At 71.5% G+C, this 57,255-nt stretch carries 51 protein-coding genes and 3 tRNA genes (2 of these 54 cut by a window edge); 35 read left to right on the forward strand and 19 right to left on the reverse strand.

The window, feature by feature from the left end:
- The 3 genes from OG393_RS22375 to OG393_RS22385 all read right to left on the reverse strand — a co-directional run.
- On the reverse strand, positions 1-278 hold the 5' end (the start) of the coding sequence (locus OG393_RS22375) for an MFS transporter (protein WP_327376462.1). The gene continues 964 nt to the left of window position 1, outside the view; only the first 278 of its 1,242 coding nucleotides appear in the window; the start codon lies at positions 276-278; its stop codon lies beyond the left edge, outside the window.
- Positions 279-358: 80 nt separating this feature from the next.
- Positions 359-943, reverse strand: a complete 585-nt coding sequence (locus OG393_RS22380; RefSeq protein ID WP_327376463.1) for a TetR family transcriptional regulator — start codon at positions 941-943, stop codon at positions 359-361.
- A gap of 32 nt (positions 944-975) precedes the next feature.
- On the reverse strand, positions 976-1,989 hold the full coding sequence (locus tag OG393_RS22385; RefSeq protein WP_327376464.1) for an aldo/keto reductase: 1,014 nt from the start codon (positions 1,987-1,989) through the stop codon (positions 976-978).
- Between the two features lie 337 nt (positions 1,990-2,326).
- Between OG393_RS22385 and OG393_RS22390 the strand changes: the two genes are divergently transcribed.
- Positions 2,327-2,563, forward strand: a complete 237-nt coding sequence (locus OG393_RS22390) for a DUF6243 family protein (RefSeq protein WP_327376465.1) — start codon at positions 2,327-2,329, stop codon at positions 2,561-2,563.
- Between the two features lie 142 nt (positions 2,564-2,705).
- Here the strand turns inward: OG393_RS22390 and OG393_RS22395 are convergent, their stop codons facing one another.
- Positions 2,706-4,154, reverse strand: coding sequence for an MFS transporter (locus OG393_RS22395; RefSeq protein WP_327378511.1), 1,449 nt, complete (start codon positions 4,152-4,154; stop codon positions 2,706-2,708).
- Between the two features lie 131 nt (positions 4,155-4,285).
- Here OG393_RS22395 and OG393_RS22400 point away from each other — a divergent pair, with 131 nt between their 5' ends.
- The 5 genes from OG393_RS22400 to OG393_RS22420 all read left to right on the forward strand — a co-directional run bounded on the left by OG393_RS22400 (position 4,286) and on the right by OG393_RS22420 (position 11,991).
- Entirely contained in the window at positions 4,286-5,293 is a 1,008-nt protein-coding gene (locus OG393_RS22400) for an MmyB family transcriptional regulator (RefSeq protein ID WP_327376466.1), read from the forward strand.
- A 190-nt stretch (positions 5,294-5,483) separates the two neighbouring features.
- On the forward strand, positions 5,484-6,620 hold the full coding sequence (gene dusB / locus OG393_RS22405; protein WP_327376467.1) for a tRNA dihydrouridine synthase DusB: 1,137 nt from the start codon (positions 5,484-5,486) through the stop codon (positions 6,618-6,620).
- A 392-nt stretch (positions 6,621-7,012) separates the two neighbouring features.
- Positions 7,013-9,724: a pyruvate, phosphate dikinase gene (ppdK, locus tag OG393_RS22410; RefSeq protein WP_327376468.1), complete on the forward strand. Its 2,712-nt coding sequence runs from the start codon at positions 7,013-7,015 to the stop codon at positions 9,722-9,724.
- A gap of 541 nt (positions 9,725-10,265) precedes the next feature.
- Positions 10,266-11,291, forward strand: a complete 1,026-nt coding sequence (locus OG393_RS22415) for an ArsR/SmtB family transcription factor (protein ID WP_327376469.1) — start codon at positions 10,266-10,268, stop codon at positions 11,289-11,291.
- 289 nt (positions 11,292-11,580) lie between these two features.
- The gene (locus tag OG393_RS22420) at positions 11,581-11,991 is read left to right on the forward strand and encodes a VOC family protein (RefSeq protein WP_327376470.1); all 411 of its coding nucleotides are present in this window, start codon (positions 11,581-11,583) and stop codon (positions 11,989-11,991) included.
- Positions 11,992-12,156: 165 nt separating this feature from the next.
- Here the strand turns inward: OG393_RS22420 and nirD are convergent, their stop codons facing one another.
- Genes nirD through OG393_RS22435 form a run of 3 tightly spaced genes read right to left on the reverse strand, consistent with a single transcriptional unit; the run spans position 12,157 to position 16,260 of the window.
- Entirely contained in the window at positions 12,157-12,489 is a 333-nt protein-coding gene (gene nirD / locus OG393_RS22425; protein ID WP_327376471.1) for a nitrite reductase small subunit NirD, read from the reverse strand.
- Positions 12,486-15,020, reverse strand: coding sequence for a nitrite reductase large subunit NirB (gene nirB / locus OG393_RS22430; protein ID WP_327376472.1), 2,535 nt, complete (start codon positions 15,018-15,020; stop codon positions 12,486-12,488). Before nirB ends, nirD begins: the two co-directional genes overlap by 4 nt.
- Before the next feature lies 1 nt (position 15,021).
- The gene (locus tag OG393_RS22435; RefSeq protein WP_327376473.1) at positions 15,022-16,260 is read right to left on the reverse strand and encodes an NAD(P)/FAD-dependent oxidoreductase; all 1,239 of its coding nucleotides are present in this window, start codon (positions 16,258-16,260) and stop codon (positions 15,022-15,024) included.
- Positions 16,261-16,599: 339 nt separating this feature from the next.
- Here OG393_RS22435 and OG393_RS22440 point away from each other — a divergent pair, with 339 nt between their 5' ends.
- The gene (locus OG393_RS22440; protein WP_327376474.1) at positions 16,600-17,379 is read left to right on the forward strand and encodes a sulfite exporter TauE/SafE family protein; all 780 of its coding nucleotides are present in this window, start codon (positions 16,600-16,602) and stop codon (positions 17,377-17,379) included.
- A 125-nt stretch (positions 17,380-17,504) separates the two neighbouring features.
- Here the strand turns inward: OG393_RS22440 and OG393_RS22445 are convergent, their stop codons facing one another.
- The 3 genes from OG393_RS22445 to OG393_RS22455 all read right to left on the reverse strand — a co-directional run bounded on the left by OG393_RS22445 (position 17,505) and on the right by OG393_RS22455 (position 19,786).
- Entirely contained in the window at positions 17,505-18,122 is a 618-nt protein-coding gene (locus OG393_RS22445) for a class F sortase (RefSeq protein ID WP_327376475.1), read from the reverse strand.
- 87 nt (positions 18,123-18,209) lie between these two features.
- Positions 18,210-18,716, reverse strand: a complete 507-nt coding sequence (locus OG393_RS22450; protein WP_327376476.1) for a hypothetical protein — start codon at positions 18,714-18,716, stop codon at positions 18,210-18,212.
- Between the two features lie 284 nt (positions 18,717-19,000).
- On the reverse strand, positions 19,001-19,786 hold the full coding sequence (locus OG393_RS22455) for an aminotransferase class IV (protein ID WP_327376477.1): 786 nt from the start codon (positions 19,784-19,786) through the stop codon (positions 19,001-19,003).
- Between the two features lie 65 nt (positions 19,787-19,851).
- On the opposite strand from OG393_RS22455, the gene OG393_RS22460 reads away from it, so the two are divergent.
- The 3 genes from OG393_RS22460 (at position 19,852) to OG393_RS22470 (ending at position 21,334) form a co-directional block, all read left to right on the forward strand.
- Entirely contained in the window at positions 19,852-20,445 is a 594-nt protein-coding gene (locus OG393_RS22460; protein WP_327376478.1) for an NADPH-dependent FMN reductase, read from the forward strand.
- Positions 20,446-20,573: 128 nt separating this feature from the next.
- Positions 20,574-20,906, forward strand: coding sequence for a divalent-cation tolerance protein CutA (cutA, locus tag OG393_RS22465; protein ID WP_327376479.1), 333 nt, complete (start codon positions 20,574-20,576; stop codon positions 20,904-20,906).
- The gene (locus OG393_RS22470; protein WP_327376480.1) at positions 20,903-21,334 is read left to right on the forward strand and encodes a gamma-glutamylcyclotransferase family protein; all 432 of its coding nucleotides are present in this window, start codon (positions 20,903-20,905) and stop codon (positions 21,332-21,334) included. Before cutA ends, OG393_RS22470 begins: the two co-directional genes overlap by 4 nt.
- Here OG393_RS22470 and OG393_RS22475 read toward each other — a convergent pair.
- From OG393_RS22475 to OG393_RS22485, 3 genes are all read right to left on the reverse strand, one after another.
- The gene (locus OG393_RS22475; protein ID WP_327376481.1) at positions 21,300-23,438 is read right to left on the reverse strand and encodes a molybdopterin oxidoreductase family protein; all 2,139 of its coding nucleotides are present in this window, start codon (positions 23,436-23,438) and stop codon (positions 21,300-21,302) included. The two genes, OG393_RS22470 and OG393_RS22475, sit on opposite strands and share 35 nt — an antisense overlap.
- A gap of 155 nt (positions 23,439-23,593) precedes the next feature.
- On the reverse strand, positions 23,594-24,295 hold the full coding sequence (locus OG393_RS22480; protein WP_327376482.1) for a SanA/YdcF family protein: 702 nt from the start codon (positions 24,293-24,295) through the stop codon (positions 23,594-23,596).
- Positions 24,296-24,360: 65 nt separating this feature from the next.
- Positions 24,361-25,143, reverse strand: coding sequence for an aquaporin (locus tag OG393_RS22485; protein ID WP_327376483.1), 783 nt, complete (start codon positions 25,141-25,143; stop codon positions 24,361-24,363).
- Between the two features lie 79 nt (positions 25,144-25,222).
- On the opposite strand from OG393_RS22485, the gene OG393_RS22490 reads away from it, so the two are divergent.
- The 6 genes from OG393_RS22490 to OG393_RS22515 all read left to right on the forward strand — a co-directional run bounded on the left by OG393_RS22490 (position 25,223) and on the right by OG393_RS22515 (position 33,568).
- Positions 25,223-25,918 (forward strand): hypothetical protein, encoded by a 696-nt coding sequence (locus OG393_RS22490; protein ID WP_327376484.1) that lies wholly within the window; start codon positions 25,223-25,225, stop codon positions 25,916-25,918.
- Positions 25,919-26,082: 164 nt separating this feature from the next.
- Complete coding sequence (locus tag OG393_RS22495; protein ID WP_327376485.1) at positions 26,083-26,991, forward strand: sirohydrochlorin chelatase; 909 nt, start codon at positions 26,083-26,085, stop codon at positions 26,989-26,991.
- 112 nt (positions 26,992-27,103) lie between these two features.
- The gene (locus OG393_RS22500) at positions 27,104-28,390 is read left to right on the forward strand and encodes a deoxyguanosinetriphosphate triphosphohydrolase (RefSeq protein WP_327376486.1); all 1,287 of its coding nucleotides are present in this window, start codon (positions 27,104-27,106) and stop codon (positions 28,388-28,390) included.
- 471 nt (positions 28,391-28,861) lie between these two features.
- Positions 28,862-30,121, forward strand: a complete 1,260-nt coding sequence (locus OG393_RS22505; RefSeq protein ID WP_327376487.1) for an NAD(P)/FAD-dependent oxidoreductase — start codon at positions 28,862-28,864, stop codon at positions 30,119-30,121.
- Between the two features lie 29 nt (positions 30,122-30,150).
- Positions 30,151-32,040, forward strand: coding sequence for a DNA primase (gene dnaG / locus OG393_RS22510; protein WP_327376488.1), 1,890 nt, complete (start codon positions 30,151-30,153; stop codon positions 32,038-32,040).
- 208 nt (positions 32,041-32,248) lie between these two features.
- Positions 32,249-33,568, forward strand: coding sequence for an RNA polymerase sigma factor (locus tag OG393_RS22515; protein ID WP_442817346.1), 1,320 nt, complete (start codon positions 32,249-32,251; stop codon positions 33,566-33,568).
- A gap of 227 nt (positions 33,569-33,795) precedes the next feature.
- On the opposite strand, the gene OG393_RS22520 is transcribed toward OG393_RS22515, so the two are convergent.
- From OG393_RS22520 to OG393_RS22535, 4 genes are all read right to left on the reverse strand, one after another.
- Positions 33,796-35,730, reverse strand: coding sequence for an ABC transporter ATP-binding protein (locus tag OG393_RS22520; protein ID WP_327376490.1), 1,935 nt, complete (start codon positions 35,728-35,730; stop codon positions 33,796-33,798).
- Positions 35,730-37,463, reverse strand: coding sequence for an ABC transporter ATP-binding protein (locus OG393_RS22525; RefSeq protein WP_327376491.1), 1,734 nt, complete (start codon positions 37,461-37,463; stop codon positions 35,730-35,732). Before OG393_RS22525 ends, OG393_RS22520 begins: the two co-directional genes overlap by 1 nt.
- A 149-nt stretch (positions 37,464-37,612) precedes the next feature.
- Positions 37,613-39,052, reverse strand: a complete 1,440-nt coding sequence (locus OG393_RS22530) for an FGGY family carbohydrate kinase (RefSeq protein ID WP_327376492.1) — start codon at positions 39,050-39,052, stop codon at positions 37,613-37,615.
- A 179-nt stretch (positions 39,053-39,231) separates the two neighbouring features.
- Positions 39,232-39,534, reverse strand: a complete 303-nt coding sequence (locus tag OG393_RS22535; protein WP_327376493.1) for a YtxH domain-containing protein — start codon at positions 39,532-39,534, stop codon at positions 39,232-39,234.
- A 168-nt stretch (positions 39,535-39,702) separates the two neighbouring features.
- Between OG393_RS22535 and OG393_RS22540 the strand changes: the two genes are divergently transcribed.
- From OG393_RS22540 to OG393_RS22555, 4 genes are all read left to right on the forward strand, one after another.
- Positions 39,703-39,775, forward strand: a tRNA-Asn gene (locus OG393_RS22540).
- Between the two features lie 5 nt (positions 39,776-39,780).
- A tRNA-Asn gene (locus OG393_RS22545) sits at positions 39,781-39,853 on the forward strand.
- Positions 39,854-40,018: 165 nt separating this feature from the next.
- Positions 40,019-40,092 (forward strand) — tRNA-Ile (locus OG393_RS22550).
- Positions 40,093-40,196: 104 nt separating this feature from the next.
- Positions 40,197-41,432 (forward strand): tyrosine-type recombinase/integrase, encoded by a 1,236-nt coding sequence (locus OG393_RS22555; protein WP_327376494.1) that lies wholly within the window; start codon positions 40,197-40,199, stop codon positions 41,430-41,432.
- Between the two features lie 11 nt (positions 41,433-41,443).
- On the opposite strand, the gene OG393_RS22560 is transcribed toward OG393_RS22555, so the two are convergent.
- Together OG393_RS22560 and OG393_RS22565 are read right to left on the reverse strand one after the other, a co-directional pair.
- The gene (locus OG393_RS22560) at positions 41,444-42,406 is read right to left on the reverse strand and encodes a hypothetical protein (RefSeq protein WP_327376495.1); all 963 of its coding nucleotides are present in this window, start codon (positions 42,404-42,406) and stop codon (positions 41,444-41,446) included.
- 961 nt (positions 42,407-43,367) lie between these two features.
- Positions 43,368-43,793 carry a hypothetical protein gene (locus OG393_RS22565; RefSeq protein ID WP_327376496.1) on the reverse strand — a complete coding sequence of 142 codons (426 nt, stop codon included), beginning with the start codon at positions 43,791-43,793 and terminating at the stop codon, positions 43,368-43,370.
- A 561-nt stretch (positions 43,794-44,354) separates the two neighbouring features.
- On the opposite strand from OG393_RS22565, the gene OG393_RS22570 reads away from it, so the two are divergent.
- The 15 genes from OG393_RS22570 to OG393_RS22640 form a co-directional block, all read left to right on the forward strand.
- Positions 44,355-45,095 carry a DUF2786 domain-containing protein gene (locus tag OG393_RS22570; RefSeq protein WP_327376497.1) on the forward strand — a complete coding sequence of 247 codons (741 nt, stop codon included), beginning with the start codon at positions 44,355-44,357 and terminating at the stop codon, positions 45,093-45,095.
- 70 nt (positions 45,096-45,165) lie between these two features.
- Positions 45,166-45,636, forward strand: a complete 471-nt coding sequence (locus tag OG393_RS22575) for a DUF6197 family protein (protein WP_327376498.1) — start codon at positions 45,166-45,168, stop codon at positions 45,634-45,636.
- Positions 45,637-45,729: 93 nt separating this feature from the next.
- Positions 45,730-47,502 (forward strand): ParB/RepB/Spo0J family partition protein, encoded by a 1,773-nt coding sequence (locus OG393_RS22580; protein WP_327376499.1) that lies wholly within the window; start codon positions 45,730-45,732, stop codon positions 47,500-47,502.
- Positions 47,503-47,569: 67 nt separating this feature from the next.
- Positions 47,570-47,992: a hypothetical protein gene (locus OG393_RS22585; RefSeq protein ID WP_327376500.1), complete on the forward strand. Its 423-nt coding sequence runs from the start codon at positions 47,570-47,572 to the stop codon at positions 47,990-47,992.
- 135 nt (positions 47,993-48,127) lie between these two features.
- Positions 48,128-49,345 carry a hypothetical protein gene (locus OG393_RS22590; protein ID WP_327376501.1) on the forward strand — a complete coding sequence of 406 codons (1,218 nt, stop codon included), beginning with the start codon at positions 48,128-48,130 and terminating at the stop codon, positions 49,343-49,345.
- 379 nt (positions 49,346-49,724) lie between these two features.
- The gene (locus OG393_RS22595) at positions 49,725-50,021 is read left to right on the forward strand and encodes a hypothetical protein (RefSeq protein ID WP_327376502.1); all 297 of its coding nucleotides are present in this window, start codon (positions 49,725-49,727) and stop codon (positions 50,019-50,021) included.
- A gap of 859 nt (positions 50,022-50,880) precedes the next feature.
- Positions 50,881-51,513 carry a hypothetical protein gene (locus tag OG393_RS22600; RefSeq protein ID WP_327376503.1) on the forward strand — a complete coding sequence of 211 codons (633 nt, stop codon included), beginning with the start codon at positions 50,881-50,883 and terminating at the stop codon, positions 51,511-51,513.
- Between the two features lie 63 nt (positions 51,514-51,576).
- A complete protein-coding gene (locus OG393_RS22605; RefSeq protein ID WP_327376504.1) occupies positions 51,577-51,936 on the forward strand; it encodes a hypothetical protein in 360 nt (119 codons plus the stop codon).
- 124 nt (positions 51,937-52,060) lie between these two features.
- The gene (locus tag OG393_RS22610) at positions 52,061-52,948 is read left to right on the forward strand and encodes a hypothetical protein (RefSeq protein ID WP_327376505.1); all 888 of its coding nucleotides are present in this window, start codon (positions 52,061-52,063) and stop codon (positions 52,946-52,948) included.
- A gap of 120 nt (positions 52,949-53,068) precedes the next feature.
- Positions 53,069-53,491, forward strand: coding sequence for a DUF6409 family protein (locus tag OG393_RS22615; RefSeq protein ID WP_327376506.1), 423 nt, complete (start codon positions 53,069-53,071; stop codon positions 53,489-53,491).
- 331 nt (positions 53,492-53,822) lie between these two features.
- On the forward strand, positions 53,823-55,220 hold the full coding sequence (locus tag OG393_RS22620; RefSeq protein ID WP_327376507.1) for a DUF3560 domain-containing protein: 1,398 nt from the start codon (positions 53,823-53,825) through the stop codon (positions 55,218-55,220).
- Positions 55,221-55,292: 72 nt separating this feature from the next.
- On the forward strand, positions 55,293-55,943 hold the full coding sequence (locus OG393_RS22625) for a hypothetical protein (RefSeq protein ID WP_327376508.1): 651 nt from the start codon (positions 55,293-55,295) through the stop codon (positions 55,941-55,943).
- A gap of 61 nt (positions 55,944-56,004) precedes the next feature.
- Positions 56,005-56,433 carry a DUF6197 family protein gene (locus OG393_RS22630; protein ID WP_327376509.1) on the forward strand — a complete coding sequence of 143 codons (429 nt, stop codon included), beginning with the start codon at positions 56,005-56,007 and terminating at the stop codon, positions 56,431-56,433.
- A 43-nt stretch (positions 56,434-56,476) separates the two neighbouring features.
- Positions 56,477-56,875 carry a DUF6181 family protein gene (locus tag OG393_RS22635; RefSeq protein ID WP_327376510.1) on the forward strand — a complete coding sequence of 133 codons (399 nt, stop codon included), beginning with the start codon at positions 56,477-56,479 and terminating at the stop codon, positions 56,873-56,875.
- Positions 56,872-57,255: the 5' portion of a DUF6349 family protein gene (locus OG393_RS22640; RefSeq protein ID WP_327376511.1), read on the forward strand. The gene runs 225 nt beyond the window's last position; the window shows 384 of its 609 coding nt (coding positions 1-384); the start codon lies at positions 56,872-56,874; its stop codon lies off the right edge, out of view. Before OG393_RS22635 ends, OG393_RS22640 begins: the two co-directional genes overlap by 4 nt.

The raw sequence follows: 57,255 nt of genomic DNA on the forward strand, positions 1-57,255 counted from the left end.
GGCACGCTCAGCAGCGCAGCACAGCGCACCAGGTCGGCCACGATCATCACCGGGCGCTTGCGGCGGAACTCCACCCAGGGACCGAGCGGCACCGCGACCACGGCCCCGACCGCGACGCCCGCCGCGGCCAGTACCGACACCTCTGTCGTCCCCGCGTCCAGCACGAGGACCGCGATCAGGGCGAAGGCGTCGAACGCGAGCCAGGTCCCGAAGGCGCTGACCGCGTACGCCGCCCAGAGCCACCCGAACCCTCCGTCCGGGGACCGCCGGTCAGTCATGGTCCTCCTCCCGGCCCCATGGGTCTCCCGGGCCGGCGGCGTCGGCCCGGGCCCCTCCGCGCCGCACCTCGCCGGACGACTCAGGTGCTCAGGCCGCGCAGCACCAGGTTTACCACGGCGTCGAACTCGCCTTCGATCGAAGGGTTTTGCCAGGCGGGGGCGTAGGCCGGATCGTGGAAACGGGCGGTCGCGTCGAAGACGGCGCGGGCCGTGGCGTCGGGGTCGGCCGCGGTGAACTCCGCTTCCCGGGCACCCTCCTCGACGATCGTCCGTACCTGGCCGATCAGCGTGGCGATGTGTTCCTCCACGACGCCGCTGTTCTCGTCGATCAGCACGTTGTAGGTGGCGAAGAGCTCGGGGTCCTCCCCTGCCTTGCGGCGCTTGGCCGCGAACAGGGTGGCGAGCCAGTCCCGGAGCTTCTCGGACGCCTGACGGTCCGTGGCCGCGGTCACCTCGGCGAGCGCGCCCTCCGCACGGGAGAGCCAGCGTTCGGTGACCGCCTCGCGCAGGGCCGCCTTCGTGCGGAAGTGGCGGTACACGCTGCCGTGGCTGACGCCGAGCACTCGGGCTACGTCGACGACCGTCGCCTTGGCCGGTCCGTAGCGCCGAAGCACCTCCTCGGTGGCTTCGAGGATGCGCTCTGCGGTCAGGGTCTCGGTCGACATGGCAAGGACAGTACCCGTCGGACGGAGAGGGGTCAGCGCTCGCTGTCCAGGTGCGCCATCTGGGCCGCCGGGTAGCGGTCGCCCGCCGCCGCGCCCATGGGAACGGCCTCCTCCACCGCGGCCAGGTCGGACTCGTCCAGGACGATGTCGAGCGCCGCGAGGGCCTCCGTGAGTCGGTCCCTTCGACGGGCGCCGATCAGGGGAACGAGGTCCACGCCGTGCCGCGGGCCCTGGGCGAGCACCCAGGCGATCGCCGTCTGCGCGACCGACACTCCCTTGGCCTCTGCGACCGCGCGCAGCCGGTCCACGAGTTCCAGGTTCCGGTCGAGATTGGTGCCCTGGAAGCGCGGACTCATGCCCCGGAAGTCGCCTGGCGTGAGCTCCCGGTCCCTGCCGAAGTGGCCGCTGATCAGTCCGCGCGAGAGCACGCCGTAGGCCGTGACCCCGATGCCCAGCTCGCGGGCGGTGGGCAGGATCTTCTCCTCGATGCCCCGGGATATCAGCGAGTACTCGATCTGCAGGTCCGCGATCGGGGCCACCGCCGCCGCCCGGCGCAGCGTGTCCGCGCCGACCTCGGAGAGACCGATGTGGCGGACGTGTCCGGCCTCGACCAGACCGGCGATCGCGCCGACGGTCTCCTCGATCGGCACGTCGGGGTCGACCCGGGCGATCCGGTAGATGTCGATGTGGTCGAGGCCGAGGCGCTGGAGCGAGTACGCGGCGAAGTTCCGCACCGCGGCGGGTCGGCCGTCGTACCCGGTGAACCCGCCCTCGACGGTGCGCAGGGCTCCGAACTTCACGCTGGTCAGGGCCTTCTCGCGGGCCGGCGCCGGCGCGGTCCGCAGGGCTTCGTTGATCAGCAGTTCGTTGTGTCCCATGCCGTAGAAGTCGCCGGTGTCGAGCAGGGTGACCCCGGCGTCGAGCGCGGCGTGGATGGTCGCGACCGACTCGGTGCGGTCGCTCTCGCCGTACAGCGCGGACATACCCATGCAGCCGAGACCGAGCGGGAAGACGCGGGGGCCGGTGGTGCCGAGGGTGCGGTTCATGACGGTCTCCTCTGAGGGATGCGGACGGGCTGGCACGAGACGACTATGGCACGACGGATGACAGATTTCAATCTTTGTCATTCGGTCGGGTGATCCCGATGCGAGCCACGGTGGGCACCCCGCCGCGACGGGTCCACGGGGGCGCGCCGTGGAGCGGGTACGGCGCGACCGGCGGGCGACCGAAAGCGGATGACCGGACCGGCCCCGCGCGATAGCGTCACCGCCATGTCCTCGATGCCCGCGTTCCTCCAGATCTACGAGTAAGGGCGCCGCGGGTCCCCGACCCGTGTCACGCCGGATCACCGACCACCGCAACGCTCACTGATCGGAGAACACCATGGCCAAGGGCCGCAACAACCTTCTCGGCGTCGGGGGACAGCGAAGGAAGCCGTCCCGCGGCGACGCACAAGGAGGCGTGGAGAGCCGCGACGCCGACCGCAAAGCCGCCGTCGACCAGAAGCGCGAGCTGCTGAGGAAGATGCGCGAGCGCGCCCAGGACTCCGCCGGCGCGGTGCCCGCCGGGGACACCGGCGCCGTCGACGGCACTCCGGCCGACGCGCGTGAGACCGCGTAGGCCGTCGCGACGGGGCGGCCGTCGCCTGCTGCGGCATTCGCCGTACCGCCCGTGAGCTCGGCGACGGGGGCCCGTGTCATGTCCGTGACCCGGGCCCCCGTCGCGTGCTCCGCCGGGCGCCCCGGCCATCCGCCCGTGGGGATCAGCCCACCAGGCGCGGCAGCCGCAGGCTCAGCCCGACCGTCAGGACCACCGCCCCCAGCTGCACCAGGAGCGTGGCCACCAGGGCGTCCCGCAGTCCCGCAGTCCCGGCCAGGGACAGGAACAGCGACCCCAGTGTGGCCACCCCGAGCGAGAGCGCCGACTGCTGGGCGGTCACCATCACCCCGCTGCCCACACCCGCGCTCTCCGCCGGGACCTCGGACAGGACGACCCGGAAGAGCACCGGGAGCTGGAGTCCCTGGCCGAGGCCCGCGACCGCCATACCAGGCAACAGGCTCCAGGCCGACAGCTCCGGCCAGGAGCGCCAGGCCGTCAGGGCGAGCAGTGCGATCCCCAACGCCTGGAACAGCCCTCCCGCCGTCACGGTCCGGGTGCCCCAGCGACGCACCAGCCGCGGGCCCGCCAGCGAGGCGCCGAAGAAGGCCACGGCCATCGGGACCAGCGCCAGCCCCGAGACCACCGCGCCCATGCCCAGACCCTGCTGGAGCGCCACCGCGACCACGAACATGAATCCGCCGAAGCCGACGGAGAAGGGCAGCACCAGGGCCAGGCCGCGGCGCAACGAGACGAGGGCGAGCAGGCTCGGCGGGATCAGCGGCGTGCGGCCGAGACGGTCGGCCCGCAGCTCCACCCGCCAGAATGCCGTGGCGGCGAAGGGGGACACCGCCAGGGAGACCCAGGTCCACCAGGGCCAGCCCGCCGCCCTGCCCTCCGTCAGCGGCACGAGCAGGCTGGTGAGAGTGAGAGCCAGCAGCAGCGTGCCCGGGATGTCCACCGGCGCCGGCCGGTCCGCACGCGTCTCCGGTACGGTGCGGACCGCCAGGAGCAGCCCGGCCGCCGCCACCGGCACGTTGACCAGGAAGATCGCCCGCCAGCCAGTGCCCCCGAGGTCGGCGGCGACGAGTACCCCGCCCAGGATCTGGCCGGCCACCATCGCCAGACCGGCGGTCGCCCCGTACAGGCTGAGCGCCCTGGCGCGCCGCGCTCCCGCCGTGGAGGAGTGAATGGTCGCCAGCACCTGCGGCAGCATCGACGCCGCAGCGGCACCCTGTGCCACCCTCGCTCCGACCAGCGCCCAGGCGTCCGGTGCCAGTCCGCAGGCCAGCGAGGTCAGGCCGAAGGCGGCCATGCCGGCGAGGAAGAGACGCCGACGGCCGAAGAGGTCACCGAGCCGTCCGCCGAGGACGAGCAGCACGGCGTACGCGAGGCCGTACCCCGCGACGACCAGTTCGAGCAGGGCCGGACCCGCCGCCAGGTCGTGGTCGATGGTGGGCAGGGCGACGTTGACGATGAAGAAGTCGATCAACGGCAGCGCGGCGCCGAGAAGCACGGTGAACAGGCCGAGGGCTCCGAGTCCTGACGGTGAGCGGCCGAGGGCGGAACCGACGGAGGAAGGGGCGGCGGAGGCACCCGCGAAAGGGGTGTCCATGGCGGATCGAGAGAAGGTCGTGGAAGGCACGTCCTTGACGATCCGCTCCTTTCGAGCCTGGTACCAGAGTCTTCTTATCCTGGTATCAGTGCTACCTGGTACCGGGCTGAGCAACCCGGCATCCTGGAGACATGAGCATCCTGGCGGCCCCCGGCACCCCCGGCACCCCCGGCACCCCGCGCGCCCACGGCTCCCGCGGCGACTCCGGCACCGAGACCGACGTCCGGCGGCACGAACTGGCCGGCTTCCTGCGCAGTCGCCGGGAGCGGATCACCCCCGAGCAGGTCGGCCTGCCGCGAGGCCGCCGGCGCCGTACCCCCGGGCTGCGCCGCGAGGAGGTCGCGCAGCTCTCGGCCGTCGGCGTCACCTGGTACACCTGGCTGGAGCAGGCGCGGCACATCCAGGTGTCCCCGCAGGTGCTGGACGCCCTCGCCCGTGCCCTGTTGCTCGACGCGACCGAACGGACCCATCTCTTCGCCCTCGCGGGCACCGCCGACCCCGCTCCGGGAGGGTTCTGTCCCACGGTGACCCCGGCGCTGCGACGGATGCTGGACCAGCTGGAGCCCCTGCCCGCCTGCATCCAGAACAGCCGCTACGACATCCTGGCCTACAACCGCACCTACGGGCGGCTGCTGTGCGACCTGGACGCGATGCCCCGTGAGGACCGCAACTGCATCTGGCTCTGCTTCACGGACGAGGACTGGGCGCGGGCCCTGTCCGCGCTCCCGGACGTCAAGCAGACGATGGCCGCGAAGTTCCGCGCCTCGATGGCCGAGCACCTGGCCGAACCCGCCTGGAAGGCGCTGCTCCAGCGCCTCCGGGCGGCCTCGCCGGAGTTCCGGGAGATCTGGGAGCGGCACGAGGTGGCGGGGCAGGCGGGCCGGGTCAAGCACATCCTCAACTCCCGGGTCGGCATGCTCCGGCTGGAGCACGCCGACCTGTGGCTGGGCCCGGCCACAGGCCCCCGTCTGGTGACCTACGTCCCGGTGGACGAGATGTCCCGGGCCGGCCTCGAACGACTCCACGAGTCCGCCGTCCGTGAGGAGGCGTTCGGGGCGGCGGCGCTCCGGTCGGAGCGTGCGCCGACGGAGTGGGTGGCGGAGCAGAGCCCGGTGGCGGCGGCGCTCACGGTGCCGTGAGGCAGTGGCCCCCGTTCCGCCGCCCTCTTTCCGGCCCGTCGTCGGCCCGACCGGCGGGGTACGGCCGGTCGTCGGCCGCATGGCGCACGGCGGGAGGAGCGTGCGTGCGCCGCCGGGTCCGCGTGTGAGCTCGGGCATACCGGGACGGCGCGGCCGGTCGAGGACTTCCGGCGTGCGGGACAATGGGCGGATGACCGCGTTCTCCCCCCTCGCCATCGGGCCGCACATCGTCCAGCCCCCCGTGGTCCTCGCGCCGATGGCCGGCATCACCAACGCCCCCTTCCGCACCCTCTGCCGCGCGTACAGCGGCGGCAAGGGCCTCTTCGTGAGCGAGATGATCACGACGCGGGCGCTGGTCGAGCGCAACGAGAAGACGATGCAGCTCATCCGCTTCGACGACAGCGAGAAACCGCGCTCGATCCAGCTGTACGGTGTCGATCCCGTGACCGTCGGCAAGGCGGTGCGGATGATCGTGGACGAGGACCTGGCCGACCACATCGACCTCAACTTCGGCTGTCCGGTGCCCAAGGTGACGCGCAAGGGCGGCGGTTCCGCCCTGCCGTACAAGCGGCCCCTGCTGCGGGCGATCCTGCACGAGGCGGTGACGAACGCCGGGGACCTGCCGGTCACGATGAAGATGCGCAAGGGCATCGACGACGACCACATCACCTATCTCGACGCGGGCCGGATCGCGGTCGAGGAGGGCGTCACGGCGATCGCCCTGCACGGGCGGACGGCGGCGCAGCACTACGGCGGAACTGCCGACTGGGACGCCATCGCGCGCCTGAGGGAGCACGTCCCGGAGATCCCGGTGCTCGGCAACGGGGACATCTGGTCGGCGGACGACGCGCTGCGGATGATGCGCGAGACCGGCTGTGACGGCGTCGTCGTGGGGCGGGGCTGCCTGGGGCGGCCGTGGCTCTTCGGCGACCTGGTGGCGGGCTTCGAGGGGACGGGCGAGTACGCCCGGCCGGGGCTGCGCGAGGTCGCTGACGCTATGGTGCGGCACGCGCGACTGCTGGGGGAGTGGCTCGGCGACGAGGCGCGTGGTGTCATCGACTTCCGCAAGCACGTGGCCTGGTACCTCAAGGGGTTCTCGATCGGCTCGGAGATGCGCAAGAAGCTGGCCGTCACCTCGTCTCTGGACGAACTGAGCGCTCAGTTGAGCGAGCTCGACCTGGATCAGCCGTGGCCGGTGGGCGCGGACGGCCCACGGGGCCGTACGTCGGGCAACAACCGGGTGGTGCTGCCGGACGGATGGCTCAAGGACCCTTACGACTGCGCGGGTGTGAGCGAGGAAGCCGAACTGGACACGTCCGGCGGGTGAGCGGTTCCCGAGGGGACCGATCCCGTCCGGATCGTGGGAATCGAGCCGGTTCCATGGCGTGATCCTCGCCACCCCTGATCGCGGTGGCGCTCAGATGAGCGGATTGCGAGATGTTGCACTTCTGGAGGGGTGGCACTGGGTGCCACCCCTCCAGGGTTCAAGAGTTGAACACAGATGCCACCTTGTGCGCTCATGTGAGCGCACAAGCCCTGGTTTGGGTCAAGCGGGCTTCGAAGCCTGAAAGCGGGAGCTACTCGTCGGTTACTTTCGATCTGCTGGCGGACGGGTGGTTAAGTCCGGGTGACCGGTAGGCGTACCTCCCCAGAAGCCTTCGATCTGGGTATGTTCCTCGCCGTCAGGGCAGCCACCGAGTGCTCGAGGAGTCGAGACCCGTGTCGGAAAACAAAGATCAGAAGTTCGTGTACGACTTCACCGAGGGCAACAGGGACCTGAAGGACCTGCTCGGTGGCAAGGGCGCGAACCTGGCCGAGATGACCAACCTCGGTCTGCCGGTTCCCCCCGGCTTCACGATCACCACCGAGGCGTGCAAGGTCTACCTCGAGAGCGGTTCCGAGCCGGTCGAGCTCCGCGACGAGGTCTCCGCGCACCTCGACGCCCTCCAGGGGCAGATGGGCAAGCGGCTGGGGCAGGCCGACGACCCGCTGCTCGTCTCGGTCCGCTCGGGCGCCAAGTTCTCCATGCCGGGCATGATGGACACGGTCCTCAACATCGGCCTCTCCGACGAGTCCGTGGCCGGTCTCGCCACCCAGGCGGGCGACGAGCGCTTCGCGTGGGACTCGTACCGCCGCCTGATCCAGATGTTCGGCAAGACCGTCCTCGGCGTCGAGGGTGAGCTGTTCGAGGAGGCGCTCGAGGAGGCCAAGGCCGCCAAGAAGGTCACGGTCGACACCGATCTCGACGCCGCCGACCTGAAGAAGCTGGTCAAGCACTTCAAGAAGATCGTCAAGGTCGAGGCGGGCCGGGACTTCCCCCAGGACCCGCGCGAGCAGATGGACCTCGCCATCGAGGCGGTCTTCAACTCCTGGAACACCGACCGAGCGAAGCTGTACCGCCGCCAGGAGCGCATCCCGCACGACCTCGGCACGGCCGTCAACGTCTGCTCGATGGTCTTCGGCAACCTCGGCCCGGACTCCGGCACCGGAGTCGCCTTCACCCGCGACCCCGCCTCCGGTCACCAGGGCGTCTACGGCGACTACCTCCAGAACGCGCAGGGCGAGGACGTCGTCGCCGGCATCCGGAACACCGTGCCGCTCGCCGAGCTGGAGTCGATCGACAAGAAGTCGTACGACCAGCTGATGCAGATCATGGAGACGCTGGAGACCCACTACAAGGACCTCTGCGACATCGAGTTCACGATCGAGCGCGGTCAGCTGTGGATGCTGCAGACCCGGGTCGGCAAGCGCACCGCCGGTGCCGCCTTCCGGATCGCCACCCAGCTCGTGGACCAGGGTCTGATCGACGAGGCCGAGGCGCTCCAGCGCGTCAACGGCGCCCAGCTCGCCCAGCTGATGTTCCCGCGCTTCGACGACGCCGCCAGGACCGAGCTGCTGGGGCGCGGCATCGCCGCCTCGCCGGGCGCGGCCGTCGGCAAGGCCGTCTTCGACTCCTACACGGCCGTCAAGTGGTCGCGTTCCGGCGAGAAGGTCATCCTGATCCGCCGGGAGACCAACCCGGACGACCTGGACGGCATGATCGCCGCCGAGGGCATCCTGACCTCCCGTGGAGGCAAGACCTCGCACGCCGCCGTCGTCGCCCGCGGCATGGGCAAGACCTGTGTCTGCGGTGCCGAGGAGCTGGAGGTCGACACCAAGCGACGCCGGATGACCACCGCCTCGGGCGCGGTCATCGAGGAGGGTGACGTCGTCTCCATCGACGGCTCCACCGGCAAGGTCTACCTCGGCGAGGTCCCGGTCGTGCCCTCCCCGGTCGTCGAGTACTTCGAGGGCCGGATGCACGCCGGCGCCGACGACGCCGACGAGCTGGTCGCCGCCGTGCACCGCATCATGGCCTACGCCGACCGCGTACGCCGCCTGCGAGTACGGGCCAACGCCGACAACGCCGAGGACGCGCTGCGGGCCCGTCGCTTCGGCGCCCAGGGCATCGGGCTGTGCCGCACCGAGCACATGTTCCTCGGTGAGCGCCGCGAGATGGTCGAGAAGCTCATCCTCGCCGACACCGACGAGGAGCGCGCGGAGGCCCTGGAGGCCCTTCTGCCGCGTCAGAAGCAGGACTTCGTCGAACTCTTCGAGGCGATGGACGGCCTGCCCGTCACGGTCCGCCTGCTCGACCCGCCGCTGCACGAGTTCCTGCCCGACATCACCGAGCTGTCGGTGCGCGTCGCCCTCGCCGAGGCCCGCAAGGACCCGAACGAGAACGACCTGCGCCTGCTCCAGGCCGTCCACCGTCTGCACGAGCAGAACCCCATGCTGGGTCTGCGCGGCGTCCGCCTCGGCCTGGTCATCCCGGGCCTGTTCACCATGCAGGTCCGTGCGATCGCCGAGGCCGCCGCGCAGCGGATCGACGCCAAGGGCGACCCGCGTGCGGAGATCATGATCCCGCTGGTCGGCACCGTCCAGGAGCTGGAGATCGTCCGCGAGGAGGCCGAGCAGGTCATCGCCGAGGTGCAGGCGCAGACCGGAGTGGAGCTGAAGCTCGCGCTCGGCACCATGATCGAGCTGCCGCGCGCCGCCGTGACCGCCGGTCAGATCGCCGAGGCCGCCGAGTTCTTCTCCTTCGGTACCAACGACCTCACGCAGACGGTCTGGGGCTTCTCCCGCGACGACGTGGAGGCATCGTTCTTCACGGCGTACCTGGAGAAGGGCATCTTCGGGGTCTCCCCGTTCGAGACCATCGACAAGGACGGCGTCGGGGCGCTGGTGCGCAGCGCCGTCGAGGCCGGCCGGGCCACCCGTCCCGACATCAAGCTCGGTGTCTGCGGCGAGCACGGCGGTGACCCGGAGTCGGTGCACTTCTTCCACGAGGTCGGTCTCGACTACGTCTCCTGCTCGCCGTTCCGGATCCCGGTGGCGCGCCTGGAGGCGGGCCGGGCCGCGGCCGAGTCGAGCGGCAGCGACAGCCGCTGACCGAACGTTCAGTAGCGAAAAGGCCACCGGAGCCGCCGTTCGTCCCCGACCCTCACCGATGGGCGGCGGCTCCGGGTCGCGAGAGAGACGGGGCGGACACCTTGTGCGGAGGTGTCCGCCCCGTCGTCCGTGGGTCCCCGATGCGGTGCGAGACGGGTGATCACCCAGGCTTCGGCCGGAAGTAAGTTCGTGTTCAATATCGAGCGGATCAATTATTCGCTGTTGAACATTTTCGCGATTCGACCCGCAAAGAACGAGGCGGGCGCGGCCACCGGATCCCCACCCGGTGGCCGCGCCCATTACCCTTGCCGGGCAAGTGAGCCGCAACCCTCGCCGACCGCCGCCGGACGCCCGAAGCCCCCCACGGTCTTCGTCGCGTCACCTCGGTCCTGAAGGTTTCCTGCCCGACACGCACAGCCTTTCGGTTTGCCCCCGGTCTCCGCGATGCTTTTCAAGTGTGGCTGAAACACCCTGGTAACGTCCTGTGATGGTGTGCATACTCCTTGCAGGGGGTGGTTGCGAGTGCACAGGTGGGGGTTTCATGCTGCGGATTCATTTCACAGGAAACGACTTGGCCGGCGTCCGGATGGCCGCCCGACCGGACGTTCTGTGGGAAACGATTCTCAGTTTTCACCGTTTAAGGGACCGGCGCGGCAACGTCGTCTACGGAGAATGGCGGTCGGAAACCCGTACCCGGCTGAACGGTGAGACGCGGCTGCTTGCCGCCTTGGTTCCCAGCCGTGGATATTTTCCCGACTTCCTGACGCCCGCCGAGGGCCTCGGTGGGCTCGACGAGGGGCTTGCGGCGGTCCGTGCCACCTCTCCCGAACGGCTCCGTGCCGAGCTGGCGCTGCTGGGCGCCGCACGGCCCGGCGGCCGGACCGTGCCCCATTCCCTGAGGCTGTTGGCCGAGGGGGGCGCAGAATCGTTCAGCCGCCTCATCGGGGCGCTGCGCAGCTACCACCGGGCCGCCGTCGAGCCGTACCTGCCCCACATCAGGGCGCGAGTGGAGGCGGACCGGGCCATGCGCGGCCGGGCGCTGCTCGACGGCGGGACCGAGGAACTCCTCGCCTCCCTGCCGCGGATGCTCCGCTGGCGCGCCCCGGTCCTGGAGTCCGACTATCCCGTCGACCGTGACCTGTACCTGGACGGCCGCGGGCTGCTGCTCCAGCCGTCGTACTTCTGCCGCGGCACGCCCGTCGTCCTGCGCGATCCGGCACTGCCGCCGGTGCTCGTCTACCCGATCACCCACTGCGAGGCGCCGACCGTCCGCGAACCGGGCGGGTCCTCGCTGGCGAAGCTGGTCGGCACCACGCGGTCCGCGGTGCTGCACGCCATCGGTGACGGCGGCACCACCAGTGAACTGGCCCGCAGGGCCGGGGTGTCGCTCGCCTCGGCCAGCCAGCACGCCGGTGTCCTGCGTGAGGCCGGCCTCGTCGCGACACTGCGGCACGGCAACGCGGTGCTGCACACGCTGACGCCCCTCGGCGCCGCCCTGCTGGGCGGCGCTCGGGGGGCGCCACGAGGGGAGCCGTGCTACGCCCGGAACGGGCCCGTCACCTCGTAGCGAGGCGAAGGCGCCGGAGCCGGCCGTGGGGACCCGGGGCCTGGAGCACACATTGACTGTGCAGCAACAAACAGTGAAGGCGAGGCGTCGGCTCGCGGTCCGGGCCCGGCGCCCCGGCCCGGCGGCCGGAAACAGGTCCGCGGCGCGCCGACGGGAGCGACCGGGCCGTGATCGGGTGCCGGGTCCGGAAAGATTCTCCGCGGACAGCGATGAGTTTCGACCGGGCCCGCCGTCCTACCTCTCGTAGGCGCCGAACGTGGAGCCCGGACCGGAGAGAAGAGAGACCGCCATGCCCCAGATGATCTTCGTCAACCTGCCCGTGAAGGACCTCGAAGCCTCGAAGAGCTTCTGGAGCAAGCTCGGTTACTCCTTCAACCCGCAGTTCAGCGATGACACCACCGCGTGCCTCGTCATCAGCGACACGATCTTCGCGATGCTGCTGACGGAGCCCCGCTTCAAGGAGTTCACCGCACCGGGCAAGGAGATCGCCGACGCGGCCAGGACCACCGAGGTGCTGATCGCGCTGAGCGCCGAGAGCCGGGAGAAGGTCGACGAACTCGCCGACGCCGCCCTCTCCGCAGGTGGCTCACCGGCCAAGGAGCCCGTCGACTACGGCACGATGTACGGCCGCTCCTTCGCGGACGTGGACGGCCACCACTGGGAGGTCATGTGGATGGACCCGTCCGCGGTCCAGGGCTGACCGGAGCGGGCCGCCCCGAGCGGCCCCGAGGCGCGGGCGAGCGGCCCCGGAGTGATCCGGAGCCGCTCGCCCGCGCCCGCCGGTCCCGTCACCCGGGCGCCACCGGCCCGGAGCCCCCTCTCTCCGTCCCCTCTGTTCCCGGCAGCCGGCGGACGGGCCCGCCGCTCAGACCGCGCGGACCGGGTACACCGCCACCGTCACCTCGTCGTCGTCCAGGCAGCGGCCCGTCTCCAGATCGAAGCGCTGCTTCAGCAGCGGCGAGGCCACGAACACCCGCCCGTCCGCCGAGCCGAGCAGCCCCCGGGACAGGACCTGCGCCCCGGTGAACGGATCACGGTTGTCGATCGCGTAGGCGCGCCCCGACCGGTCCCTGAACAGCGCCGCCTGCCGGCCGTCGGGCAGCAGCGCCGCCACACCCCGGCCCGGCGTCAGCCGGGACTCCTCGCAGACGGCCGTCCACGCGTCGGCCTCGGTGTCGTGGGAGAGTTCGAGCTTCATCGGGCGGAGGCTCCTTCCAGGCGGGTTCCGATGGTCAGAACGGTCAGGTCCGGCTTGATCTGCTCACGCTCCGGGACGAATCGCACCGACGGGTCCGGCGCGTCCGGAGCGTTCACGAAGGACACGAAGCGACGCAGTCGGTCCGGGTCGTCCAGGGTCTGCGCCCACTCGTCCTGGTAGTCCGCGACGTGCGCGGCCATCAGCGACTCCAGTTCGTCGCAGAGCCCCAGCGAGTCGTGCACGACCACGTCCCTGAGGTGGTCGAGCCCGCCCTCCAGCCTCTCCAGCCAGGTCGAGGTGCGCTCCAGCCGGTCGGCGGTGCGGATGTAGAACATCAGGAAGCGGTCGATCAGGCGGACCAGCTCGGCGTCCGAGAGGTCCTGCGCCAGCAGGTCCGCGTGCCGCGGGGTCGCGCCGCCGTTGCCGCCGACGTAGAGGTTCCAGCCGCTCGCAGTCGCGATGACGCCGAAGTCCTTCGACCGGGCCTCCGCGCACTCCCGGGCACAGCCGGAGACGGCCGACTTGAGCTTGTGCGGCGAGCGCAGGCCCCGGTAGCGCAGCTCCAGTCCGATCGCCATCCGCACCGAATCCTGGACGCCGTAGCGGCACCAGGTCTGCCCCACGCAGGACTTCACCGTGCGCAGCGACTTGCCGTACGCGTGGCCCGACTCGAAGCCGGCGTCGACCAGCCGGGTCCAGATCGCCGGCAGCTGGTCCACCCGGGCGCCGAACATGTCGATCCGCTGCCCGCCGGTGATCTTCGTGTAGAGCCCGAAGTCCCGCGCCACCTCCCCGATCACGATCAGCTTGTCCGGGGTGATCTCGCCGCCGGGGATGCGCGGCACCACCGAGTACGAGCCGTTGCGCTGGAGGTTCGCCAGGAAGTGGTCGTTGGTGTCCTGGAGCGCGGCCTGCTCGCCGTCGAGGATGTAACCGTTGTTGAGGGAGGCCAAAATGGAGCCCACGGTGGGCTTGCACACCTCGCAGCCGTCGCCCCCGCGCGCCTCCGGCCTGCCGTGCCCGTCCAACAGCGCCGCGAAGGACGTCAGCCGCAGGGCCCGGGTGATCTCGTACAGCTCGCTGCGGGTGTACGAGAAGCAGCCGCACAGGCCCTTGTCGGTGGCCGCGGGCAGCAGTTGCTGGATGACCTTCACACAGCTCCCGCACCCGGTACCGGCCTTGGTACAACGCTTGACCTCGGGCAACGTCGTGCACTGCCCGATGGCGTGCTTGGTGACGTTGTGACAGGAGCAGACGACCGCGTCGTCCGGCAGGGCGGACGGCCCGAGCGCGACCGGTGCGCCGGCGCCCGCCGGCAGCACCAGCTGCTCCGGGGCGACCGGTGGCACCGTGCCCGTGAGCGGGCGGAGCATGCCGTACGAGTCCGCGTCGCCGACCAGCACACCGCCGAGCAGGACCCCGTCGCCGTCGACCACCAGCTTTCGGTACACGCCGGAGCGGGAGTCCGCGTAGACGACGTCCAGACAGCCCTCGGCGGCGCCGTGCGCGTCACCGAAGGAGGCCACGTCCACCCCGAGCAGCTTCAGCTTGGTCGACATGTCCGCACCGGTGAAGGAGTGCTCCTCCGCCGAGGCGATCGTCGCCGCCGCCGTCCGCGCCATCTCGTAGCCGGGCGCCACCAGGCCGTACACCCGGCCGTCCGCGGCCAGCGCGCACTCACCGATCGCGAAGACGGCCGGGTCGGAAGTGCGGCACTGCTCGTCGACCCGGATGCCGCCCCGCTCGCCGACGTCGAGGCCGCAGTCGCGGGCCAGCTGGTCCCGCGGCCGTACGCCCGCCGAGAACACCACCATGTCCGTGGCGAGTTCGGAGCCGTCCGACAGGCGCATCCCGGTGACCGCGCCGTCCTGCGTCACGACCTCCTGCGTACCGGTCCCGGTGTGGACGCTCAGCCCCATCCGCTCGATCGTACGCAGCAGCGCCGCACCACCGCCTTCGTCCACCTGCACCGGCATCAGCCTCGGGGCGAACTCCACGACGTGGGTGTCCAGCCCGAGGCCCTTGAGCGCGCCCGCCGCCTCCAGACCGAGCAGGCCGCCGCCGACCACGGCGCCGGTGGCCGCGGTCTTCGCGTACTCCTCGATCGCGAGCAGGTCCTCGATGGTCCGGTAGACGAAGCAGCCGCGGGCGTCCTTGCCGGGGACCGGCGGGACGAAGGGGAACGAGCCGGTGGCCAGGACGAGGGTGTCGTACGCGAACACCCGCCCCGAACGCGCGGTGACCGTGCGGGTGCCGCGGTCGACCGACTCGGCCGGGTCGCCGACGTACAGCTCGATGCCGTGCTTCTCCAGGAAGCCGTCCTCGACCATCGACAGATCGTCGGGCGTACGTCCGCTGAAGTAGGAGGTCAGCTGGACCCGGTCGTAGGCGGGGCGCGGTTCTTCGCAGAGGACCACGATCCGGGCGCGCTCGGTGACGCCCCGGTCGGCCAGTGCCTCCAGGAACCGCTGGCCGACCATTCCGTGGCCGACCAGGACGACGGTGGGGGTGTGCGCGGGCGTGGTCGACATCTCAGGAGCCTCCGTCATGGGTGAGCAGGTGGAGCAGGGGAGCGTGCGGAAGGGCCTCGTCGCCCTCCCACGCTCGGGCGAGCGCTCCGATCGCGGCGAGATCGCCCAGCAGGACGCCGCCGACCAGGCGGTCCCCGCGGACGACGACCTTGCGGTACGCCCGGCGGGTGCCGTCGGTCAGCTGCACGACGTCGTCGCCGGGCTGGGCCTCGGCCTCGCCGAAGGCGGCGAGATCGAGCGGCACCGGACCGCCGAGGGTCAGCCGGGTCAGCGCCCGGGTACCGGTGTAGGCGGGCACGGGCACCCGGGGCCCGTCCGGGACCCGGGTGCCCGGCGGCGCGTAGGCCGAGCCCGCGCCCGCCAGCACGGACGCCAGCGCGTCCGCCTGTTCGAGGGCCGGGCCGGCGAGTCCGTAGACGCGGCCGTCGTGTTCGGCGCAGTCGCCGATCGCGTGGATGTACGGGTCGGAGGTGCGCAGCTCGTCGTCGACGACGACTCCGGTGCGCACGTCCAGACCGGCGTCCCGGGCGAGCCCGACGCGCGGCCGGACCCCGCAGGTGAGGACCACGACCTGTGCGTCGAGGACGAAGCCGTCGGCGAGTTCGACGGCCGTGACCGCGCCGTCCCCGCCGTGCAGTCCGCTGACCCGGCACTCGGTGTGCACCTCCACGCCGAGGGACTCCACGTGGTCGCGCAGTAGCGCCGAGGCCCGCTCGTCGAGCTGGCGTTCCATCAGCCGCTCGCCCTGCTGGGCCAGGACGACCTCGGCGCCCAGCGCGGCCAGCGCGCGGGCAGCGGAGACCCCGAGGAGTCCGCCGCCGATGACGACGGCGCGGACCCCCGGGCGGACGACCGTCCGCAGGGCCAGGCAGTCCTCGAGGGTACGGAACGGATGGACGCCCGAGGGCAGCCTGGCGTCGCGCAGTCCGCGCAGCGGCGGCAGCACCGGATTGGAGCCGGTCGCCAGGACCAGGTGGTCGTAGCCGACCGTCGTCCCGTCCGCGCACTCCACGACCCGGGCGGCACGGTCGATCCGCACCGCCCGGACGCCGCGCCGCACCGGTTCCCGGGTGTCGGGCAGCGTGATGACCTCGGGCTCGTACCGCCCGGCGAGGACATCCGCGAGCAGCACCCTGTTGTACGGTGCGTGCGTCTCCTCGCCGAGGAGGGTGACCGGCAGGCGCTGGGCGAGCCGGGCACCTGCCGTTCCGCCCCCGACCACCACGATCCGTGTACTCATGACACGAAGCGTGCGGGCTGGGTGTTACCCGTCGACATCCCGCCTGTTTCCCGTACGGAACGCTGATCTCAGCCCCCGGGAGAGCGCGCTGTGAGGACGCGCCCCTCACGCACGCCGGGGGAGCCGGCGTGAGGTCCGGCCCCCGGTCGGAGCCTCCTCGCGGGCGCCCCGAGGAGCGTGGGGGACCGGCCGGCGAAGGCGTTCTCGTATACCGGCGGCCCGGTGCGCGGAAGGCGACGACCTCGGCCGTTCCTCCTCCTCGACGGCCCGGACCGGGGCCACCCGCACCGGGCCGTCCCGGCACCGACCTCCGCGGACAGAACGCCTAGGCTCACCACCATGCCCGAGATATCCCTGACCACGCTCGCCCTGCTCTGCGTCGCCGCCCTCGTGGCGGGCTGGATCGACGCTGTGGTCGGCGGCGGAGGACTCCTGCTGCTGCCCGCCCTGCTGCTCGGCCTGCCACAGGTGCCGGCCGCCCAGATCCTCGGCACCAACAAGGCCGTCGCGATCGTCGGCACGAGCGGCGCCGCCGTCACCTACGTGCGCAAGGCTCCGGTGCGTGTGAGGACGGCGGTACGGATCGGCCTGGCCGCCCTCGCCGGATCGATGGGCGGTGCCTTCTTCGCCGCGGGCATCAGCAGCGAGGTACTGCGGCCGGTGATCATGGTCGTGCTGCTCGCCGTGGCCGCGTTCGTGCTGCTCCGCCCGTCCTTCGGCTCCGGGAGCCGGGGCACGGCGCCGGTGGGCCGGGCCCGTGTCGTGACCGCGATCGTCCTGGTCGGCGGGGGGATCGGCTTCTACGACGGACTGTTCGGGCCGGGTACCGGCACGTTCCTGGTGCTCGCGCTGACCGCCGTGCTCCAGCTGGACCTGGTGACCGCCTCCGCCACCGCCAAGATCGTCAATGTCTGCACCAACGGCGGCGCGCTCGCGATGTTCGCCTACCAGGGCAACGTGCTGTGGCAGCTCGCTGCCGTCATGGCGCTCTTCAACCTGGTGGGCGGGATGCTCGGCGCGCGCATGGCGCTGCGCAAGGGGGCCGAGTTCGTGCGTGGGGTGTTGCTCGTCGTGGTCTTCTCGCTCGTCGCGAAGCTCGCCTTCGACCAGTGGGCCTGAGAGCCTGTCGGGTGGCCTTCGGCCGACGGGCTCTGACGTACGGTCGGCCCCTCGCCGCGGTCCTGCGGTCCGGCCCCGCCACCGTACCGCCGGCGGCACGGCACGGGAGGGCGGCGCGTCCCGGTTCAGCGCACTCCGATGAGGTGCCCGAACGCCACCACGTTCCCCTGGTAGCCGGACTTCCGGGTGAAGCCGCCGCCGCAGGTGATCACCCGTAGTTCGGCCCGCTCCGACTCGCCGTAGACCTTGGTGTCCGGGAAGTCCTCGTTCTCGTAGACCTCGACGGCGTCGATGGTGAAGACGGCGGTCCGGCCGTCCTGACGGTCCACCTCGACCCGGTTCCCCTTCTTCAGCGCGCCGAGCGCGTAGAAGACGGCCGGTCCCCGCGCGTTGTCGACATGACCGGCGACGATCGCGGTTCCCCGGGCGCCGGGCGTGGTGCCCTCGCGGTACCAGCCCGCCAGGTTGCGGTCCTCGGCGGGCGGCACGTCGAGCGCGCCCCGGGCGTCGAGCCCGAGCGGCGTCATCGGCGTGTCCACGTCGATCTCGGGGATGCGCAGCCGGACCGGCGTCGACGGCGGCAGCGGTTCGGCGGCGGCGTCGGTGTGCTCGTTCGGTCCCGCGGCGAACGCCTGCGCCGCGGACGGCATGGGCGGGGTGACCTCCTCCGCGCCGTTCTGGACGAGCCAGACGCCGACGCACGCGGCGATCGCGACTCCCCAGCCCTTGGTCCTGCTGCTCACGGTCCTCCCTCTCGGGTGAGGAGAAGTGGCCCTGCCCCCGCCGCGCCTCGAAGGGGCGTGCGACGGGGGCAGGGCGTGCGGTACGACTCAGCCGCCCTGCGTGCCGCTCGCCCGGCGACGCAGGAGCCAGGTACCGCCGACGGCAGCCGCGGCCAGCACCGCCGCGCCCGCCGTGATCCGGGCGGTGTCGGGGCCGACGCTGCCCCCGACACCGGTCTGCACGTGCCCGCTCGGGGTCTTGTGCTTGACGACGAGTTCGCCGTGTGCCGTCTTGCCGTTGTCGCAGGCGACGCTGATGCCGTACGTCCCGGCCCTGGCGTGCTCCGGGACCGTGAACTGGCCGACCACGACCTCCTTGTGCGTGCTCGGGTTCAGCGGGAACTCACCCGCGCCGAGCGACTGGGCGTCCCCGACGCCGTGCCCGTGCTTCCCGCAGGCGAGGGTGTTCACGGTGACGATGGTGCCGGGCGAGGCCGAGGAGGGGGTGACCTCCAGGCTCTCGGAGTTCCCGGCGTACGCCGACGGTGCGGCGAACACGCCGATCGCGGCGACCGTCAACGCGGTACCGGTGAGCAGGCGGGCAGTGGTGCGCATGGGGTCCTCCGGGGCGCGCTGTCGGTCGTTCCTGAGACCGAGACAAGTGCCGCGGCGCGCCCGCCGCCTGCTGATGGAGAATCAGAAGGGGCCGTCCGGTGCGGCGTGTCGCCTTGCTTTCCCGCGTTTGCGCAGGTCGGAGCGGCCGGCGCGACCTTCCGCCGCGGTACCTGCCGAACGAGTGACGGGTGGGTGGCACTGGCCGGGCGCGGGTCTGCGAAGGCCCTCGGCGCTCACTCCGGGCTGCCGGGGCGGTGCTTCTCCGGCCCGCGCCGGGCGGCCGGTCACCCGCCGGGGCCCGCGCGCAGCGCCTCCCGGGGGACCGACTCGTACGCCGCGCGCACCCGCCGCATCAGGCCCTCGTCCACCTCGAACGCCAGGTCGTCGATCCGGCGCACCGGGGTGACGCTCCGGGCGCTGGTCAGGAACGCCGCCCGGAAGCCCGGCAGGTCCGCCCGAGTCACCCGGCGCTGTACCGACCCCAGCGCGGGCTCCAGCAGGGCCATCGTGATGCCGGGCAGGCAGGGTGCCGACGGCCGGATCACCGAAGTGCCGTCCCAGAAAGCGATGTTGGCGTACGCCGCTTCGGCGATCTCGCCGTCCGGGGCGGTCAGCAGGGCGTCGTCGAACCCCGCCCGTCGGGCCGCGTCGCCGTGGAGGCGCTGACCGAAGCCGCCGAGGTGCTTGATGTGGGCGGCCGGCCGCTGGTAGCCGACGGACATCAGGCTCTGTGGGGTCGGATCGGGTGTGAACGGCTCGCGGACGGTCACCGTGGTCCGGATCCCTTCGTGGACGTACACCCGCACCGCCGCGTCCCGCCGACCGGCGCGCTCCAGGGCCCCGGTCACCAGGGTCCGGACGTAGTCCGCGTCGAGGCCCGGTCCGAAGAGCTCGCGGGTCGAGCGGTCGAGGCGCGCCAGGTGCAGCCCGAGGCCGCGGGCCCGGCCGTCGCGCACCTGCAGCGCCGTGAAGTGGCCGTAGCCGCTCATCAGCGCGGCCAGGGTCTCAGGATCGGACGACGGGGTGCCGTCGGTCTCGATGCGCAGGGAGCCGGGGGAGGTGTGGGTCATACGACACCGTAGCCCACGGACACGCCCTTGACCTCGACCATGGTTGAGGTTGAAGGATCGTCCGCATGGACCTCACGCGTTCCGCGCCCCTCAGACTCGCCGTCGTCGTCGCCAGCAACCGCGAAGGACGCTTCGGCCCCGTCGTCGCCGAGTGGTTCCTCTCCCGGACCGCCCTGCGGGAGGACTTCGCCGTTGATGTCGTGGACCTCGCCCTGACGCCGCTGCCGACCGCCCTCTCCCACCGGCCCGGTCCGGAGGCCCGCGCCGCACTCGACGCGGTCTCTCCGGTGCTGGCCGCCGCCGACGCCTTCGTCGTCCTCACCCCCGAGTACAACCACTCCTTCCCCGCCTCCCTGAAGGCCCTCGTCGACTGGCACTTCACCGAGTGGCAGGCCAAGCCCGTCGGGTTCGTCTCCTACGGAGGCATGGCCGGCGGCCTGCGGGCCGTCGAGCAACTGCGCCAGGTCTTCGCCGAGATGCACGCGGTCACCGTCCGCGACACGGTCTCCTTCCACCGGGCCGGGGAGCTGTTCGCGGAGGGCGGCGCCCTCAGGGACCCGGCCGGGCCGGACGGCGCCGCCAAGACGATGCTCGACCAGATCGCCTGGTGGGCACGTGCCCTGCGGGAGGCCAAGACCGTCCTCCCGTACGCGGGTTGAGCGGACCGCCCACCCCGCTTCCTCCGCTTCTCCGCACCGCCCCGGCCGCCGTCTCCCCCGAACGGACCGGGTACGCGGGAGCGGTCCGGTGCGTGCCGCGGGCCGGCCGATGTGAGTACGGTGACGCGGTGACCCACGCTCCCACCGCCCTGACCGTCCAGACCACCGTCGACTCAGCGTCCCAGGCACGGGACCTCGCCCGCGGGGCGGTCGAGGCCCGCGTCGCCGCCTGCGCGCAGATCTCCGGACCCGTCACCTCCGTCTACCACTGGCAGGGGGCGATCGAGACCACGGAGGAGTGGCAGGTGTTCCTCAAGACCACCGAGGCCCGCTACCCGGCGCTGGAGGCCCACCTCCTCGCCGCGCACGCCTACACGACTCCCGAGATCCTCGCCACCCCCGTCGTCCGGGCGTCCGCCGCCTACCTGGAGTGGATCGCGGCCGAGACGGCCGCCCCGTGACGACCGGGCCGGAGCTGCCCTTCTTCGCGTACGGGACGCTCCGCCCCGGCCGGCGCAACCACGACCGGTTCCTCCTCGGTCGCACCGCCGCCGAGGAGCCCGGCCGGCTGGCGGGCGCGGTGCTGCACGACGGTCCCGGCTACCCCTACGCCGTCCCGGGCGACGGACGGGTCACCGGCGAACTGGTGACCGCCGCGCCCGGCGCCTACGCCGGACTGCTGGCCGTACTCGACCGCCTGGAGGAGTACCGGGGTCCGGGCCACCCGCTCAACCTGTACGAACGGGCCGAGCGGGAGGTGGTCCGGCTCCGTGACGGGGCGGCGGTCCGGGCATGGGTGTACTTCGCGGCCCCGGGCGTCCCGCTGGGGCCGCGAGTCGTCGGCGGCGACTGGATCAGGCGGGTTCCAGACGGACCGCGCAGGTCTTGAACTCCGGCATCCGCGAGACCGGGTCGAGCGCGGGGTTGGTGAGGGTGTTGGCCCGTCCTTCGCCCGGCCAGTGGAACGGCATGAAGACGGTGTCCGGTCGGATGGCCGTGGTGATCCGCGCCGGAGCCACCGCCCGTCCGCGTCGGGAGACGACCGCGACGCGCTCGCCCTCGGCCACCCCGATCCGCTCCGCGAGCCGTGGATGCAGTTCCACGAAGGGACCGGGAGCGGCGGCGTTCAGCTCCGGGACGCGCCGGGTCTGCGCGCCGGACTGGTACTGCGCGACGACCCGGCCGGTCGTCAGGACCACGGGGTACTCGTCGTCGGTCTCCTCGCCCGCCGCGCGATGGACCACGGAGACGAACCGGGCGCGTCCGTCGGGGGTCGCGAACCGGTCGAGGAAGAGGCGGGGCGTGCCCGGGTGCGGGTGGTCCTCCCGCGCCGCCACCCCCGTCGGCGGGGACTGGGGCGGTGCCGGCCGGGCCGGCCGCGGGCAGGGCCAGAAGACGCCGTTCTCCTCCCGGATGCGGCGGTAGCTGATGCCCGAGTAGTCCGCGGGACCCCCCGCCGAGGCGCGGCGCAGTTCGTCGAAGACCTCCTCCGGGTCGGTGGGGAAGCCTTTCTCCCAGCCGAGCAGCGCGGCCAGGGCGTGCAGCACCTCCAGATCGCTGCGGACGCCGGCCGGCGGGGTGAGCGCCTGCCGCCGGAGCAGGACCCTGCCCTCCAGGTTGGTCGTGGTGCCGGTCTCCTCCGCCCACTGGGTGACGGGCAACACGACGTCGGCCAGCTCCGCCGTCTCCGAGAGGACCACGTCCGCGACGGCGAGGAAGTCCAAGGAGCGCAGCCGCTGCTCGACGTGGGCGGCACGCGGCGCGGAGACGACCGGATTGGAACCCATCAGGAGCAGCGCGCGCACGTCGCCGCCCAGCGCGTCGAGGAGCTCGTACGCGCTGCGGCCCGGACCCGGAAGCGACTCCGGCGCCACCCCCCACACCTCCGCGACGTGCGCGCGGGCGGCCGGGTCGTCGAGCTTGCGGTAGCCGGGCAGCTGGTCGGCCTTCTGGCCGTGCTCGCGTCCGCCCTGGCCGTTGCCCTGGCCGGTGAGACAGCCGTAGCCGGACAGCGGACGTCCGGCCCGCCCGGTCGCCAGGCAGAGGTTGATCCAGGCGCCGACCGTGTCGGTGCCCTTGGACTGCTGCTCCGGGCCGCGTGCCGTGAGCACCATCGCGTTCTCCGCGTCGCAGAACATCCGCGCGGCGTCCCGCAGCAGGGGTACCGGCACCCCGGTGATCCGCTCGACCAGCTCCGGCCAGTGGGCCATCACACCCGCCCGCGCGGCCTCCCAGTCCGTGGTGCGTTCCCGGATGAACTCCTCGTCCGTGCGGCCCTCGGCGACCACGAGGTGGAGCAGGCCCAGGGCGAGCGCGAGGTCGGTGCCCGGCCGCGGGGCGAGATGCAGGTCGGCCTGCTCGGCGGTCCGGGTGCGGCGGGGATCGACGACGATCAGCCGGCCGCCGTTCTCCTTCAGCTCGGTGAGATAGCGCAGTGCGGGCGGCATGGTCTCGGCGAGGTTCGACCCGACGAGGATCACGCAGCCGGTGCGCGGGATGTCCTCCAGCGGGAAGGGGAGCCCTCGGTCGAGCCCGAAGGCCCTGCCGTGCGCGGCGGCCGCCGACGACATGCAGAAGCGGCCGTTGTAGTCGATCTGCGAGGTGGCGAGGACGAGCCTGGCGAACTTGCCCAGCGCGTATGCCTTCTCGTTGGTGAGACCGCCGCCGCCGAAGACACCCACGGCATCGGGTCCGTGGTCGGCGCGGGTCCGGCGCAGCCCGTCGGCGACGGCGGCGAGTGCCTCCTCCCAGGTGGCCGGCCGCAGTGCACCTGTGTCAGGGCAGCGGACCAGGGGCTCGGTCAGCCTGACCCGGGAGGAGAGTACGGCCGGAGCGGTGCGGCCCTTGCCGCACAGTGCGCCCCGGTTGACCGGGAAGTCGGTGCGGTCGACCACCTCCACGGAGCCCGGCCGCTCCGGCGGGCGGCGCAACGACATGCCGCACTGCAGGGCGCAGTAGGGGCAGTGGGTGGGGGTGGTGACGGCCTCGGACATGTAACAGAGCGTGCGACGCGCGTGTTACGGGAGGCGGCGCGTCCGATTACGGGGCCGGTACGTCGCGCTCCGCCGGCCGCTCCGGGGCCGGTGAGGGCCGGGCGGGTCCGCCGAGGTCCGCCGAGGGGCGCCGCCGGATCCCCGGCCGACGCGGCTCAGTGTGCCGAGGCCAGTGCCTCCGTCACCCCCTTCTCGTGCGTGCCGAGGAAGCGCGGGTCGGGGCGCAGGGCCGCGTCCAGGGCGGCCTTCCCGGCGGCGAGGAGCTCCCGGGCGCCGCCGTAGTAGAAGGTCGTGTCGTGCGGCTCGACGACCTTGACGCCGTAGGACTCGACGCCCGCCGCCGTGCACAGGGCCACCGCCCGCCGGATGTGGAAGTCCTGGGTGACGAGGACGGCCCGGTCGACGCCGAAGATCCTTTTCGCGCGCACGCAGGAGTCCCAGGTGTCGAAGCCCGCGTAGTCGCTGACGATCCGGTCGTCCGGCACCCCGTGCGCGGTCAGGTAGGTGCGCATGGCGTCGGGCTCGTCGTACGAGGTCCGGCTGTTGTCGCCGGTCACGAGGAGGACCTTGACCTTGCCCGTGCGGTAGAGCGCGGCCGCGGTGTCGAGCCGGTGCGCGAGGTACGGGGTCGGGCGGCCCTTCCACAGCCCGGCGCCGAACACGAGGGCGACGTCCTGGGCGGGCACCTCCGCGGCGGTGCGGAGCCGGCTCTCGGCGACGGCGTGCGTCCAGGTGGCCGGGGCGAGGGCGAGGACGGCGCCGAGCGCCAGGGTCCGGACGGTCCGGCGCCGGGCCCGGCGGGTGCGCGGCAGCCGCGCGGTCTCCCGCAGCCGGGTGGGTAGGCCTGAGCCTCGCATGAACGGACCTCCGTGGATCGTGCCTGAGCTGTCACCACCCTCGACGCCGGAACGCGCCGCCCGGTTCATCCGGGGGAGAGGTCGGCGGCGTCGAGGGCGGCCGGATCGGCCGGATCGGCCGGGGAGGCACGGCGTGGGCCCGTCGGCCGGGCGGTGCCGGAGCGCCCAGGGCCGTAGAGGACGGCGGCGAGGGCGGTGCCGAGCAGGGCGCCGAGCAGCTGCGCGCCGATGAAGCCGGGCAGCGAGCCGGGCGCGATTCCCGTGAAGGAGTCGGAGAGGGAGCGACCGACCGTGGCCGCCGGGTTGGCGAACGAGCCCGAGGACGTGAACCAGATGGCCGCGGCGACGTACGCGGACACCGCGACCGGGGCGAGCGAGGAGCGTCCGGTGTGTCGCAGCCCTTGGACGACCAGGACGAGCCCTGCCGTGGCCACCGTCTCGCCGAGCAGAAGGGAGGTGTGCGTATGCGCCCGGGTGGACCAGGTGCCGGGAGCCCGCCCGAACATGGCCTCGGCGAGGAAGGCGCCCGCGATGGCCCCGGCGAGCTGGGCGGCGATGTAGACGGCGGCCTCGCCACCGCCCGGCGCACCCGCCTCGCGGCGCCGGGACCACCACTCGGAGAGCGTGACGACGGGGTTGAGATGGGCGCCGGAGAGCGGGCCGAGGAGGGCGATGAGGAGGCCGATCCCGAGGGCCGAGGCCAGGGAGTTCGCCAGTAGGCGGACCCCGCTGTCCTGGCTGAGCGCGTCGGCCCGGATGCCGGATCCGACGATGACGGCGACCAGGCCGCCGGTGCCGACGAGTTCGGCGGCGGCGCGCCGTCGCAGCGCCGGAAGAGTCATTCTCATATCGGAAAATATATTCCGCAGTGCGAAAGTCGGAGAAGGGGAGGGTGAGAAGCGTGCGGAGGGCTCGTAAGATCAGCAGATGATCATGCAGGCAGTGCGCAACAACGCCGAGTGGTGCCAGGCGATGTGCCGCGCCCACGGACACCCCGGCGTGTTCGGCCCCCGGGCCTGGACCAACGGCCGCCGCACGCCGCTCTACTACCCGGACGCGGTGACGCTGACCGCCGAAGCGAACGAACGCGACGTCCTGGACGGCATCGACCGGGACACCCCGGGTGCCTCGGTCAAGGACGGCTTCGCCCGCCTGGACCTCACGGCCGAGGGCTTCCGGCCGCTGTTCGAGGCGGAGTGGATCCACCGACCGGCGGGCCCGGCGGGCCCGGCCGCCCCCGGTGCGCGGTGGCGCCCGGTACGCGCTCCCCAGGACCTCGCCGACTGGGCGTCGTCCTGGAGTGGCGGTTCTCCGGAGGAAGCCTCCCTGTTCCGTCCGGACCTGCTCACCGACCCGGCCACCACGGTCGTCGCGGGATACGGACCCGACGGGCGGATCCTCGGGGGCGCCGTGCTCAGCGACAGCGGCCCGGTCACCGGCGTGTCCAACCTCTTCGCCGCCGACGGCACCGACCCGTCCGAGGTCTGGGTCGGCTGCCTGGGCCTGGCCGATCCCCGCCGACCGGTCGTCGGTTACGAGTCCGGCGACGATCTCGCGCCCGCCCTCGCCGCCGGGTTCGTCCCGCTCGCACCCCTGCGGGTCTGGCTGGACACGGGGGCCTGAGAGCCCGGCGGCTTCCCTCCGGCCGGGGCGGGCACGGCCCGCCCCGGCCGGAGGGGGGCGTCCACCACGCTCTGACAGCCCCGCGGGGCGTCCGGTGAGCACGCGGAAAACAGCCGTGACCCCGGCGCAACCGGCAGGCAACGTGCCAGGAGCAGGATCGGTCCATGACGGAGCCGGACAGCACGTTCGACAGCACCGCCCAACTGCTCGGGCGGATCACCGCACAGCTCGGGACCCAACTGGGCCGGGTGCATCTGAACGGGCGCGGCGGCCGAATCACTCACGTCACCCCCGCCCCCGACGAAACGCGCAGGCCCATGAGCAGCACCGCCCCCACCCTCGTCGCCGTCGGCCACGGCAGCCGCGACCCGCGGGCGTGCGCCACCCTTGGCCGGCTGCTGGAGCGGGTCCGCGAACTGCGGCCCGGACTCGACGTCCGTCTCGCCCACATCGAGCTGAACACTCCGCTCCTCGGCGACACCCTCGCCGGGCTCGCCGGGGCGGGCCGGGGCGCCGTCCTCGTCCCGCTCCTGTTCGGCCGGGGCCACCACGTCAAGCGGGACCTGCCCGACGCTGCCGCCGCCGTACCCGGCCTGCGGACCCGGATCGCCCTCCCGCTCGGCCCGCACCCGCTGCTCGTCGAGGCGCTGGCGGACCGGCTCGACGAAGCGGGCTGGACCGCCGGGGACAGCGCCTCGCGCTCCGCCGGCGTCGTCCTGGCCGCGGCCGGCTCCCGCGACCCGGAGTCCCTCGCGGACATCCGCCGCACCGCGGCGCTCCTCGGCGAACGCCTCGGCACGGTGCCCGTCGTGCCCGCGTACGCCTCCGCCGCCGCGCCCACCGTGCCCGAGGCGGTGCGCGTGCTGGCCACTCGCGGCCGGCACCGGGTCGCCGTCGCCTCCTGCTTCGCCGCGCCCGGTCTGTTCGCGACCCGCAGCGCCGCCCAGGCGCCCTGGATCGCCGCGGACCCGCTCGGCGCGCACCCCGCACTGGCCCGCCTCGTCCTGCACCGCTACGACGAGGCACTGCGGAACCCCGCCGCCGCGCCCGGACGCGCGCTCGCCCCCGCCTGAGCTGAGAGCCTGTCGGTCGAAGGCCACCCGACGGGCTCTGAGGACCGCCCCGGCCGGTCCGAAAAGTACGCGTCGACCACCAGGTGTCCGTCCCTCCGGTTACCTTCGGTGCATGGAAGGCATCACGGACACCCCGGGCTACGACGACACCGCCACCGAACGCTGGGCCGCCGAGCCCGACAAGCGCCCCGGCCGCACCGCCTTCCAGCGCGACCGCGCGCGTGTCCTGCACTCCAGCGCGCTGCGGCGGCTGGCCGGCAAGACCCAGGTCGTCACCCCGGGCTCGCGCAGTCACGCCTGGGACGCCAGCCCCCGTACCCGGCTCACCCACTCCCTGGAGTGCGCACAGGTCGGCCGTGAGCTCGGCGCCGCTCTCGGCTGCGACCCCGACCTCGTCGAAGCCGCCTGCCTCTCCCACGACATGGGCCACCCGCCCTTCGGCCACAACGGCGAACAGGCCCTCAACGACTTCGCCAAGGACTGCGGCGGCTTCGAGGGCAACGCCCAGTCGCTGCGGCTGCTCACCCGGATCGAGCCGAAACGATTCATGGCCTCCCCGCTCACCGGTGCTCCGGTCAGCGTCGGCCTCAACCTCACCCGCGCCGCGCTCGACGCCGCCACCAAGTACCCCTGGCCGCGCGGCGGCCACCCCGAGGACCCCGACTCCGCCAAGTTCGGCGTCTACGAGGACGACCTGCCCGTCTTCGACTGGGTCCGCCAGGGCGCACCGGCTCACCGCAAGTGCTTCGAGGCCCAGGTCATGGACTGGGCCGACGACGTGGCCTACTCGGTGCACGACTTCGAGGACGGCCTGCACGCCGGCCACATCGACCCCGACATGTTCTTCGCCGAGCCGGAGCGTGCCGGCATCTGGACCGTCGCCCGCGGCCGCTACGTCCCGGCGGACACCGACCCGCACGAACTCTCCGACGCCCTCGACCGGCTCACCGCACAGGACTGGTGGCCGCACGGCTACGACGGCTCCGCCGTCGCCCAGGCCCGTCTCAAGGACGCCACCAGCCAGCTGATCGGCCGCTTCTGCCTCGCCGCCGAGGGCGCCACCCGGCAGCGCCACGGAGCGGGCCGCCTCACCCGCTACGGAGCCGAGCTCGTCGTTCCGCGCGAGACCCGCAACGAATGCGCCGTCCTGAAGGCCGTCGCCGACCGGTACGTCATGCAGCGTGCCGAACAGGAGGCGCTCCGCGCCGACCAGCGCATCGTCCTCGCCGAACTCGCCGAGGCGCTCACCGCCCGCGCGCCCGAGGGGCTCGACCCCCAGTTCCGCGCCCTCTTCGACGCGGCCCCCGACGACCGCGCGCGCAAGCGGGTGATCATCGACCAGATCTCCTCGCTGACCGACGCCTCCGCCCGCAGCCTCCACGCCCGATACCGGGGCTGATCGCGGTGCGCCGGTTTTCAGTCCGGTGGTGAGGCGATGGTGAGTCGAGCCGACCAGCCGACCTCTCAGGTCTCCTGTGCGCGGTGTCGAGGACGGCCCCAAGCCCCTCCATGTCCCCGTGCGGGGAGTGCGGGGCCGCCCTCGACCGGAACGTCGACGCTGCGGTCACCGTCGCCAAGGCCGTCGGACCGGCGGCGTCAGCCTGTCGAGCGCGGGTAGGACCGGTACCCGTCCCGGCACGCCGCCCCGAAACGGGAACCCACCGAGACGGTCAGACGACCGTGGCGGGAATCCCCGGGCTCCGGCGGGGAGCGGAAACCGACGTCCCCGCCACGGCTGACCGGCGACCGCCCCCGCCCCCTTCCGCCCTCACGCTCCGTGCGGGACGCTCACGGGCAGGGCCCGAGGCGGTACCGTCCGCCGGAGGGCCGGAGGCGTAGCGTGGAAGCGGTCGCAACGAGGAGGCAGCAAGTGGTCGACGCAGATCAGACCTTCGTCATCGTCGGCGGGGGCCTCGCCGGCGCCAAAGCGGCGGAGACCCTCCGTGCCGAGGGCTTCAAGGGCCGTGTGATCCTCATCGGTGACGAGCGCGACCACCCCTACGAACGTCCGCCGCTGTCCAAGGGCTACCTCATGGCCAAGGAGGAGCGCGACGCCGTCTTCGTCCACGAGGCCGCCTGGTACGCCCGGAACGACATCGAGCTGCACCTCGGGCAGCCCGTCACCGCCGTCGACCGCGCGGCCCGGACCGTCCGCCTCGGCGACGGCACCACCATCCGCTACGACCGGCTGCTCCTCGCCACCGGCTCCGAGCCCCGCCGCCTCGACATCCCCGGCACCGCCCTCGCCGGAGTCCACCACCTGCGCCGGCTGGCGCACGCCGACCGGCTGCGCCACGTCCTGGCCGCTCTCGGCCGCGACAACGGCCACCTGGTGATCGCGGGCGGCGGCTGGATCGGGCTGGAGGTGGCCGCCGCGGCGCGCGGGTACGGCGCCGAGGTCACCGTCGTCGAGTCCGAGCCCACCCCGCTGCACCAGGTCCTCGGCCCCGAACTCGGTCAGATCTTCGCCGATCTGCACACCGAACACGGCGTCCGCTTCCAGTTCGGCGTCCGGCTCACCGAGATCGTCGGCCAGGACGGCATGGTCCTCGCCGTCCGCACCGACGACGGCGAGGAACACCCGGCCCACGCCGTCCTCGCCGCGATCGGAGCCGCCCCGCGCACCGCCCTCGCCGAATCCGCCGGTCTGGCCCTGGTCGACCGCGCCCACGGCGGCGGCATCGCCGTCGACGAGTCCCTGCGCACCTCCGACCCGGAGATCTTCGCGGCCGGCGACGTCGCCGCCGCCCACCACCCGCTGCTGCACACCCGCCTGCGCGTCGAGCACTGGGCCAACGCCCTCAACGGCGGCTCGGCCGCCGCCCGCGCCATGCTGGGCCGGCACGTCAGCTACGACCGGGTGCCCTACTTCTTCTCCGACCAGTACGACCTCGGCATGGAGTACTCGGGCTGGGCCCCGCCCGGCACGTACGACCAGGTCGTCCTGCGCGGCGACGTCGGCAAGCGCCAGTTCGTCGCCTTCTGGCTGAAGGACCGGCGGGTGCTGGCCGGGATGAACGTGAATGTGTGGGACGTCACAGAGCCGATCCAGCAGCTCGTCCGATCCCGGGCCCAGGTGGACCCGGACGCGCTCGCGGACCCCTCGACCCCCCTCGACGGCCTGCTCTGAGAACCCGCCCGGCACCGTAGGATTCACGCGTGGCAGGCAGGATCAACGATGACGACGTGAAGGCGGTACGGGACGCGGTCCCGATCGACGCCGTCGTGTCCGAGTACCTCCAGCTCCGCAACGCCGGCGGCGGAAACCTCAAGGGCCTGTGCCCCTTCCACGACGAGAAGTCGCCCTCCTTCCAGGTCAGCCCGAGCAAGGGCCTGTTCCACTGCTTCGGCTGCCAGGAGGGCGGCGACACCATCGCCTTCGTGATGAAGATCGACCACCTCTCCTTCTCGGAGACCGTCGAGCGTCTCGCCGCCAAGGCGGGCATCACCCTGCGCTACGAGGAAGGCGGCTACAACCCCGGCCACCAGCGCGGCGAACGCATCCGCCTGGTCGAGGCCCACAAGGCCGCCGCCCAGTTCTACGTCGACCAACTGGGCAGTGCCGAGGCAGAGATCGGCCGGAAGTTCCTCGCCGAGCGCGGCTTCGACCAGGCCGCGGCCGAGCACTTCGGCGTGGGCTACTCCCCGGCCGGCTGGGACCACCTCACCCGCTTCCTGCGCGGCAAGGGATTCTCCGACAAGGAGCTGACCCTCTCCGGGCTCTCCCAGGACGGCCGCCGCGGCCCCATCGACCGTTTCCGCGGACGCCTGATGTGGCCGATCAAGGACGTCGGCGGCGAGGTAGTCGGCTTCGGAGCGCGCCGGCTCCGCGACGACGACAACGGACCCAAGTACCTCAACACCCCCGAGACGCCGATCTACAAGAAGTCCCAGGTGCTCTACGGCATCGACCTGGCCAAGAAGGACATCGCCAAGGTCAGCCGCGCCGTCGTCGTCGAGGGCTACACCGACGTCATGGCCTGCCACCTGGCCGGCGTCACCACCGCCATCGCCACCTGCGGCACCGCCTTCGGCGGCGACCACATCAAGATCCTCCGCCGCCTCCTGATGGACAACGGCTCGGCCCGGGTGATCTTCACCTTCGACGGCGACGCGGCCGGTCAGAAGGCCGCCCTGCGCGCCTTCGAGGACGACCAGAAGTTCGCCGCGGAAACCTACATCGCCATCGCCCCGGACGGCATGGACCCCTGTGACCTGCGCCTGGCCAAGGGCGACCAGGCCGTCGCCGACCTGGTCGAGCCCCGCACCCCGCTGTTCGAGTTCGCGCTGCGCCAGATCGTGCGCCGCTACGACCTGGAGACCCCCGCGGGCCGGGCCGCCGCGCTCGACGAGGCGGCCCCGATCGTCGCCAGGATCAAGAACGTCGCCTCTCAGCACGAGGTCGCCGTCCAGCTCGCCGGCATGCTCGGCATCCTCGACACCCCCTTCGTCGTCCGGCGGGTCGCCCAGATCGCCCGCTGGGCGCGCGACCGCGGCGGCCGGGGCCCGGCGCCCACGCAGACGCGCCCCGCGCCCCCACCGCTCCAGGCACCCCCGTCGCCGACCGGCCCCGCACTCAACCTGCGCAGCCCCGCCCACCGCACCGAGCGTGAACTCCTCAAGCTCGCCCTCCAGCGCCCCGAGCTGGTCTCGCCCGCCTTCGACGCCTACGGCGCCGACGAGTTCACCGCCCCGCCCTACACCACCGTGCGCCAGTGCATCCAGGACGCGGGCGGCGCGACCGACGCCCCCGCGGACTACCTGACCGCCGTCCGTGAGGCCGCGCCCGACGACACGGTGCGCGCGCTCGTCACGGAACTCGCCGTCGAGACGATCTTCGCCAAGACCGTCGACGAGGCGTACGCGGGCGACCAGCTCGTCACGGTCCGCCTGCGCGCGGTGGACCGCCGCATCCGCGAGGTCCAGGGCAGCCTGGCGCGCCTCGGCGCCCACGGCGACCCCGAGCGGCTCGCGGCCGTACAGAACGAGCTGTGGGTCCTGACCCAGTACGGACAGTCCCTGCGTACCAACGGCGCCGCGGCACTCTGACCGGGCGCCGGCGCGCCCTCGCGGTCGGGCCGCGTGCGCGCACCGTGCCGGGCGGGCCGGTCGCCCGGCCCCGGCGCCGCGACCCCCCGTGAGACACCCGCCGTCGGGCCCGCCGACACCGGCCGTCCCCCTTCGTAGTCGCCCGCATCCAAAAAGTCACCGCACGCCCCTCGTGGCGGCGATGTGTCGTCCCCCACACTGGTGGGCGGTGCCTGAGCCCTCGGAGCGCGCCCCCGCGATTCCGCCCCTCGTGTACGGGACGGACCACCGCGGCCCGGCCGCCCCCGTCCCGCTGCCGTACGCCCCCGAACCGGCAGCGAACACCCTGGAGGTCGCCCCCGTGCAGACCCGGACCCTGCCCCCGACCCACGCCGTACCCGGACAGCGTCCGGCCGCCCACCACCCGGAGGCGCCGGAGCCCGCCCCGTCGGCCAGGCCCCTCCCCGGGCCCGCGGAGGGGCCGCACCCCACCGCCGCCGATCCGGCCGGCACACCCGCCGGGACCGAGGCGGCCGACGGACCCGAAGCACCGGAGGCGGCCGACCCGGCCGCTCCGGTGGAGACGACCGCGGCGCCGGAGAGCCCCGCCCCCCGCCGCGCCGAGCTCGCCGGCAACGGCCCCTCCTCCGACCTCTTCCGGCAGTACCTGCGCGAGATCGGCCGCATTCCCCTGCTCAGCGCCGAAGAGGAGGTCGAACTCGCCCGCCGGGTCGAAGCGGGCCTCTTCGCCGAGGAGCGGCTCGCCACCGCACCCGACCTCGACTCCCTGCTCGCCGTCGACCTCGACCGGCTGGTCGTCATGGGCCGGATGGCCAAGCGCCGTCTCATCGAGGCGAACCTGCGCCTGGTCGTCTCCGTCGCCAAGCGGTACATCGGACGTGGCCTCACCATGCTCGATCTGGTCCAGGAGGGAAACCTGGGTCTGATCCGCGCGGTCGAGAAGTTCGACTACGCCCGCGGCTACAAGTTCTCGACCTACGCGACCTGGTGGATCCGCCAGGCGATGTCCCGCGCCCTGGCCGACCAGGCCCGGACCATTCGCGTCCCCGTTCACGTCGTCGAGCTGATCAACCGGGTCGTCCGGGTCCAGCGCCGGATGCTCCAGGAACGCGGCTACGAACCCACGCCCGAAGAGGTGGCCGTCCAGCTCGATCTGACGCCCGAGCGGGTCGGCGAGGTCCTGCGCCTCGCCCAGGAACCCGTCTCACTGCACGCTCCCGTGGGCGAGGAGGACGATGTCGCGCTCGGCGACCTGATCGAGGACGGCGACGCCGCGTCCCCGGTGGAGTCCGCCGCCTTCCTGCTGCTGCGCGAACACCTGGAGGCCGTGCTCTCCACGCTCGGCGAGCGTGAGCGCAAGGTGGTCCAGCTCCGCTACGGCCTCGACGACGGCCGGCCCCGCACCCTGGAGGAGATCGGCCGGATCTTCGGTGTGACGCGCGAACGCATCCGCCAGATCGAGTCCAAGACCCTCGGCAAACTCAGGGACCACGCCTTCGCCGACCAACTCCGCGGCTACCTCGACTGAACACTCCCGCAACCGTGCGCGGTGACCCGTGAACCGGGGGAGGACCCGTGTCCCGGTACGAGACGCGGTCGTTCCGCCTCAGGACCGGGCGGCCCTCCCGCGGCCGAGGGCCGCGCCGGACGCCGCCACCTCCCCGCCGGCCCCGTCGTGACACGGCCCGCCGAGACGGTGCGCGGCTTCCGTCACCGCCGGGCGGCCCGAGCGCGTCCGGCGGTGACGGCGGACCCTCAGTCGACCTCGGCGACCGCCTGGGCGAACTGGGCCGCGTACAGCCGCGCGTACGCGCCGCCCGCCACCAGCAGCTCCTCGTGGGTGCCCTGCTCGACGATCGAGCCGTTCTCCATCACCAGGATCACGTCCGCGTCCCGGATCGTGGAGAGCCGGTGGGCGATCACGAAGCTGGTCCGCCCGTCGGCGAGCCGTGCCATCGCCTTCTGGATGAGCACCTCGGTCCGGGTGTCGACGGAGCTGGTCGCCTCGTCGAGCACCAGGATCACCGGGTCGGACAGGAACGCCCGCGCGATGGTGATCAACTGCTTCTCGCCGGCGCTGACCCCCGCCCCGTCGTCGTCGATGACGGTGTCGTACCCGTCCGGCAGGGTCCGGACGAACCGGTCGACGTGCGCGGCCCGCGCGGCCTCCTCGACCAGCTCCCGGGAGACCTTCCCGCTCGCCCCGTACGCGATGTTCTCCGCGATCGTCCCGCCGAACAGCCAGGTGTCCTGCAGCACCATGCCGATCCCGGCCCGCAGGTCCTCGCGGGACATCCGCGACACGTCGACGCCGTCGAGGGTGATCCGGCCGCCGGTCACCTCGTAGAACCGCATGAGCAGGTTGACCAGAGTCGTCTTGCCGGCGCCCGTCGGGCCCACGATCGCGACCGTCTGCCCCGGTTCCACCGCGAGCGACAGATCCTCGATGAGGGGCGTGTCGGCCTCGTAGCGGAAGGACACCTGCTCCAGCGCGACCCGGCCCTTCTCCGCCGCCTCGGACGGCCGCTCGCCCACCGGGACGTCCGGTGCCTGCTCCTCGGCGTCGAGGAGTTCGAAGATCCGCTCGGCCGACGCGACGCCGGACTGGACCAGGTTCGCCATCGACGCGACCTGCGTCAGCGGCATCGAGAACTGCCGGGAGTACTGGATGAACGCCTGCACGTCACCGATCGACAGCGTGCCCGAGGCGACCCGCAGACCGCCGACCACGGCCACCAGCACGTAGTTGATGTTCGAGATGAAGAACATCACCGGCTGCATGACGCCGCTGTTGAACTGGGCCTTGAACCCGGCCTCGTACAGGGCGTCGTTCTGCTCGCGGAAGTCGGCCGCCGACTCGTCCTGCCGCCCGAAGACCTTCACCAGCGCGTGACCGGTGTACATCTCCTCCACATGGGCGTTCAGCGTGCCCGTGGACTTCCACTGCTGCACGAAGTGCGGCTGCGAGCGCTTGCCGATCCTGGCCGCCACCACCACCGACACCGGCACGGTCACCAGCGCGACCAGCGCGAGCAGCGGAGAGATCCAGAACATCATCGCCAGCACGCCGACGATGGTGAGCAGCGAGTTGATCAGCTGCCCCATCGACTGCTGCAGCGTCTGCGAGACGTTGTCGATGTCGTTGGTGGCCCGGCTGAGCACCTCACCGCGCTTGGCCCGGTCGAAGTACGACAGCGGCAGCCGCGCCAGCTTCGCCTGGACGTCCGCGCGCATCCGGTACACCGTCCGGTTGATCACCTTGATCGACATCCGGGTGGAGACCAGCATCAGCAACCCGGCCACCAGGTAGACGACCAGCGCCCACAGCAGCACCTCGCCGACCGCCGTGAAGTCGATGCCCCGCCCCGGGGTGAAGTCGACCCCGGACAGCATGTCGGCCATGCCGTCGTTGCCGTCGTCCCGCAGCGACTCGAGCGCCTGCGCCTTGGTGGAGCCTTCGGGCAGCTGCCGCCCGACCACGCCCGCGAAGACCAGGTCGGTCGCCTTGCCGAGGATCTTCGGGCCGACCACCGAGGCCGCCACGCTGAGCACACCGGCTATGACCATCAGCCAGAGAGTGCTCCGCTCCGGCGCCAGTTGCCGCAGCAGCCGTTTGCCCGAGCCCTTGAAGTCCATCGACCTCTGGTCGGGGCCGCCGCCGGCCATCATCCGTCCGCCAGGACCGGCCATCAGGCTGCCTCCGCCTCGGTCAGCTGGGAGAGCACGATCTCCCGGTACGTCTCATTGCCCGCCATCAGTTCGTGATGGCGTCCCGCCCCTACGACCCTGCCCTGGTCCAGGACCACGATCCGGTCAGCGTCCCGGATCGTCGACACCCGCTGGGCGACGATCACGACGGTCGCGTCGGCGGTCTCCTCCGACAACGCGGACCGCAATAGCGCGTCCGTCTCGTAGTCGAGCGCTGAGAAGGAGTCGTCGAACAGGTAGATCTCCGGCCGCTGGACCAGGGTCCGCGCGATCGCGAGACGTTGGCGCTGCCCGCCCGACACATTGGTGCCGCCCTGCGCGATCGGCGCGTTCAGACCGGCCTCCAGATTCCGTACGAAGTCGGCGGCCTGGGCCACCTCCAGGGCGTGCCACAACTCCTCGTCGGTGGCGTCGGGCTTCCCGTACCGCAGGTTCGTCGCCACCGTGCCCGAGAAGAGGTACGGCTTCTGCGGGACGAGCCCGACCGTCCGCGCCATCAGCTCCGGGTCCAGAGTCCGTACGTCGACGCCGTCGACCAGGACCTCGCCGCCGGTCACGTCGAAGAGCCGCGGCACCAGACCCAGCAGCGTGGACTTGCCGCTTCCGGTCGAACCGATGATCGCCGTGGTCTCGCCGGGCCGGGCCTCCAGGGCGACCTCCCGCAGGACCGGTTCCTCTGCGCCCGGATAGCGGAAGTCCGCCGCCCTGACCTCCAGGTGCCCGCGCTGCCGCAGCTCGCGTACCGGCACCACGGGCGGCACCACGCTGGACTCGGTGGCCAGGACCTCCTCGATGCGTTCGGCGCACACCTCGGCCCGCGGCACCATCATGAACATGAAGGTGGCCATCATCACGGCCATCACGATCTGCATGAGATAGGCGAGGAAGGCGGTCAGCGCCCCGATCTCCATCCCGCCGCTGTCGATTCGGTGCGCTCCGAACCAGACCACCGCGATGCTGGAGACGTTCACCACCGTCATCACGGTCGGGAACATCAGCGCCATCAGCCGGCCGGTCGCCATCGACACGTCGGTCAGCTCCGTGTTGGAGCCCCTGAACCGCTCGCGCTCGTAGTCGTCCTTCACGAACGCCCGGATCACCCGGTTTCCGGAGATCTGCTCGCGCAGCACCCGGTTCACCGTGTCCAGCCGCTCCTGCATGGTCCGGAACAGCGGACGCATCCTCGTCACGATCAGGGAGACCGCGATGCCCAGGACCGGGACCACCGCCAGCAGCACCGCCGACAGCGGCACGTCCTGACCCAGCGCCATGATGATGCCGCCGACGCACATGATCGGCGCCGACACCATCAGGGTGAACGCCATGAGGACCAGCATCTGGACCTGCTGGACGTCGTTCGTCGTACGGGTGATCAGCGACGGTGCGCCGAAGTGCCCGACCTCGCGGGCCGAGAAGGACTGCACGCGCGCGAAGACCGCGGCACGCACGTCACGGCCCAGGGCGGACGCCGTGCGTGCCCCGAAGTAGACGGCGCCGACGTTGCAGACGACCTGGAGCACCGAGACCGCGATCATCAGGGCACCGAAGCGGAGGATGTAGCCGGTGTCCCCGTTCACCACACCGTTGTCGATGATGTCCGCGTTCAGCGTCGGCAGATAGAGGGAGGCACAGGTCTGCAGCAGCTGCAGGAGCACCAGCAGGGCGATGGGCTTCTTGTACGGTCCGAGGTGGCTTCGGAGGAGTCTTATGAGCACGGGTTCTACTATCGCCCGTCAGCCCCCGGCGTTACGACTCGGTTTTCTCCGCCCCCGGCGACCCCGGGAACTCGGCCCTGACCCCGGGCTCCTGAGCTCCCGCGTCCGCGTTCCGGCCCCCCGAGCACCCGCTCGGGGGGGCCGGGTGACTACGCGTCGAACGCGCCCGGGTGGGTCTGCTCCCGGGTCGCCCGGTACTGCTGCCGGACCGCCTGCCCCACCGCCAGCTCCTCGCCCGGTTCGAAGACCTGCGCCGCCGCACCCTGCCAGGCCGGCGGCGCGCCCGGCGAGAGCCTGCCGTGCGAGACACCGAGCGCCCACGCGGCCTGCCGTGCCGCGCCGCGCGCCGCGTAGTCCGCCGGCTGCGGGACGACGACCTGCGCTCCGAAGACCGCCGGGGCCAGTGCCTGTACGGCGGGCAGCTCCGCCGCCGCGCCCAGCAGGAACACCCGCCGCACCTCGACGCCCCGCCCGCGCAGTACGTCCATCGCGTCGGCGAGGGAACAGAGCATCCCCTCGAAGGAGGCCCGCGCGAGATGCTCCGGCTTCATCGACTCGCGGCGCAGACCGCTGAGGGTGCCCGCGGTGTGCGGAAGCTGCGGGGTGCGCTCGCCCTCCAGATAGGGGAGGAGGACCAGGCCGGAGGAGCCGGGGGTCGACTTCAGGGCGAGGGCCGACAGTTCCTCCAGGCTGTCCACGCCCAGCATCTCGGCGGTTCCGCGCAGCGCCCGGACCGCGTTCGAGGTGTGCACGACGGGCAGGTGCATGCCGGTCGCGTCGGCGAAGGAGGTGATCATGCCCTGCGGGTCGGCGAGCGCCTGGTGGTGCACGGCCATCACCGAACCGGAGGCTCCGAGCGACACGACCGCGTCCCCGGGGCCGAGCCCGAGGCCGAGTGCGGCGGCCATCGTCTCGCCCGTACCGGCGGAGATCAGCAGGCCCTCTGGGGTGGTGCCGGCCGCCTCGGCGGGGCCGAGCACCTCGGGCAGCACGGCCTGATGGCCGAGCGCCAGCTCGACGAGATCGGGACGGTAGGCGTCGGCGCCGGCCGACCAGTAGCCGGTCGCCGAGGCGGCGCCGCGGTCGGTGGTGCGCCGCAGCGGCCTGCCGAGCAGCTGCCAGACCAGCCAGTCGTGCGGCTGGAGGACCATCGCGACACGCTGGGCGTTCTCGGGCTCGGTGCGGGCCAGCCAGCGGAGCTTGGCGACGGGCTGTCCGGCCTGCGGCACCGATCCGACGGCCTCGGCCCAGGCCCGACGTCCGCCGAACGCCTCGACGAGGTCGGCGGCGGCGACCTGTGCCCGCCTGTCGTTGCCGACCAACGCGGGCCGCACCGGGGTGCCCTGCTGGTCCAGAGTCACAAGACCATGCTGCTGAGCGGAGACGCCGATGGCCTGCACACCCTCCAACAGCCCGCCGGCCGCGGCCTCGCCGAGCGAGAGCAGCCAGCCTTGCGGATCGACGTCGACGGCCTTCGGGTCGCCCGGATGCGGGGCATAGCCCTGCCGCAGCACGGCACCCGTGTCCGCGTCACAGACGACGATCCGTGTGAACCCCGAAGAGCTGTCCAAGCCCGCGACTATCCCCATGGCAGGAGATTCTGCCGCACGCGGAGGAGTAGGGGGAGCGCTGACGGGGTATGAGGGGTCTTTTCAGGCACCCCCGGCGACCGTCCGGGGGCCCCGGAGCCATGGAACACACGGACGCCGCCACGCGGACGTCCGTGGGGAAGTCCGCCGCGTGACCTTGCCCACGGGGCCTGGCGGCGTCAGGTGTTGCTGACGCCCCAGTCGTCCTCGGTCACCTGGCCGTTGTGGTGGCGCAGGGCGTGGATTCGCTCGGTCATCGCTTCGGGCAGTCTGTCGCCGACCTTGTCGCTCACCGCGTGGAGAGCCTTTCCGGCCACCTGGCGCCCGGTCTGTGCCGCGGATTCGGCCGCGTTGCGCACGGCGGGATTCTGCGAGAACTCGCGCGCGGACTTCTTCATCTGCTCGTAGCGCTCGCGCCCGGCCCGCGTCCCGATGACGTAACCGAGGGCCAGTCCCACGACGAACGTCAGCTTGTACCGCACGGCGGCACCACCCTTCCCTGGAAGTTCCCTGATGCCTCACTGGTGCCCACGAGCGCCCGCGGCATACCGATTGGCGGAGCACCCCCCTGCTTGCGCTAATGTATGTGTCGCAGCGAACGAGCGCCGCCCGGGACGCCCGAGGTGCGTACGTTCGGTGCAACGCAGCAATCCCCTGTAGCTCAATTGGCAGAGCAGCCGGCTGTTAACCGGCAGGTTACTGGTTCGAGTCCAGTCGGGGGAGCGCGATCCCCTGTAGCTCAATTGGCAGAGCATTCGGCTGTTAACCGGAGGGTTGCTGGTTCGAGTCCAGCCGGGGGAGCGAAAAGAAAGAGGACCCTGAGGGGTCCTCTTTCTTGTGCCCGGGAACCAACCCGTGCGGTGCGTAGTCCTCATGGTCGTGGATGCCGTGAGCCACAGCGAGAGATCGTATGAGCGGCTATGCTGCGGCAGACGGCGCGCACACGTGTACGCGACACGCCGTTGAGGGGCGGTAGCTCAGCCGGTTAGAGCAGCGGACTCATAATCCGTCGGCCGTGGGTTCGAGTCCCACCCGCCCCACTACGGCAGAAACGTCGTGACCAGCCAAAACGCCGGTTTCACGCTAGGTCGGTGGTCGCGTTCGCCGCACGAACGCCGCACCGAAGCGCCGTACGATCACTCTCATGGCGTACATCAAGACCAATTCCCGGCTGTCCGGAGACCCCTCCTATACCGTCATGTGGCGGGCCGGTGGGACCCGAACGGGCCAGTGGTGCCGCGAGACGTTCGACGACGAGACGCTGGCGGAACGTTTCCGCGACCTGGTCAATGGTCACGGACAGCAATGGCCCCCGGGGTGGGTCAAGGGCGAGGGCTTCGTCGAGATCAGCGAGCCGTCGGCACCAGACGCGGAGAAGTTTCCGGCCTACGCCCACGCCTACGTAGGGCTCCTGACGGACATATCCGAGCACACCAGGACCAACTACACGAGGTTCATCGACAACCACATGGTCCCGTGGTTCGGAGAGCTGTCCGTGTCCGATCGAGGGGAGAAGCTCACCCGCGATCACGTCAGCCGGTGGATCCTGGACCTTCAGGACGGGAGGCCGGGCCCCCTGCATGCTCCGGGGACGAAGCGCCGCGCGTACGCGGCGAAGACGATCGCCAACCTCCACGGCCTGCTCTACAGCATCCTCCAGTCAGCCGTGGACTCCGATCCGGCACTGCGTGACTCGAACCCCTGTGTGCACACGAAGTTGCCCAAGGGGAACGACACGGAGGACGACGAGGTGTTCCTCGAACCTGAGGAGTACGCCCTACTGCGGAGGCATGTACGTGCCGATGCTGTCGACATCATCGACGCGCTGGTGAGCACCGGCCTCAGGTGGGGTGAGGTGACGGCGCTGCAACCTCGGGACTTCACCTTCGTGTCCAAGAGGCCGACGCTCCGCGTGCAGCGCGCGTGGAAACGGCGAGGCGAGGGCGGGACATTTCTCGGGGCCCCCAAGACGAAGAAGTCGCGCCGCACGCTCGTGCTCACTCCTGAGCAGGTGCAGCTGTTCCAGCGGATCTGCAAGGGGAAGAAGCCGACCGACCTGGTCTTCACCGCACCAGAGGGCGGAGCCTGGCACTCCGGTGTGTTCCACGCACACCGCTGGAAGCCTGCCCTGGACGCAGTCAACGCCGCCGGTCTCACCAAGCGCCCACGCATCCACGACCTGCGCCACACTCACGCTTCCTGGCTAATCGCCGGCAAGGTCCCCCTGCCCGTGATTCAGGCCCGCCTCGGCCACGAGTCGATCACGACGACCGTCGACCGATACGGACACCTCCTGGAGTCCTCGGACGACGAGGTCGTGGCAGCCGTCGAATGGGCGATGGGCGCAGCGATCCCGCAGGACCTCGCCGAGGCCGCCTGACTGGGTGCGCGTCAGAAGGGCGGAGTGTCACCTACCCGTCCTCCGGCGCGGTCCGCGCGCGTGCGCACCCAGAGCTTGTAGTTGCCTAGGTCCTGAGGTCCGCGATCCACTCTGAACAGCGGAACCTGGGCGTACTCCCAGTCCACCAGGAAGGGGTCGTATCGGTCGAGGTTCAGGAGCGCGTCGGCAAGGATCGCGGAAACAGCCTGGTCATTCTTGAAGAGGTCCTGCGTCTTCTGATGACGCCAGAGCTCATTCAGCTCCTCGATAGCTTGTGCCTGAGCGTCCAGGACAGTAGGACGAGCGCAGGGCCCCAGGTGCGCTAGCAAGCGCAGCGTCGATCCCCGATAGCCGCCCGGGATGCCCGAGCTGTGTAGCGAGTCCTCAAGGGTTGCTAGGACTGTGGCGGTCGTGAGGCTGGGGTCTTCTCGTCTGGCGTCGACGCTGATGACACTGCCCGCGCTCATGTCGCGGCGGTGCGCGCCCTCTGCGCCGTACCCGATGTCGGAGAGGGCATCGGTCACGATGAACCGCAACGCACGACGGTTTTGAACGCTCAGGTCTGAGGGCCGCGCCCACTCGATGCGCAGGGCGAGTACCGGTGCTGGTGTTGGTGCTTCGATCTCGGATGGGATCGTTCGTTCCGCGGAGAGTTGGCTCGACGGCGCATGGTTGTCGTCTGCTCCCGTCGCTGCCAGCCAGAGGCCGTGCAGCCTCTGTTCCTCTTCCGAGAAAGCGGACCCCGGGATGAATTCGCACAGAGCCTCCGCGAGTACCTGGATCAGCCCCCACGACGGCAAGCGATCACTTGAGAAGGCGTCGTAGACCCTGCTCTTGCTTGCGACTCTCGGACCTATGAGCTTGGCGAGATCTCGGGTGGAAGGTCGGCCGGCACGCCGATGCAGGTCGTGCAGCGCAGTGTTCAAGTCCTTCAGCCCGCCGTCCGGCAGGTTCGGCCGCTTCAGCCCTGGCATAGCCCCCCCGGCAGCTGTCCGATTCCGTCCTATGGTGTCCGACAACGACCGCCGACGTCTAGCACCGTCCACCTCAATGACCTTCAGATCAGGCTGATCGGAGTGCAGTCGAGGTCAGGAGGCGTAGGGGATGACACTGTCCACTCCCTTTTGGGAGGCCGTTGTGGAGGGGGTGTTGGCGGAGGTGATCGGTTCCGTGGTCATGGTGGGGTTGTTGGCTGCTGTCCGCTCAGTGCGGCGGAAGGAGCGCCAGCCGGGGGATACGGAAGGTGGTCAGACGTAGTCACGTAGGCGGGGCCGGGGCACGCCTTACCCACCGCTCCGTGGAACCTCAGCTCACCAGAGGCTGAGTGGCCGACCAGCCGACATGGCAGCTCGGATGCGGCCCGCGATCTCCTGGTCTGACTCGCGGTTCTCTCGGCCGGCCCGGATGGCGGCGCCTATCGCGCGGGAGCGTCCGGCCGGGCCGCGGAGGTCGGCCAGAGGGCTGCCCGGGTTTCTGCGGCGGGCCAGCCACTCGGCTCGGTTCTCTGCCGCCGTGCCAAGCCGAAGGTGTGTCGGCTGCTGGCAGGAGTGGTTGTCGCAGGTGTGGCACACGGTCGGGCTGTCGGTACCCCAACCGAGCCGAGGGATGACACCGTGCGCGAGCTGGTACCCGTAGAGGTGGCCGGGCACCGTGCCGCGTCGCGTCCTGCCCGGCCGCGACGCGGCCCTGAAGCTGGCGTGGCCGGTGCTGGAGATCCCGCCGAAGAAGAACCAGCAGTCTTCGGTTGACGAGGTTCGGTAGACCTTTGCCCAGTACCGGGCTTGAACTGACTCGTTGGCCAGCCAGACCGACCACTCAACAGCCGGTATGCGCACCGGTGTTGGTTCACCGATGAGGGCTAGTTGCTCATCACGGTGAACGGGCCCGGACTCGTTCACCGCCGTGAGCGGGAAGAGTCCGGGCCCGAGGTCGTTCTCAGGCGGCATCAGCCCGGCTACCGTCCGCTGTGATGACCGGGGCCGGGATGTGCGAGGTCGAGGAAGCCGCATCCGTCCCATCCGCGCGAGGCTTACGGGGCCGGGTGGGACGGGGGCGCTCGGCGCGGGCCCGCAGCGACTCGATGATCTCCTTCGCCCGAGCGGCGGTAACAGGCTTCGCCTCGCGTTCCAGCTCCTCCGCCGGCACGCCAAGAAGCTCCGAGACCAACTCGGCGTCGTTGTCGAACAGCCGCAGAACCACAGCGGCAGCTTCTCGTGCGGAGGCGTCGGCCTCCTCCTTCGCCTTGGCCGCCTTCACCGCGGCCTCACGCGCGGTCAGCGCGTTCGTCGCGGCCATCTCCCGCGTCTTCGCCTTCAGCGCTTCAGCAGCGCGAACCCGCCGCCGCAGCTCCGCCGCGCTCACCGGTCCTGCCGAAGTGGTGCTCACCTGTGCCCCCAGTCCTGTTCGAAATACTGCTCATCGCGCGCACCGTAGGCACAGGTCCGCGGACATCTCGAACCACGAGTTCGTTGGGTGTCGGCCAGGGCGAAAGGCTGCCTCCGGCGGGTCCTCCTCGGAGGGGGTGGGGGCTGGTTGTTTGGGTGCGGGTGCGTTGTGGTGCGGGTGAAGGCGGGGTTCCCTCCTCGGCCGGACACCCGGGGGCGTACCAGGAACCCGGACACGGCGTCCAGGCCGAGCCGCTGCGCGGTCGCTTCGCGAGCCAGGACACCGCGCCCGGAACCCTGGTACGGCGGAGCTGTCCGACCGAGGAGGGAACCCCGCCAAGGCCCGTTGTGGCCGGGCCCGGCCGGGCGGGTGCGGGTCGGGCGTGGTGAGAAAAGGCCAGGTCAGAGCGTATATTCGGGTTGACCCAACCCCCTAGAACGTGGTTTAATTAGTGATGTCGGAAGGGGAGGGCAACCCCCAGCCGGCGAACGGCGGGCCGACCGGCCGCCGACAACCTCTCTCACCAGGAGAACGTACGTGAGCACTACGAAGGCCCCCGCGAAGCTCGATACCATCCGTGCTCTGCTCGCCAAGGCGGAGGACCCCCGTACGCCGGAGTCGGAGGCGGAGTTGGCCCGGAAGCGGGCGTTCGAGATGATGGCGAAGTACGGCGTCGAACAGGCGATGCTCAACGACGCCAACCCGGCCAGCGACGCCCCCACAGACCGGAAGATCGTTCTGGACAACCCGTGGGCGATGGAGCGGGTCCGCCTCATCAACCGCATCGCACTCGCCCTCGGCTGTGAGCTGATCCACCTTGGCCGAGACGGCAGCGGCCCGGCCCGCCGGGTGCACATCTTCGGGTACGCGAGCGACCTTCAGCGTGTCGAACTGCTCTACACCTCTCTTCTGCTCCAGATGAACAGCGGACTGGCCGCTCAGTCAGTCCCGCCGGGCCAGGGTGCGCGTGCCTGGCGTCGGTCCTGGCTCCTCGGCTTCATCAACCGGGTGGGTGACCGCATCGAGGAGGCCGAGCGCGGCGCACGCGAAGAAGCCAGGGGCGAGACCAGCGCCACCGGCCGCAGCGCGGCCCTCGTGCTTGCGGACCGCAAGGCCGTCGTCTCGCGCAGCTACCAGCAGGCATACCCGCGTGCACGGAAGGGCGGCACCACGACCATGACCGGCAACGGGTACGGGGCCGGATGGATCGCGGGAAGCCGCGCCGACATTGGCGGTAAGCGGATCGGCCGCACCACGGCCGGGTCCATAGCTGCGTAGCCCCGTCAGGGCCGGGGGCGGCCGTCCGCCGCCCCCGGCCGCCGAGCCCGCGACCGCCACCCTAGGAGGCATGACCGTGCCGACACGAAAGCCACCGGCCACCCCCGCCCGCATCCTCACCGCCGCCGCCGACCACATCGAACGCGTCGGTCTCTACCAGGGTGACCACCTCTGGCAGCCCGGCCGGATGGGCGACACCGCCCCGTGCACCGTGTTGCACGCGTGGGAGCGCGGCGTGCGCACCGTCCGGCCCCGCTGGTCCGTACGCGGTGAACCGTGGGACATCTTCCAACGCGCCCTGTTCGACTCCCTTGTAGTGCTCAGCGACCACGCGAACGGCCATCCCGTGTCCGGCGTCCGGTGGCGAAAGCTCAAGCTCACCGAGGACGCCTACCGGCGCACCCTGCTGTGGTGCTGGGGGGACGAGCCCGAGCGGACCACCGCCGAGGCCGCCGCGATGATCCGCGCCGCCGCAGCGCTGCACCCGAGTGACGACGATCACAGCACCCCCGGTTGCCCCACCCTCAAGAACATGGTTTAATTAATGGTGCCGGAAGGGGGAGGGCAACCCCCCGACCGACACCTTCACCGGGCCGAACGGCCCGAAGGACTCTCACCAGGAAGAGAAGGACCGATGACGAACACCAAGACCCAGGCCGGCGTCCAGACTGCCCCTGCCCCGTGGCCGACCCTGACGGTCGCCGAGCTGGCCGCGCACCCCGGCAACGTCCGCGCCATCGAGGCCCCGGCCGATCTGCTGGCCGACGTGAAGGACAACAGCGTCGTGGAGCCGCTGTACGTCGTGCGCACCCACGGCGACGTGCCGCAGGTCATCGACGGGTTCCAGCGGCTGGCCGCCGCCGTCGCCGCAGGGCTGGAGACCGTTCCGGTCACCCCGCGCCCCGTGATCCGGATCGACGCGCTCACCCCGCACCCGAAGAACGTCCGCGAAGACCTGGACCTGAACGCGCCGTTCGTGGATTCGCTCCGCACCGAGGGGTGCCGCATCCCCGTCAAGATCCAGCGACTCGACGGCGGAGTCCTCCAGGTCAACGACGGAAACCGCCGCTACCACGCCGCGACGGACGCGGGTCTTACCCACCTGCCGTACGAGTGGGAGGACGACGACCGCGACGCGGCGGGCCAGTTCCTCGACATGATCACGACCGCACAGCACCGCAAGGGCCTGAGCACTTCCGAGATGAACCAGGCGATGTTCAGCGCAGCCGAAGCGGGCGCGCAGGTGGGCCGCATCGCCAAGGCCGCAGGCGTGCGGCAGAAGGACGTCAAGACGCTGGTCAAGGTCCGGTCCGACGAGAAGCTGTCGGCCGCCGTCAGTGGCGCGAGCAGCTACGAGTGGACGTTCGAGCACCTGGCCGCGCTGTCGGAATTCGCGGACGACGCCGAAGCGCTCGCCGCGATCACCGGGGCCGCCGCCGACGACGACGCCGACGAGGGAGACGTTGACTGGGCCATCGCCGTTGAGCGGACCAAGCGCGACAAGCGGACCAAGGCCGAGGCCCACCGCGCCGAGCTGGAGGCGGCCGGGCAGAAGATCAGGGACGCCGAGGAGCTGTCCGAGCGCGCCATGCCCGTATGGCGGCTGCGCGGCATCAGCGCCGAGGAACACGCCGAGTGCAAGGGCCTGGTGTGGGTGTTCGACGAGCGGCGCGCAGACCGGTACGAGCCCTACTGCTCCGCTCCCGGCCTGTACGGGCACACCGTGCCCGAGGGCAGCAGCGGCACCGGCGGGACGAAGACCGCCGCCGAGGTCGAGGCCGAGCGCGCCGCCCGCGCAGCGGTCAAGAAGGGGAACATCGACTGGGACGCGGCCGAGGCCCTGCGTCGGAAGTGGATCGCCGACCTGATCAAGCGACGCAACCTTCCGAAGGCCAGCACCAACACCCTGATCGGCCACGTCAATAACGCTCTTCTGAATGGCAGTTGGGGAATCTGTGACGACCTGAACAAGGAGGCAACGACCGAGATCCTGGCATCCTTCCTGGGGCTCAGCACCGAGCAGGCCAAGGACCGGGGCAGCTTCGCCGGGCACGTCGCCCAGGACCCGCGCCGGGCCCCGCAGCTTCAGTTCGCTGCCATCGCGGCCGTCCGGGAGAAGTGCGCGAACCGGTCCGCGTGGAGGACGGACAGCCAGCGCGCCCCGTGGACGCGGACGCCCACCGGCCGATGGTTCCAGGTGCTCGCGTCCCTCGGGTACCCGCTCACGCCCATTGAGCAGTCGGTCGTGGACGATGAGCCCTACGACCCGTCGAAGAAGAAGCCCCGCGCGATCACGTCCGGCAACGAGCCGAAGACCGAGCAGGAGCCGGGCACCGACGAGGAGGCGGGCGAGCCGGAGGCCGAGGAAGCCGACGACCCGGCCAGCGACGACGAAGCCGCCGCCTAACCACCTCAGCCGCCCGACGCCGGGGGCGGGAAACCCTCCTGCCCCCGGCCACCCCAGGAGCCCCACGGTGACCCGTACAGCTCTGTTCGAGACCCACGCCGACGACCACGGTTGCGGATGCGTCCCCGCCCCCGCCGAGCCCGACCCCGGCACCACCACCGACATCATGCAGGCCCGCGCCATCGCGTCCGGTCTCGCAGAGTTCGGCATCGGGCCCGCCCGCTGGTCCGCCGCCTACGACCACGAGGCCGCCGCCGTCGTCCTGCGCGTGGACACCCCGCGCGGACTGTACGCGCTCGCCATCCCGGCCCCCGGCCAGCCGTTCCCCGTCCGCCACCGTGGCGAGCGCATCGGGGCGCTGGACTGCCGCCGTACGTACGGCACCGCCGACAGTTACACCGCCGCCCTGTTCGCCGCGTTCCTGCGCGACCGCGCTGCACTCGACATCCCCGGGCGGGATGCTTGCCCCACACCCCAAAACATGGTTTAATTAATGGTGCCGGAGGGGGAGGGCAACCCCTCTCCGAGACCACGGGCCGCCAGCCGGCCCGACCCCGGCCGTACGCGGAGGGCAACCCGCCCGGCCGGGCCCGCGATTCCTCTCTCACCAGCAGGAGCACCCACGATGACCAGCGCAGCCATGCGGTTTTCCATCCCCGCGACCGCCCAGTTCCGCGTCCGTCAGCTTGTCGAGGCCACCAACGCCCGCGCTGCCGTCCACCACCTCAGCGCGTACGCGCTCGACATTTCCGAGCCGTTCCTTGCCGACTACCACGACATCGACGGCCGCCTGATCGGCAAGCGCCCCACCGTCACCGTGACGATCTCCGGTGACATCCCCCGTCACCACGGCTGGACCGTCATCGCCCGCCTGGACCACGACGAAGAGGGCGAGACGATCACCAGCCTGTTCCCCGGTCTGCCCGAGCAGGACGCCGAGGCCGCGCGCCAGTACCGCGCCATCCAGAACTTCTGCCACGGGTGCGCCGTCGCCCGCCACCGCACCGCCACCTATCTCGCCCGCCACGAGAACGGCGAGATGCGGCAGTTGGGCACGACGTGCGTCGAGCCGTACACCGGTCTGCCCATCAAGGGCCTTGAGGCCCTGTGGCGGTTCGGCACGCTGAAGGACTCCGACTGGGACGGCGAGGGGGGTGGCGTCCCGGCCGATCTCCGTGTCCCGGTGATCGAGGTCCTGCGGGTGACCGCCGCCATCGTGAAGACGGAGGGCCGGTTCTACAGCCGGTCCGAGCAGTGGAAGAACACCCCGCCGACCGCCGACGGCGTCGAAGCGTACTTCTTCGACCGCAAGGCCCCGATGGACTGGCGGGCCGCCATCGACGCCGACCCCGACGCGCCGACCACCGCCGCCGCCGTCCAGGCATGGGCCGTCCAGGGATACGGCAGCCTCTCCGACTACCGCCACAAGGTCGGCCAGTTGGCGAAGGGCGAGACCGTCGACCCGCGCCATCTGCCGACGCTCGTGTCCGCCATCGCGGGTTGGTACCGCGACCAGGAGAAGGAGACCAGCGAGCGGGCCGCGCAGAACAGCAAGCCGCAGGGCAGTGTGGGCGAGCGCATCACCACCACCGCCACCGTCACCACCGTGATCGAGCTGGAGGGCCGGACGTACGGCTACCAGACCCAGCGCCGCCGACTGGTGAAGTTCCAGGACCCGAGCGGGAACGTGTTCGTCTGGTTCAGCTCCGCCGCCGACGTGCCCGACCAGGGCGACGAGGTCGAGCTGACCGGCACGGTCAAGGACCACAGCATCTACGGCGAGACCGCACAGACCGTGCTCACTCGGTGCCGCGTCGCCGCGCGCGAACCGGTCGCCGCGTAGCAGCAGCCCCGGCCGGGCGGGAGCCGCCACCCGGACGGACCCCGGCCGCCGGGCCGTGGGGTGGACGGCGTCGAGCCGCCCACCCCACGCTCCGCCCACCACCGTCCGGACCCCGCCCGCGTCGGCGGCCGGCGCCAGTCACCGGCCCCCGCAGAAAGGGCGTCCCTCTGGGACGGCTCAGCCTGGCCCGGCTCGCAGCCGGCCGGAACGTCCGGGCCGCGGGCGGCCCTCCCGCCCCGTCCGGACGCCGGGCCAAAACGGGCGTGCCCTCCGGGCACGACGGCACTGTCCGTCGCGCTCCGCGCGACCACGGGCGGCACCTCCCCGGCGGAGGAACGGTCCGCCGCCGACTGCACCACCGAGACGCCGAGAAACCCCCATGCCTGAGAGCGCGTCCGCCGTGCAACGTCAGGCCGCCGCAGTCAGCGAGGGCATGACCACCGTGTGCCGCAGCCGATCCGGCGCCGCGACCGCCGCACGGCGAGCGCAGGATGGCTTGACGTTGTGCCCGTGGGAGGAGCGTGCCGCCCGGGGGCGACGCCCGTCACTCGTTCCGCCACTCGTCGCGCAGCCGGCGTATCGCGGTGATAGCTCGTACTGCTTTCTCGGCAAGCGACGGCACCTGATCGAGAACGTAGCCGAGCACGAGAACGCACCCACCGAGCACTGCCACTGAAGCTGTTGCCCATCCGACCGTTTCCATGCGTCCGACGTACCTTCCGTGAAGGTGGTCGGTTCGGTGGCATGGCTGCTCGAACCGACCACTGTTGCTCCCAGTGATCAGGTCGAGAACCAGGCACCGCACGCCGTACTCGGGTATGGACTTGTATCGGAGCGGCAGCTCCGTTCTCCCCGGATGCCCGAAGGCGAGGAAGGCGACCGGGTTTGTGCAGTGCGGTGACTTCACCCGATAGCCAGGAGCCTAGGTTCCATCGCCCGACGACGCCGAAGAGCGAGAATCACTCGCGCCGTTACTAATTCGTGACAGTCGGCAGGCTGGGCGGCGTTGCGTGGCGTGCACCACGAGCAATCTATTTTCAGACCGGCCCCGAGTCTGGAACCCCGTCGATCGAGGGGCGTTGGGTGCCGGCCAGGGCGAAGGGCTGCCTCCGGCGGGTCCTCCTCGGAGGGGGTGGGGGCGGGTTGTGCGGGTGCGGGTGCGTTGTGGTGCGGGTGAAGGCGGGGTTCCCTCCTCGGCCGGACACCCGGGGGGGGCGTACCAGGAACCCGGACACGGCGTCCAGGCCGAGCCGCTGCGCGGTCGCTACGCGAGCCAGGACACCGCGCCCGGAACCCTGGTACGGCGGAGCTGTCCGACCGAGGAGGGAACCCCGCCCAGGCCCGTTGTGGCCGGGCCCGGCCGAGCGGGTGCGGGTCGGGCGTGGTGAGAAAAGGCCAGGTCAGGGCCGGTGTCCGGGTTGACCCAACCCCTAGAACGTGGTTTAATTAGTGATGCCGGAAGGGGAGGGCAACCCCCAGCCGGCGAACGGCGGGCCGACCGGCCGCCGACAACCTCTCTCACCAGGAGAAGGACGATGAACACGCCTCTCACCGTCGCGGAACTGTCCCACCCGATCGCCCTCGAACTTGGCGGAAACTGGCGACCGCAGCCCGCCCGCCACGGCGTCCAGGAGTTGGACCACGCCGCCACCTTCGCCCACCTGGACGGTCGACAGCTCCACCTCTCCGAGCGGTTCGACGACCCCGGCCACCTGCACATCCGAGGCGCATTCCCCGCCACCGACTACCCGTTCCGCAGGGGCGAGCGCGACACTGTCCGAGTCGCCATGAACGAGGACCCGGCGGACATCGCGGCCCGGATCGCCGCCGACCTCATCCCCGCGCACCGCGACGTTCACGAGCGGGTGAAGGAGCATAACCGCGCACAGGCCGAAATGCGCCGAGACGTCGAGAAGGCCGCACGTGATCTCTCCGAGCGACTTCCCGGAGCGCGAACCCGCATTGATGGCACAACCGCTTTCGTTTACATGAATCTTGAGCCGGGCGAAGTCCGTATTGGACTCGACGGCGACACGGTGAGTCTCGTACTCAACGACGCGCCCCGGATCATCGCCGACGCCGTCGTATTCGCAGTGAGCCGATTCCTTCCCCATGTGCAGACCCCCGAGGGGGAGCGCGGCGAATACGTCGACGGATACGCCCTCTAATTCTTCGTGCGTCACGGCGGCGCGCTGTCCCTGCGCGCCGCCCCCTCCAGAAAGGCCCCCAGGATGAGCGCAGACGTGTTCACTATCGAGCCGCAATGGCTTGTGCAGGCCCCGCATCTTCGGTGCACCCTCAAGCGCGCCCTTGCCCTCCAGGCCACACGTAACGTGTGGTCCGGTACCGAGCACATCAACAACGCCGTGGCGATGGCCTATGGCGATCAACTCCCGGATTCAGGCCGATGGGAACTGACCCGCTCACAACTCCGCACGCTCAAAATCGCCATTGAATGGCGCAGGGCCACGCGCGCGGCCAGCGACAAGGAGACCGCCCCCGATATCCTCGACCGCTGGACGCGAATAGAGGACGAGGTCATAGCCGCATATCGCGCCGTGAGCAACGAAGCAGGCTTGTACTGGATTTAGGGGTTGCCGATCACTCTAGAACATGGTTTAATTAGTGGTGTCGGAAGGGGGAGGGCAGCCCCCCGGTCGACGCCCCCGAGGGTCAGCCGGCCCCGGACGTATCTCTCACCAAGAGGACCGCGACATGCCCCGTAAGCCGAAGATGACCGACGAAGAGCGCCGGGCCTACTCCGCCAAGATGCGCGGTGAACTCGAAGCCGTCATGGATCGTGCGTACGGCGCAATGGTCGGCAGCGAAGACTTCTGGGCCGTCGTCATGCGCACGGCCGCGAACCTGACCCACACGGAGCGCGACGATCGCAGCCCCACCAACTGCATCGCCATCGCCGCCCAGTGCCCGAACGCCACCCACGTACTCAGCTCCGGAGACTGGCGAAAGGCCGGACGCTTCCCGGTCAAGGGGTCCACCTCCCTCCGTATCTGGACGCCAATAAAGCGCCGGACCGAGGACACCCAGGAGGCCACAGCCGCCGCCGACGGTGGGCAGCGAGAGGCCAACGGCGAGGCCGTCGAGGGCCAGGGACGCAAGGTCTCCGGCTTCAAGGCCGGGCCGGTCTTCGACATCAGCCAGACCGACGGCGACGCCTACGAGCCGCCCGCCGCCGCCCCGCTCGCCCCCGAGGTCATCCGCGATGCCCTGGTGAGCCAGTACCGCGACCAGTACCACGAGGACCCCGAGCAGGCCGGGGGGTTCGACTTCACCCAGGAGGCCCCCGACAACGCCGTCCGTATCCTGCTGTACGGCCACGCGTGGCGACGCATCACCGAGGCGGACGCCCCCCTTCCCGGCCAGCACGCCGCCGAAGTCGCCTCAGCCGCCCACGTCGCCGCGCTCATCCTCGGAATCACCCCGGGCCCCGCCGTCATGCCGCCGCTCGCGGGCATCATCACCCAGGACAAGAAGCCCCCGGTGCACGAGTCCGCCGTCCGGGCCATCGAGACCGGCCGCGCCATCGCCCGCGCCGTCACGACGGCCGCAGAGCGCCGCCGTGAACTCGCCGTGACGGGTTGACCCACACCTAATAACATGGTTTAATTAATGGTGTCGGAAGGGGGAGGGCAACCCCCCGACCGGCACCCCCGCCGGAGCCAGACGGCCCCGGCGGAACCTCTCACCAGACAGGGACACGACATGCTCACCACCGCACCGAAGCCGACCGTCCAGGACTTCCCCACCGCGACGCTCGTGATCGGTGGCCCCTGGTTCCGGGGCCACCAGCTCGACACCCGCCCCGCTGTCGTCGTCGGACCTTTCGGCGGGCCGGAGTTCGCCGACGAGGCCACCATGGCGGTCGTCTGGTTCTTCACTCTCGGTGCCCCGCAGCCGGGCGACAGCGTCCAGGCGATGTTCCCGCATGAGCTGACCCCGCTGGACGACACGTTGACCACGATGCACGGCGACACCTTCCGCGACATCGCCAGCAACCTGCGCCGGGGACGGTTCGCCTACGACGACGGGAACGCGCTCCGCGCCGCCGTCCGCCAGGCATGGCGCGAGCGGACCGGGCTGGCCGCCGCCGACCCGGCCGCCCGGCACACGCTCCACCGCAGCTGACACCGGGCCCCGCCGGTCCGGGGGAGGGCAACACCTCCGGACCGGCAGGCCCCCAGCACACCAGCGGACACCCCTTCGGGGCGGCAGGACAGGTCCGGTGCGTTCACCGCCGCCGGCCGACTCCGCCGCAGGCGGCTCCGCCGACCGACGACGGGCACCGGACCGCAGCGGACGCGCCCCGCGGGGGCGCGACAGCCCCTGTCGTCGCGCAGGCGCGACGACCCGCGAGCCGATCGTCCCTCACGGCCCGCGCCGGTGGTGCAGCGCCGCTGCCAACGCACGGTCCGCCCTGCGGCCGGACCACAAACTCTCACCAGAAAAGACCAGTTCAGTGACTATCGAGATCACCCACACCCGCCGCGAAGGAACTCTGATCGAGGGGACCAGCCGGGGCGACGGATCGGCCGAGATCCTGCGACTCCGTGAGTACGGTCGCACCCAGCGCCAGCCCTTCCGCTGGAGCAGGAACCTTGACTGCTGGTACCTCCCCCACAGCCGCGACCACGCCACCTACACCCCTTCGCTCGAACTCCTCGCGCAGCGACTCCGAGACAAGGGGTTCGAGGTCACGCTGACCGTCGACAACGCCGACCGCCGGAGCTTCAGCGAGGCCGAGGAGGAGCGGGAGGAGAAGGCCGACGGCCGCGCCGATCGGTTCGGGGAGTACGCCGCCAACGCCGCCCAGTCCTCCGAGGCCGCGTGGAAGAAGAGCCACGACATATCCGAGCGCTTCGCCTTCGGTCAGCCGATCCTCATCGGTCACCACTCCGAGGGCCGCGCCCGCCGCGATCACGCGCGGATGGACGACGCGATGCGCAAGAGCATCAGCGAGAGCGACCGCGCCGCCCACTGGACCGGCCGGGCGCAGGCCGCCGCGAACTACCAGCATTTCAAGAAGGACCCCGGCCGCACGCTCCGCCGACTCGACAAGCTGCGGGCCGACCTCCGCGCGGTCGAGAAGTGGCAGCGCGGGGAGTCCGCCAAGGGGTTCTCCCGGAACCCGGCAGACCCGGAGCTGCAAATCGAGCACCAGGAGCTGACCGAGGAAATCGCCCACTGGGAGAAGGTCATCGAGGACGCCGAAGCCGAAGGCTTCAAGGTCTGGTCGCGGGCCGACTTCAAGCGCGGGGACTTCGTTCTCTACCGAGGTACCTGGTACGAGGTCCTGCGGGTCAACCCGAAGTCCGTGACCATCCCGCACATCCACAACAGCATCGGAAAGCGCATCGTCCGCGCCACCGGCAACCAGCACGACGACTGGACATGGACCGCCCCCTACGACGGCGTATCCGGACGTAAGAGCGCCGACGAGATGCAGCAGCCGCCCCAGACCCCGGCCACCGAACCGCAGGTACCAGCCGAGCAGTCCCCGGCGGTCGAGGAACCGGTACCGGCCGGGGAGCCGACCACCGCAGCGGCCTCCGCCGCAGGTGCGAGCTGGCTGGACGGCATGGCGCTGGTGCTGATCGCCTCGAAGAACTCCCCGCGCCGTCGCAAGCGCGCCTTGTGGGCGATGACCCGCCGCGAAGCGCAGGCAGTGTGCGGCGACCCCCGCACCTCCGGCCGCTCCTACATGCTCACCTGGACCGACCGGCCGGGCACCGAGGGCGCTGACTGGGAATGGGTGGCGGACAACAGCAGCCACGCCCCGATGCTCGCCGAGCTGGGCATCACCCCGCGCCGTGAGTGGACCGCCACCCCGCAGGCCACGGACGCCGAGGCCGCGTAACCGCGCCCCCGCCCGCCCCGGCGGCCGAGCACGCCAGGGCGGGCCCCTCTCTCACCAGAACAGGGCCCCACCATGACCACGCAACTCCTCGAACGACCCGCAACCATCACCGTCCCCGACACCGAAGCGGGCAGGCTGACCGTCCCCGCGACCGGCGGCAGCACCACCCTCCCGACGTACCGCGTCGGCACCCCCGACATCCAGTGCCGATACCCCGTGATCGTCGGCGAAGACCAGGTCATCGGCCGCGCCTACCGGTGGCACCGGGATTGGCTCGTCCTCACCACCGCAGGCGAACGCAACCTTCGCCGCCCTCCCAAGGGAACCCCCGGCACCGACATGGCCGCCGCTCATCTTGCCGAGGAGTACGCCGCCGGTCGGATCGGCGCGGTCCCCCTGGAACAGGTCCTCGCCGAGGCCCCCACACCGCTGGTCGGGCCGGTGCCCCTCCTGCACCCGCGGATGCCGGTCAACGACCGCAACACCGAGGGCGCCGAGATCGCGTTCGCGGGACTCGCGGCCCACCACTGGCGGGCTGTCCTCACCGGGTTCCCTGGCAGCGATAACCACTGGTTCCTCAGCTGTGAATTGTGCGACTGGCAGGGGCCGAAGTTCTGGAGCCACTTGCGCGGGCGCAACGGAGAGCCGCCGAGCGCGCGCCGTCACAGGGGCGGGTGCATCGGGGAGGACAAGGTCCGCCAGTTGATCCCCGCCTACCACTAGCAGCCCGACCGGGGGCGGCGGCAGCACGCCGCCGCCCCTGCCCTGCCCGAAGGACAGCACCGTGCCGACCCGCCACACCCCCGAAAGCATCGTCATCGCGGACACCCCCGCCACGATCCTGGAATGGGCCGCCCGCCACATCGAACACGTCGGCATCCACCAGGGCCCGCGCCTCTTCGACGGTCCCGGCCGCACCGCCACGTTGCCGTGCTGGCCGCGAGGCGCCCTCCAAGTCGCCGCCGGCCACGGGCGGGGAGCCGCCGGCCGGACGTACGACTGGGACCGCATCGACCGCGCCCGCGACCAGGCGTTCGCCCTCCTCGCGGAAACCCTCACCGGTCACCCCGTCAGCGCCGAGGACCCCGCCGCCACCAAGGTCCTGCACCGCGAGGCCATCGACCGGTGGAGCGCCGAGCCCGGCCGTACCGCCGCCGACGCCGCCCACGCATTCCGCACCGCCGCCGCCCGCGCCGAACACGCCCTGTTCTGACCCCGACGCCCGCCAGCATCCCGAGTCATCAAAGGCCAGCACGATGGACGAGACGACACAAGACCGCAGCACCACCAGGACGCCGAGCCGCCGAGGAGCCGCCACCCCCAGCCGGGACGGCGTCCACCGACTCAGCGTTCCCCTCCACCCGCGGCTCAGCGCGACCGAGCTGATCCGCGTACTCCTCGCGGCCCCCGGGGAAACCGACCTCTCCACCCTCGACCCCGTACAGGTCCGGTCGCTCATCGCCGACGTGCTCACCCAGCACGGCTACGGCGTGCTCGACCGATCGCCGTACTACCCGGAGCTCGACCGCCACCAGGACGCCCGCCGGGCCGTGCGCCGCGCGTACGGGCCCCGGTTCCTCGACGCCCCCGACGAACAGGCCGTGCTCGCGGACCCGCTCCGCGAAGTGCTCGCCGCCGGAAGCAGGCCGTCGTGACCGACACCGTCGCCGAGCCGACCGGAGCACGGGCACGGCAGACGCACTACTGGCGAGTGCGCAACGCGCGGACACGCCACCGCCCCGAGAAAGCCGGGCGGGCGTGGCACATCCAGCCCGGACACCCCGGCGGCGCCTACTGCGACCTCGGCCACGAACTGGACCCGCCCGCACACCACACCCCGACCCTGCTCTCCCGCAGCCGGCCGACCGGCCGCCGGAGGGACGAGCAGGAGTTCCGCGGCGGCTGTCTCGCGTGTGAATGGGAAGGCCCCGTTCACTGCGGCGACGGGTTCGGGGACGGCGACAACGAAGCGGTGGAGGACGCGCACGACCATGCGTTCCCCGGCTGGAGGACGCTGCCGCCGATCACCACGGTC

Origin of the sequence: Streptomyces sp. NBC_01216 (genome assembly GCF_035994945.1) — a bacterium.
Classification (GTDB): domain Bacteria; phylum Actinomycetota; class Actinomycetes; order Streptomycetales; family Streptomycetaceae; genus Streptomyces.

Bases quoted from the DNA above. Each gene is read 5' to 3' on its own strand.
- OG393_RS22380 (WP_327376463.1), bottom strand. From the start codon at position 943: ATGTCGACCGAGACCCTGACCGCAGAGCGCATCCTCGAAGCCACCGAG.
- OG393_RS22385 (WP_327376464.1), bottom strand. From the start codon at position 1,989: ATGAACCGCACCCTCGGCACCACCGGCCCCCGCGTCTTCCCGCTCGGT.
- OG393_RS22390 (WP_327376465.1), top strand. From the start codon at position 2,327: ATGGCCAAGGGCCGCAACAACCTTCTCGGCGTCGGGGGACAGCGAAGG.
- OG393_RS22395 (WP_327378511.1), bottom strand. From the start codon at position 4,154: ATGGACACCCCTTTCGCGGGTGCCTCCGCCGCCCCTTCCTCCGTCGGT.
- OG393_RS22400 (WP_327376466.1), top strand. From the start codon at position 4,286: ATGAGCATCCTGGCGGCCCCCGGCACCCCCGGCACCCCCGGCACCCCG.
- dusB (WP_327376467.1), top strand. From the start codon at position 5,484: ATGACCGCGTTCTCCCCCCTCGCCATCGGGCCGCACATCGTCCAGCCC.
- OG393_RS22415 (WP_327376469.1), top strand. From the start codon at position 10,266: ATGCTGCGGATTCATTTCACAGGAAACGACTTGGCCGGCGTCCGGATG.
- OG393_RS22420 (WP_327376470.1), top strand. From the start codon at position 11,581: ATGCCCCAGATGATCTTCGTCAACCTGCCCGTGAAGGACCTCGAAGCC.
- nirD (WP_327376471.1), bottom strand. From the start codon at position 12,489: ATGAAGCTCGAACTCTCCCACGACACCGAGGCCGACGCGTGGACGGCC.
- nirB (WP_327376472.1), bottom strand. From the start codon at position 15,020: ATGTCGACCACGCCCGCGCACACCCCCACCGTCGTCCTGGTCGGCCAC.
- OG393_RS22435 (WP_327376473.1), bottom strand. From the start codon at position 16,260: ATGAGTACACGGATCGTGGTGGTCGGGGGCGGAACGGCAGGTGCCCGG.
- OG393_RS22440 (WP_327376474.1), top strand. From the start codon at position 16,600: ATGCCCGAGATATCCCTGACCACGCTCGCCCTGCTCTGCGTCGCCGCC.
- OG393_RS22450 (WP_327376476.1), bottom strand. From the start codon at position 18,716: ATGCGCACCACTGCCCGCCTGCTCACCGGTACCGCGTTGACGGTCGCC.
- OG393_RS22455 (WP_327376477.1), bottom strand. From the start codon at position 19,786: ATGACCCACACCTCCCCCGGCTCCCTGCGCATCGAGACCGACGGCACC.
- OG393_RS22460 (WP_327376478.1), top strand. From the start codon at position 19,852: ATGGACCTCACGCGTTCCGCGCCCCTCAGACTCGCCGTCGTCGTCGCC.
- OG393_RS22475 (WP_327376481.1), bottom strand. From the start codon at position 23,438: ATGTCCGAGGCCGTCACCACCCCCACCCACTGCCCCTACTGCGCCCTG.
- OG393_RS22480 (WP_327376482.1), bottom strand. From the start codon at position 24,295: ATGCGAGGCTCAGGCCTACCCACCCGGCTGCGGGAGACCGCGCGGCTG.
- OG393_RS22485 (WP_327376483.1), bottom strand. From the start codon at position 25,143: ATGAGAATGACTCTTCCGGCGCTGCGACGGCGCGCCGCCGCCGAACTC.
- OG393_RS22490 (WP_327376484.1), top strand. From the start codon at position 25,223: ATGATCATGCAGGCAGTGCGCAACAACGCCGAGTGGTGCCAGGCGATG.
- OG393_RS22495 (WP_327376485.1), top strand. From the start codon at position 26,083: ATGACGGAGCCGGACAGCACGTTCGACAGCACCGCCCAACTGCTCGGG.
- OG393_RS22500 (WP_327376486.1), top strand. From the start codon at position 27,104: ATGGAAGGCATCACGGACACCCCGGGCTACGACGACACCGCCACCGAA.
- OG393_RS22520 (WP_327376490.1), bottom strand. From the start codon at position 35,730: ATGGCCGGTCCTGGCGGACGGATGATGGCCGGCGGCGGCCCCGACCAG.
- OG393_RS22530 (WP_327376492.1), bottom strand. From the start codon at position 39,052: ATGGGGATAGTCGCGGGCTTGGACAGCTCTTCGGGGTTCACACGGATC.
- OG393_RS22555 (WP_327376494.1), top strand. From the start codon at position 40,197: ATGGCGTACATCAAGACCAATTCCCGGCTGTCCGGAGACCCCTCCTAT.
- OG393_RS22560 (WP_327376495.1), bottom strand. From the start codon at position 42,406: ATGCCAGGGCTGAAGCGGCCGAACCTGCCGGACGGCGGGCTGAAGGAC.
- OG393_RS22575 (WP_327376498.1), top strand. From the start codon at position 45,166: ATGACCGTGCCGACACGAAAGCCACCGGCCACCCCCGCCCGCATCCTC.
- OG393_RS22580 (WP_327376499.1), top strand. From the start codon at position 45,730: ATGACGAACACCAAGACCCAGGCCGGCGTCCAGACTGCCCCTGCCCCG.
- OG393_RS22590 (WP_327376501.1), top strand. From the start codon at position 48,128: ATGACCAGCGCAGCCATGCGGTTTTCCATCCCCGCGACCGCCCAGTTC.
- OG393_RS22595 (WP_327376502.1), top strand. From the start codon at position 49,725: ATGCCTGAGAGCGCGTCCGCCGTGCAACGTCAGGCCGCCGCAGTCAGC.
- OG393_RS22600 (WP_327376503.1), top strand. From the start codon at position 50,881: ATGAACACGCCTCTCACCGTCGCGGAACTGTCCCACCCGATCGCCCTC.
- OG393_RS22605 (WP_327376504.1), top strand. From the start codon at position 51,577: ATGAGCGCAGACGTGTTCACTATCGAGCCGCAATGGCTTGTGCAGGCC.
- OG393_RS22610 (WP_327376505.1), top strand. From the start codon at position 52,061: ATGCCCCGTAAGCCGAAGATGACCGACGAAGAGCGCCGGGCCTACTCC.
- OG393_RS22615 (WP_327376506.1), top strand. From the start codon at position 53,069: ATGCTCACCACCGCACCGAAGCCGACCGTCCAGGACTTCCCCACCGCG.
- OG393_RS22625 (WP_327376508.1), top strand. From the start codon at position 55,293: ATGACCACGCAACTCCTCGAACGACCCGCAACCATCACCGTCCCCGAC.
- OG393_RS22635 (WP_327376510.1), top strand. From the start codon at position 56,477: ATGGACGAGACGACACAAGACCGCAGCACCACCAGGACGCCGAGCCGC.